Below are 56,516 nucleotides of genomic sequence, written 5' to 3' on the forward strand. Positions count from 1 at the left end.
ACTTCCCGGGTGTGGTTCGGTTTCCGGTCGGGTACCTCATTAGGTTTCGCGTGGACCACTCGTGCCCGACCGACAACCCGGGAGAAGAACGTGCGCAGGTATGCGGCCCTGGCCGCCACCGCGGTGCTGGTGGCGGCTGCCGTCGGGCCGTCGGACGCGCAGGCCGTCGACTCGGTCCTGCTGCCGGACCTGAGACAGGCGCCCATCGGCTGCGCCGGCGGGTTCGCCGGCAACCCGGCGTGGTGCGCCGACTGGGACGTGTGCGTGGTCGCCGACCCCGACGCCCCGAACGGGAGGTGCCTCGGACTCGGCGAACCGGGCCGCGCCGTGCGGCTCAGGTTCACCACATCGGCGGACAACGTGGGTGACGGCCCGTTGCTGATCTACGGCAACCGCGGTAGTGCGGCGCAACCGACGATGACCGCGCGGCAGGCGTTCCAGTCCGCTGTGGACGGTTCGATCCCCGGCTCGTACGCCGAGGCGCAGCACGACGTGCCCGCGACCCTGTACTACGAGCCCGCGCCGGCGCACACGCACTGGCACCTGCTCGGCTTCGAGCACTTCCAGCTCCGCACGCCGGCCGGCGACGCCGTCGTGCTCGACCGCAAGACCGGCTTCTGCCTCGGCGACCGCTACGAGCTCGACGACGAGCTGGCCCGCCGCCCGGTCGACCGGGCGTCGCCGGAGGGCAGGCTCGCCGCCTACCTGAGGCTGAACCGCTGCGGCCACCACGCCCCGGAGGCGCTGGAGGTCGCCGAGGGCATCTCGGTGGGCTTCGGCGACGACTACAAGCACACCGTCGACTTCCAGTGGCTCGACCTGACCGGCGTGCCGTCGGGCACCTACGACGTCGTCAACGTGGTCAACAGCGACCGCACGCTGGTCGAGGAGTCCTACGGCAACAACGCCTCCTCGATGGCGATCTCGCTGCGCTGGCCGGGCGGCGCCGACCGGGCACCCGCCGTGGTCACCGCCCCGCCGCTGGTCAGGGTGCTGCGCAGCTGCCCGGGGCAGGAGCGCTGTGCCGGCGCCCGGTGACCGCCGGGCCCTTCGTGGTCACGGTCGGGTACCGGCGCGCGGTCCGCGGCCCCGTCCCGGTTTGCCCCCCGGGATACCGGGAACCCGGTGCCGATCGCACCACGACGGGAAGGGCTGAGCCGTGTCGCTGACCACCCAGGACCGGGTGCTCGCCGGCCGTTACCGGTTGGTGGGCAAGCTCGGCTCCGGCGGCATGGCCGAGGTGCACCGCGGGTGGGACCTGCTGCTGCGCCGCCACGTGGCGGTGAAGCTGTTCGACGCCCCCGACGACGCCGCCGGCGCGGTCGCGAGCACCCGGTTCGACCACGAGGTGCGGACGATGGCCGCGCTGTCGCACCCCGGCCTGGTGTCGGTCTACGACGTCGGTCGCTGCGGGCGCACCTCGTTCGTGGTGCTCCAGCTGGTCGAGGGCCCGACGCTGCGCGACCGGCTGGCCGGGGGCCCGCTGCCGCTGCCGCAGGTCCGGCGGCTGGGCCTGCGGCTGGCCGACGCGCTGGCGCACGTGCACGAGCAGGGCGTCGTGCACAGGGACGTCAAGCCGTCGAACATCCTGCTCGACGCGTCCGGCGCGCCCCACCTCGCCGACTTCGGCCTGGCCAGGTCGGCCTGGTCGCCGCAGCTCACGAACCACGGCCAGGTCATCGGCACCGCCGCCTACCTGGCCCCCGAGCAGGTGCGCGGCGAGGCGGTGGGACCGGCGGCGGACGTCTACGCGCTCGGGCTGGTGCTGCTGGAGTGCCTGACCGGCCGGCGCGAGTACCAGGGCAGCCGGGTGGAGGCGGCGGTCGCGAGGCTGCGCCGCCCGCCCGCCGTGCCGCCCGCCCTGCCCCCGGAGCTGCACCGCCTGCTCACCGCGATGACGTCGACGTCGCCGGAGCGCCGGCCGACCGCGGCCCAGTGCGCGGCGCGGCTGCGCAGGCGGCCCCGGCCCGCGCCGGTGCCCCCGCCGCGCGACGACGAGGCGCGCACCGAGGTGCTCCCGGTCGTGCCGAAGGGCCGGACCAAGCTGCTGATCGCCACCGCCGCCGTGGCGTGCGCGGTCGGCGGGGCGTGGGTGGCGGCCGACCGGGTCGAGGGGCCGGGCGCCGACCAGCGGGTGGACCGGCAGGTCGAGCAGCCGGTGGGGCCCGGTGGCGCGGTGCCGATCGACGCCATCCGGGCCACCCCCTAGCGGTCCGGCAGCTCGTCCAGGAACCGCCCGACGACCTCGTCGAACAGCGCCGGCCGTTCCAGGTTCGGCAGGTGCCCGGCGCCCGGCACCACGGCGAACGCCGAGCCGGGGAGGGTCTCGTGCAGCCGCCGGGCCGTGGCGACCGGCGTGTACTCGTCCTCCTCGCCGACGACGACCAGGGCGGGCACCCGGGCCGCGGCCAGCGAGGGCGCGTAGTCGGGGCGGGCGGCCCGGCCGCGCAGGGCCGCGGCGGCACCGGACGGCGGCGCGCCGTGCATCATCCGCCGCACGTGGTCGGCCACGTCGGGCCGTTCGGCCACCGTGCGCGGGGAGATCATCCGCCGCATCAGCTCGTCGGCGTAGGGGCCGATGCCCTCGCGCTCGACGCGGTCCGCCGCCTCGTGCCGGGCCCGCGCGGCGGCGGGGTCGTCCGGCTCCGGGGTGGTGTCGGCGAGCACCAGCGCCCGGACGCGCTCCGGGTGCGACCGGTGCAGTTCCATGGTGATCTGACCGCCCATCGACAGCCCGCACACCACGGCCCGGTCGATGCCGAGGTCGTCGAGCAGCGCGACCAGGTCGGCCGCGAACGCGCTCAGCGGCGTGGTGCCGGTCGCCGCCGGCGCGTCGCCGTACCCGCGCAGGTCGGGGACGACCACCCGGTACCGGGAGCGGAAGTGCTCGAACTGCGGTCGCCACATCGACCGGTCGAACGGGTGCCCGTGCACCAGCAGCAGCGGCGGGCCGTCACCCTCGTCGTCGTACGCGTTCCTCATGCGCACCCCCTTTGACGACGAGCCTAGGAAGCGGCACCATCTCGGTGCAATGACGACAATGCTCTCGGTGCAATCGGGGTGCGCGTGGACCACCGGGTGATCGCCGACCGGATCGCCGCCGACATCGCGGCGGGCAGGCTCAAGCCGGGTGACCGGCTGCCGCCGCAGCGCCGCCTCGCCCGGCGGCACGGCATCGCCGCGTCCACCGCGGCCCGCGCCTACGGCGAGCTGGCCCGGCGCGGCCTGACCACGGGCGAGGTCGGGCGCGGCACGTTCGTCCGCACCCGCCCGGCCGAACCGGCGCTCGCCGAACCCGGCGGCGCGCGCGTCGACCTGGAGTTCAACTTCTGCCTGCTGCCCGACCAGGCCGAGCTGCTGGCGCCCGCCCTGCGCGGGCTCGTCGACGACGACCTGGCCGGGGCGATGACCCCGGCCGGCGTCACCGGCACGCCCGCGGTCCGGGCCGCGACCGCCGCCCTGCTCGCCCGCGGCGGGTGGGCGCCGGACCCGCGGCGGGTGCTGTTCACCGGCAACGGCCGCCAGGCCCTCGCCGCCGCCCTCGCCGCGCTGGTGCCGGTGGGCGGGCGGCTCGGCGTGGAGGCCGTCACCTACCCCGTGGTGAAGGCGCTCGCGACCCGCCTGGGCATCACGCTCGTGCCGCTGGCCGTGGACGAGGCGGGTGTCGTGCCGGGCGCGCTGCGGGCCGCCGGCGTGCGGGCGCTCTACCTCCAGCCGGTCCTGCACAACCCGCTCGGCACGACCGCGCCGCCCGAGCGGCGCGCCGAGCTGGCGTCCGTCGTGCGCGAGCTGGACGCGCAGGTGGTGGAGGACGCCGTCTACGCGTTCCTCGGCCCCGACGTGCCGCCGCTCGCGCCGGAGCGCACCACCGTCGTGGACAGCCTGTCCAAGCGCCTCGCCCCGGGCCTGACCCTGGGGTTCGTCGTACCGCCCGCGGAGCTGGTGGACCGGGTGGCGGCCACCGCGCGGTCCGGCGGGTGGGCGGCGGGCCGCTTCGCGCTCGCCGCCGCCGGCCGCTGGCTCGCCGACGGTACCGTGCACACCGTCGTGGAGCGCAAGCGCGCCCTGGCCCGTGAGCGGCAGGCCCTGGCCCGCGCCCACCTGGCCGGGTTCGACGTGCGCGGTGACCCCGGCGCGTTCCACTGCTGGTGGCGCCTGCCGGACCGCTGGCGCGCCGAGACCTTCACGGCCGCCGCGAGCCGGCGCGGCATCGCCGTCACCCCGGCCGCCGCGTTCGCCGTGGTGCCCGGGCACGCCCCGAACGCCGTCCGGCTGGCCCTCGCCTCGACCGACCGGGACACCCTCGTGCAGGCACTCGACGTGCTGGCCTCGCTGGCCCGGACCGCCCCGGAGGACGACGCCCCGGACAGCTGAGCCCCGGTCGCTGGACCCCGGACAGCTAGGTCCCGGACAGCTGGGCCCCGGGCAGCCGGGTCAGGCGCCCACGAAGCGCTCCCAGGCGCGTTGCTGCTCCTCGGGCGCGGCGTCGGCCTGCTCGGGGCAGTCCAGGCGCAGGTGCCGGTCGCCGAACGGCGCGTCCAGGTAGGCGCAGTGGTGGGGGTTCTCGGTGCCCTCGTGGACGCGCGGCCGGAAGTAGCGGCAGGTCACGCAGGTGCGCTGCGGCGGGATGTCGCCGTTGAGCTGCAACGTGCGGATCAGCTTGACCAGCAGGAGCAGCAGGTCGGCCTGCTCGGCGTCGCCGAAGGTGTCGACGGCCCGGCTCAGGAAGTCGGGCCACGCGCTCGCGCGGTCCGCCACCGCCTCGCCCGCCCCGGTGAGGCGCAGCGTCACGGACCGCTTGTCCGGCCCGGGTTCCTTCACCACGAGCCCCTTGGTGACCAGGGTGCCCACGGCGGTGCTCGCGGTCGCGGTCGAGACGCCGAGGAGGGCCGCGAGGCCGCCCAGGCTCGCCGGTCGCCCGCGCAGCAGCTCCAGTGCCCGCGCCTGCGTCGGGGTCACCCCGGCGGGGCCGGCACCCTTCCACGCCCGGCTCTGGAGCACCGCGCCGATCTTGGCGAGCCCGCTGGTGACCCGGTTGGGGACCGGCTCGCTGATCGCGTCGAAGCTCACATCCACTGTTCGCACTCCTAGCGATCTCTTGACGTGGACCTGTGACATTGATAGTACTACTAGCGTTATTGATAGTAGTACTAACGGTTCTTCCGACGCATGACAGGAGCACCACCTGATGTCCCGAGTCGAACTGATCGACGCCCAGGCGGCCACCGGCGAGGCCAAGCCCCTGCTGGACGAGATCACCGCCGCGTTCGGCGCCACGCCGGCCATGTTCAAGGCCGTCGCGAACTCGCCCGCCGCGCTGAAGATGATGTGGGCCGGCTTCGGGGCCCTCGGCGGCGGGCGGCTGGGGGCGAAGCTCGGCGAGCAGGTCGCGGTGCTCGTCGCCGACCGCAACAGTTGCGAGTACTGCCTGGCCGCCCACACCGCCCTGGGGCGCAAGGCGGGTGTGTCCGCCGAGGACATGGGGCAGGCCCAGGCGGGCCACTCGCACGACCCGCGCGCCGCCGCCGCGCTCACCTTCGCGGCCAAGCTGGTGGAGGACCGCGCGCAGGTGACCGACGCCGACGTGGAGGCATTGCGCGAGGCCGGTTTCGACGACGAGGAGGTGGTGGAGCTGGTGGCGCACGTCGCGCTCAACCTCTTCACCAACTACGTCAACGTCGCCCTCTCCGTCCCGCTCGACTTCCCCGAGGTCCCCCTCCACAAGTCCGCCTGACCGCGAGAGTCCAACGCTCGGGCCTCGAGAGTCCAACGCTCAGGACTCCTGAGTTCTACGTTCCGGACGTAGAACTCAGGGGTCCTGGAGGTACGACTCTCGCGACCTGGGGGTTGGACTCTCGGGGCCTGGGGGTTGGACTCTCGCGGGGTCAGGCGTAGAGGAGGGTGTAGGCGAGGACGGTGGCCAGGAGGTAGGTGGGGTAGCCGATCCTCGCGGCACGGGTGAGGCGGCGCTCGTCGTCGTCGCGCTTCAGGGTGGCCAGGCGCTTGCGCAGCATGGCCACCAGCACGCACCCGGCCGCCAGCAGGATGAACGCGTAGTAGCCCCACTCCAGCGCCACCGTGTAGCTGACCGACGGCAGCTGGGACGTGACGTTGTTCAGCAGCACGGCGGTGCTCAGGATCGCGGTGACGCCCATCGACACCGGCGCCGCGCCGTCGGACGCCTTGAAGTACAGCGACAGGTACGTCACGCACACCAGCAGCACGAGCGGCAGCAGGTTCTTCACCAGGAACGGCAGGGTGTCGCGGGCGATCACGACCTCCCCCGCGTACTGGCTGTAGTAGATGCCGTTGGCCCCGGCGCCCGCCGACGCGTCGCCGAGGGCGTCGCTGCTGCCGACCGTGCGCTGGAAGAACCGCGCCGACAGCGCCACCCAGTTCGGCACCTGGTTGATGGTGGCGTCCGCGTCCGCGCCGCTGCGCAGGTGGTGCTCCGCCGGCTGGTCGAGGATCTCCTTGTCGGTCACGTACACCACCTGGTCGGCGGTCTGCGTGCGGTTCTGGAGCACGACCCTGAGCTGCTGCCGGTCGAACGGGAAGCTGCGGAACTCGAAGCCGTTCTTGAACCGGTCGGCCACCCGGTAGAGCCGGTAGGTGGCCCCGTCCGGCCCGGTGGCGTCGCGCAACGGCTTCCCGAGCCCCAGGTCCGGCTTGACGGAGTTGACGAACTGCACGTCCGACGCGGCGTGCTCGCCGGTGTACTTGAGCCACAGGAAGAAGTCGACGAAGTAGGTGCCGTCCCGGGTGTCGAGGTCGCGGACCTCGTTGAGGTTGATGCCGGTGGCCACCACCTGCCGCCGCGCCAGGTACCGGTCGCCGACCGCGATGACCGACCCGGCCGCCAGCCCGGCGCGCAGCGCGTCCGCCGACGGCGGCTCGTAGATCGTGAGCTGCACGGGCGCGGACACCAGGCGCGTGCCGTCGCTCGTCACGAACGACACGGACATCTGCGCCGAACCGCTCCCGGTGAAGTACAGCGGTCCGAGCAGCGCCGGGAACGCGTTGCGCCGGTCCTTCAACGACGCGAGCGCGTCGCGCAACCGCTTGCGGTCCTCGGTGACGTGCTCGGGCCGGAAGTCCGCGCCGCCGGCGGTCATCGCGTGCAGGCCCACGTTGAACGCCTGCCTGCCGGTGGCCGCGTGCCACCCCGGCCGCTGCCCGTACCGCTGCTCGAAGTCCTCCGCCCACGCCAGCGCGGGGCCGGGCAGCGCGTCGTGCGCCAGCGGCGTGCCCAGGTAGAGGTTGCGGGTCGCGCCGCCGAGCGAGTCGTGGAACGCCTTCGTGCCCAGTCCGGCGGTGCCCAGGACCGGGGCCTCGAAACCGCCGGCGCGCAACCGCTTCACGACCTCCGCGCCGTTGGCCGGACCGGTGGCCAGCACGACCGGCCGGTCCCGCGCGGCCACCGCGGCCACGACCGCGTCCACGTCGTCGAGCGGGTGGGAGGTGACCGAGCCGAACCGGCCGAACGAGTCGGCGAACGCGGCGTTCGCGGACCGGCCGCTCTCGTCCTCGTCGTGCACGACCGCGACCTCCCGCGCGCCGAGCACCTCGGCGGCGTACCCGGCGAGGAAGTCGCCCTGCGTGCGGTCGCCGTAGGTGCTGCGGAAGTACCAGTCGCTCTCGTCGGTGACGCGGCTGGAACTGGCGGTCGGCGTGATGGCCGGGACGCCCGCCGCGCGGTACACCGGCGAGGCGGCCAGCGCGGTCTCGCTCACGCCGTGCCCGACGACGTAGTGCACGCGGCCCTCGCGCACGATCCCCTCGGCGATCTCCCGCGCCCGCTCGGGCCGGTCGGCGTCGTCGTGGACGGTCAGCTCGACCGGGTGGCCGGCCACGCCGCCCGCGTCGTTGACCGAGTCCAGGTGCAGGCGCACGCCGCGTTCGACGTCCGCCGCGGCCGCCGGGTCGCCCCCGGTGAGGCCGACGACGAGGGCGACGCGCACCGGGTCGTTCGCCGTGGTTCCGGTGGCCGTCCACACGCCGACCGCGGTCAGCAGCACGGCGACCACCGCGCCCGCCGCCACCCACGCGGTCCGGGAGCGGCGGTGTTCGGGGTCGGCGGGGCGGGGCGGCTCGACGACGTCGTGCACCTCGTGCGGCGCGGTGGCCGCCGCGCCGCGCAGCGCCCGCCGAGCCCGGTCCGTGCCGGGGTCGGGCTTGAGCGCGAACGCCCGGTCGAGGCAGAAGAGGCGTTCGCCGTCGTCGGTGGCGAGCTCGGCGAGCCAGCGCCACGCCGGTTCGTACTCGGCGTCCGTCGCCAGCGCCGCGCCGAGCAGTGCCCGCGCGCCCTCCGGGTCGTCGGTGCGCAGTGCGATGGCCCGGTGCGTGAGCGCGACCGCCGTGTCGGGTTTCTCCGCCATGGCGCGCAGGGTAGGGAGCCGGTGCCCCCCACGATCGAGCATCCCCCGGCCGGGTGTTGATCACCCGGTGGACGGGCACGCCGCGACGCCCGGACGCCGGACGCGACGGCGTCACGACGCGAAGACGCCGGGGTGCGCGAGGCACCCCGGCGTCGGTCGGTCGTCGTGCGTCAGGCGCGGCGCCACTTCTGGTTCGCGCCGCCGACGCAGTCCCAGGTGTGCAGGACCGCGTCGTTGTTCGGGTTCCACTCCGCGATGTCCACGCACTTGTTCGCCTGCGGGTTCACCAGGTCGCCCGCGGCGGACAGGACGAACTGCTGGGCCGGGTTGCCGGAGCAGGTCGCGAGCTGCACGGCCGCGCCGTTGGCCGTCGAACCCCACGCCACGTCCACGCACTTGTTGTTCTGCGAGCGCAACGTGCCGCCGACGAACTCGAACTTCTGGCTCGTGCCACCCGTGCAGTCCCGCACGACCAGGCGCTGGCCGTCGGCGAAGTTGCCGTTCGGCACGTCGACGCACTTGCCGTGCCAGTTGCTGACGATGCTGCTGCCGGCGGGCGGGGGAGTGACGCCGCCGCCGGTGAACGGGGTCAGCGCGATCCCGGCCGAGCGCGGGTCGCCGTCGTGCACCAGGGACTCCTGCGCCTGCACGTCGTCGAACGCGAAGCCGTACGCCTTGCCGTCCACCATGTTCGCGTGCACCAACCGGGAGTAGTGGTTGGTGATCGCGCCCTGGTAGAAGTCGGCCGGGCCGCCGCCGGGCTGGACGTCGATCCGACCGAGGGTGGAGCGGTGCAGCGCGGCGCACAGGGTGCGCGCGATCGGGCCGACCACCTGGTCGTTGGGCGCGCCCAGCGCCCCGTCGCAGCCCCACACGTTCGACGTCGAGGGCTTCGCGAACGACGCCACCTGCTGACCGGCGGGGTTGGTGAAGTTCATCGTGGTGCCGGAGGTGCGGCCGAAGTACTTCACGTCCGGCCGGTCGCCGAACGGCTGCACGGTCAGCGTCTTGGTCGTGTACGCGTTCCACGCCTGGGTGATGTACGAGTCCAGGTAGTTGCGGTCGAACTGGCCGACGTCGGCGGCCTTGCCCGGCGCGAGCACGCGCAGCACCGTGCCGTCCGAACGGGACATGATCGACCCCGCCCAGCCGGCCTGGTTGCGGATGCCGTTGATGATGGCGTCCCGCCCGCCGGGCTTCAGCTCACCGGTCTTCTTGGTGACGCCGCTCGCGCCCGTCACCGACACCGCGTGCGGCACGGCGAACATGTCCACCTGGGAGCTGTTCAGCCACAGGCCGGCGTCGTTGTAGGTGAACTCGCTCCAGTCGAACAGGATGCCGCTGTTGGGGTCGCCGGACGCCCACGGCGCGGGCTGCACCAGGCCGTCGGGCGTCAGGAAGAACTTCAGCTTCTCGCCGAACGACATGTAGACGCGGCCGGAGATGAAGCGCGGCACGCGCAACGTCGTGCTGCCGCCGAGCCCGGGGCCCGCGATGGACACGTCGGGGGCCGGCGTGGGCGGGTTCCCGCCCGGCGACCAGGGGGTGAACCCGCCCGCCTGGTTGACGTACCCGAGCCGCCCGCTGCGGATGTCGGTGCCCAGGACGTACAGGTGCACCGCCTCGGACCGGCCGCTGTTGTTGGTGACGGTCAGCGGCAGCAGGTCGGGGCCGATCGCCTGTGCCGGTGTGATCGCGATAGCCGCCGACGCGGTCGCCGCCAGTGCGGCGAGCGCGCTCAACCACTTCGTTCGAGTGCGCATCGTTGACTCCTCGTGCAGGGTGCTGTCGGCAGACGCCCGACCGGTTTCAGGGCGGTGGGGCGGTCTCCGCCCCCGCGAACCGGCGCGGACCGGTGTGTGAACTGGTCCAGACCGATTCGTGAGAGCGCTTCCATGGTTGTGCGCGAATGTGAGCCCTGTCAATAGCGGGAGGCGCGGGGCAGAGTGGGCGGCATGACCTACGACGTCGACGCCGTGCGCGCCCAGTTCCCCTCGCTCGCCGCCGGGACCGCCCACTTCGACGGCCCCGGCGGCTCCCAGGTGCCCGCCGCCGTGGCCGACGCGGTGCACGCCTTCCTGACCTCGCCGCTGGCCAACCGCGGCGTGGTCACCGACGCCGAGCGGGCGGCCGACGCCGTCGTGCTCGACGCCCGGCGGGCGCTGGCCGACCTGCTGGGCGCGACGCCCCGGGGCGTCGTCTTCGGGCGCTCGACGACCCAGCTGACCTACGACCTCGCCCGCACCCTCGCCAAGGGCTGGGGACCGGGCGACGAGGTGGTGGTGACGCGCCTGGACCACGACGCCAACGTGCGGCCGTGGGTGCAGGCGGCCGAGGCGGTCGGCGCGCACGCCCGGTTCGCCGCGTTCGACCCGCGCACCGGCGAGTTGACCCCCGACGACGTCGCCGCCGTGCTGTCGCCGCGCACCCGGCTGGTCGCGGTGACCGGCGCGTCCAACCTGATCGGCACCCGGCCGGACCTCAAGGCGATCGGCGCGCTGGCGCACGACGGCGGCGCGCTGTTCGCCGTGGACGGTGTGCACCTGGCCGCGCACGCGTTCGTCGACGTCGTCGACATCGGCGCGGACTTCTTCACCTGCTCGCCGTACAAGTTCTTCGGGCCGCACGTCGGCGTGCTGGCGGCGGACCCGGAACTGCTGTCGGGGCTGCGGCCGGACAAGCTGCTGCCGTCGTCGGACTCCGTGCCCGAGCGGTTCGAGCTGGGCACGCTGCCCTACGAGCTGCTGGTCGGCTGCACGGCGGCGGTCGACGTGATCGCCGGGCTGGTGCCGTCCGGTGGGGACCGCCGCACGCGGATCGCGCGGTCGTTCGCGGCCGTCGAGGCGCACGAGGACCGGCTGCGCGCCGTCGCGGAGGAGGGCCTGGCCGCGCTGCCGGGCGTGACCGTGCGCTCGCGCGCCGGGCACCGCACGCCCACCCTGCTCGTCACGTTCGCCGACCGGCCCGCCGCCGACGCGTACCGGTTCCTGGCCGGGCTGGGCGTCAACGCGCCCGCCGGGTCGTTCTACGCGATCGAGACGTCCCGGTGGCTCGGCCTGGGCGACGTCGGCGGGCTGCGCGTCGGCCTGGCGCCGTACTCGACCGACGACGACGTGGCCCGCCTGCTCGACGGGCTGGACCGGTTCGTCCGGACGGCGTAGCGGAACCCCTCTGTCGTGGCGCGTACGGCGCAATGTCGGGCGGGTCGGTGAACACCGCACCCGCTGGCGCCCGTAACCCCGGTCGAGGACGGGTCACCACCGCCGTGCGGGTGCACTCGCGTCACGACGACAGGAAGGTGGCTCATGAGGCACAAGGACGCTCAGCCGGGCAGGAGACGGGCGGTCGTGGTCGGCTCGGTCGGCGTGGCGGCGATGGTCGTCACGGCGGTCGCGGCGCTGGCCGCGTCCGGCTCGGACCCGGAGCGGGTGATCGAGTGCCCGTCACCGGTCGTGGCCCTGGTCGAGGTGCCCGAGGCGGCTCGGGCCGAGGTGGCGAAGGAGCTGGCGAACCTCGACGAGCAGGTCGCGGAGGCCACCGAGCGGCTGGTCGGCACGCGCGGCCAGGGCGGTCCGGACTTCGTGCGGAACGCGATCCTGGGGCCGTTGGCGAGCAAGCGGGCGGCGGCGCTGGACCGGATCGCCATCGCCATCGACCGGGTGGGCGACCGGCCCGAGGGGCTGGAGCGGTTCGCGACCTGCGAACCGGGCTGAGCCCGGCGCGGGTCAGCGGGGGCGGGCCGCTGCGGCGATCAGGGTGATCAGCTGGCGGCGGAAGTGGTCGTAGTCGTCCACCGCGCCCAGCAGCGACTCGGACTCCTGCTCCTCGCGGCGGGCTGCGGTCAGGACCTCGCGGCCGGTGGGGGTGATCTCGACCAGCACGCGGCGGCGGTCGCGGGCGTCGGCGGCGCGGGCCACGTGGCCGGAGCGGTCCAGGCGCTCGATGGTGCGGCTCATGGTCTGGTCGGTGACCCGGCACAGGCCCGCCAGCTCGCGCTGCGCCATCGGGCCGTCGGCGAGGTGGTGCAGGGCGATCAGGCCCGCGTGGGTCAGGTCGAGCCCGGCCAGCACCTCGTCGAACCGGCTCTCCACGACCCGCGCGGCCACCGACAGCAGGCGGCCGGTCGGCCAGGAGTCGACGTCGGCGCGCACCCGGTCAGGCTGGTGCGCCACCTCCCGCTCGTCCCCTCGGCCCATTGCGCCATCTTCGCAGAGCGGGGGTCGGTGGCCGATTGTTCAGCAAGCTGAACGTTTGGCATGATGCTCAGCGTGCTGAACGACGTGCGGGGACGGAACCGCCTGCCGGTGGTCGGGGTGGCCGCGAGCGCGGTGCTGACCGGGGTGGTGTGGCTGCTCGGGCAACGGCTGCACGGGGTCGAGCTGCTGCCCGACCAGGGCGCCTCCTGGTACTACTGGCAGCTGCCCGACCCGACGTGGTGGACCCGCGCGTCGGCGTGGGTCGGGTACGCCGCGCACCAGGTCGTGTCGTGGGGCCTCATCTACTACGCGCAGACCCGCGTGCGCCGGTACACCGCCGGCCTGCACCCGGTGAACGTCGTCGCGCTCGCCGCCAACGCCGGGTTCATCGGCCTGCACGCCGTGCAGACGCAGGTGTTCTACGACGGCACCGCGCAGGACGTGTCGATCTTCAGCTCGCAGGGCTCGGTCGTGCTGCTGCTCGTGGCCGTGCTGCTGATGGAGAACCGCAGGCGCGGCCTGTTCTTCGGGCGGCCGGCGCCGATCGCGGCCGACGTCGTGGCGTTCGTGCGGCGCTACCACGGCTACCTGTTCAGCTGGGCCGCCGTCTACACGTTCTGGTACCACCCGATGGAGAGCACCAGCGGCCACCTGATCGGGTTCTTCTACATGTTCCTGCTGCTGTTCCAGAGCAGCCTGATGTTCACCGCGGCCCACACCAACAGGTGGTGGACGCTCGGGCTGGAGGTCATGGTCGCCCTGCACGGCACGCTGGTGGCCGTGATGAACTCCGGGCCGGACGGCATCTGGCCGATGTTCCTGTTCGGCTTCGTCGGCATCTTCGTGATCACCCAGGCGCACGGCGTCGGGCTGAGCGCGGCGGCCCGGTGGTGGATCGGCGGCGTGGTCCTCGTGGCGGTCCTCGGGGTCTACTCGTGGCGCGGGTTCGACCGGGTCGACGAGGTGGTGCGCATCCCCGCGATCGAGTACCTGCTGGTGGCGGTGCTGGCGCTGCTCGTCTGGGCGCCGCTGCGGCTGGCGCGCGCGGTCCGCCGGTGATCCGGTACCTGCCCGCGATCCGGTACCTGCCCGTGCTCGCCTGCCTGGCGGTGCCGGTGTGGCTGGTGGCGTCGCGCTGGTCGGCGGTGTCGGCCGCGCACCCCGCCTACCTGGTCCTCGCCTGCGCGGTGGCGGTGGCGGGCGCGCCGCTGGTCGCGCGGGCGCGGCGGCGGGCGTGGGTGAGCGTCCCGCTGGCCGTGCTGCTGGTGGCGCCGTTGGCGTACCTGCACCCGTTCCCGGCCGGACGGGTGCCGGCGGACGTGGTGGACGGCACCACGTCGGTCGCCCTCGTGCCGCCGGGGACGCCGCGCGCGGGACTCGTCTTCTGGCCCGGCGCGCGCGTCGACCACCGCGCCTACCTGCCGCTGCTGGCACCGCTGGCGCGCGACGGGACCCTCGTCGTGGTCGTGAAACCGCTGCTGGACGTGCCGCTGCTGTCGGTCGACGCGGCGCGGGACGTGCTCGACGCCCACCCGGACGTGCCCGCGTGGGCCGTGGGCGGTCACTCGCTGGGCGGCGTCGCGGCGGCCCGGTACGCGCTGTCGGACGACCGGGTGCGCGGCCTGCTGCTGTGGGCGTCGTACCCGGTGGACGACCTGTCGGCGCGGACCGGCCTCGCCGCGTGGTCGGTCTCGGGCGAGCGCGACGGCTTCACCACCCCGGCCGACGTCGAGGCGTCGCGGTCGCTGCTGCCGCCCGGCACGCGGTACGAGGTGGTGCCGGGCGCGGTGCACGCCCACTTCGGCGACTACGGCGACCAGCCGGGCGACGGCACGCCGACGACCTCCCGCGCGGCGGCGCAGGTGGCGATCGTGCGGGCGAGCGCGGCAGCGCTGCGGGAGGTGGGCTGAGGGAGGCGGGCCGGGGGAAGCGGGCTGGGGGAAGCGGGCTGGGGTGACCCGGAACCCGCCGATCATGCCCGTCCGCCGGCACACTGGACGTTTCCCGCCCGCCGCACCGGAAGGAACGCCATGACCCGCATCGCGCGGTTGCTGCCCGTCCTCGCCCTCGCGCTCGGCACGCTCGCCCTCGGCCCGTCCGCCACCGACGGCTTCACCTGGAGCAACTCCACCGTGCTCGCCGACGCCGACGCGGGTGTCGGCACGAACGGCTACACCTGGAGCAACTGACGGGGCTACCGCCGCCGCGGCCCGAAGCGCAGCCGCAGCCCGCTCACCACGACGCTCGCCACGGCCCGGTGCGGCGCCAACCAGCCCAGCGGCCCGTCCGGGGCGATGTCCCACGCGGCCCGCGCCGGGGTGACGCGGGCCGCGGCGCGCAGCGGGGTCCGGGCCACCGCGCCGTCCAGGAACTGCCACGCCGTCGCGGCGGCGGGCAGGCGCAGGCCGACACCGGCGGGGGAGCAGGTCACCGAGGCGATCGGGCCGTCGGCGGTCCGCGCCCTCGACCGGGCCGGGAACTCGGCCATCTCCTTCGGGATGCCCCACAGCTCCCGGCCGCCCGCGCGGGACGCCTCGCTGTCGACCCAGATGTGCGTGATCGACACGCCGGGGCGGCGCACCACCACGGCCGCCAGCAGCTCCCGGTACGCCATACCCGGCGGGGTGTACTCGACGAACGCCGTGCCGACCACCGCGCGCCCGCCCACCACCAGCGGCGGCACGGGGAGGTCCGGCAGCGCCGGGGCGGGCACCAGCCACGTCGTCACGCACGCCCGGCCGTGCAGCAGCCACGGCTCCGGGGGGTAGTCCACCACGTCAGGTCCTCACTTCCGGTGGGCCCAGCGCAGCGCGCCGGGCGCGTCGGGCGGCACGACGGGCGACCTCGGCGGCACGGGCGCCAGCCGCTCGTACCCGTCGCCGACCGGGGGCCGCGGGTCGCGGTCGCCGTTGTTGGGCCACAGCGACATCGCCCGCTCGGCGAGCGCGGTGATGGTCAGCGCCGGGTTCACGCCGAGGTTCGCCGGGATCGTCGAGCCGTCCACCACGTGCAGCCCGGGATGACCGTACAGCCGGTGGTAGGGGTCGACCACGCCGGTGGACGGCGCGTCGCCGATCACGCACCCGCCGATCAGGTGACCCGTCAGCGGCACGTCCGCGAGGTCCGCCCACGAGCCGCGCGCCACCCCGCCTGCCCGGTCCGCGACCCGCCGCGCGACCTCGTGCCCGACCGGCACCCACGTCGGGTTGGGCTCGCCCTCGCCCTGCCGGGTCGTCACCCGCCGCCCGAACGGCCCGCGCCGCTCCACCGTGGTCAGCGAGTTGTCCAGGCCCTGCATCACGAGCAGCGCGATCGTGCGCTCGGACCACCGGCGCGGGTCGTGCAGCCACCCCTGGTCGCGCCACCCGCGCGCCAGCTCGGCGAGGCCCCGCCGCAGCCGCCGCGGGCCGCCGTCCACGAGCACGGTCATCAGCAGCCCCATCAGGTTGCTGCCGCGCCCGTAGCGGACCGGTTCGACGTGCGTGTCCGGGTCGGGGTGGAACGACGAGGTGATCGCCACGCCGACCGAGTGGTCCACCTCCGCCGACCGCACCCGAACGCCCAGCACGGCCTCGGAGTTGGTGCGGCACAACGACCCCAGGCGCGGTGAGACGCCGGGCAGGCTGCCGCGCCGCAGCCGGTGCAGCAGCCGCTGGGTGCCCAGCGACGCCGCCGCGAACACCACCTGCCGCGCGGTGAACCGCCGGCGCCGCCACGAGCCGGTGCGCCGCGCCGTCACCTCGTACCCGTCGCCGCACGGCCGCACGTCCACCACCGTGGTCAGCGGGTGCACGACCGCGCCCGCCCGTTCGGCCAGGTGCAGGTAGTTCTTCACCAGGGTGTTCTTCGCGCCCACCCGGCAGCCGACCATGCACTGGCCGCAGTGCGTGCACGGCGACCGCACCGGCCCGAGCCCGCCGAACGACGGGTCGCCCGGCGGTCCGAAGTGGACGCCCACGTGCGAGGTCCGGTACGTGCCGCCGACGCCCATGTCCCGGGCCACGTCCCGCAGCACGCGGTCGGCGGCCGACGTGCGCGGGTTCGGCACCACGCCGAGCATCCGCGACGCCTGGTCGTAGTGCGGCGCCAGCTCGGCCCGCCAGTCGGTGACGTGCGCCCACTGCCGGTCGCGGTAGAACGCCTCCGGCGGCTCCCACAGCGTGTTGGCGTACACCAGGGACCCGCCGCCGACGCCCGCGCCGCTGAGCACCAGCACGTCGCGCAGCAGGTCGACCCGCTGGACGCCGAAGCAGCGCAGCCACGGCGCGAACAGGTACCGGCGCAGCCGCCACGAGGTGCGCGCGAAGTCCTCGTCGGCGAACCGCCGCCCGGCCTCCAGCACGCCCACCCGGTAGCCCTTCTCGGTCAGCCGCAGCGCGGTCGTGGCGCCGCCGAACCCCGAGCCGATCACCAGCACGTCGTGGTCGAACCCCCCGCGGTCCACGCTCACCCCTCCACCGGTCGCAGGTCGTCCAGGTCCGCCCGCGCGGTGCGCGACCGGTACTCGGCGACCTGGCCCGGCCAGTTCGTCGTCACCCGCTCGCCGTCGCGGTACCAGCTGCGGCACAGGCTCCACACGCTGTGCCGCAACCGCCGCTGCACCTCCGCGTCGAACGCCTCCGCCACCTCGCGCCGCACCTCCACCGGCCGCGCGCCGAAGTGCCGCAGCACCCGCACCACGTACCGGATCTGCGCCTCGACCATGGTGAGCACCGAGTTGCCGCCCAGGTTCGTGTTCGGCCCGTAGAGCAGGTACAGGTGCGGGAAGCCGGGCACGGTGATGCCCAGGTGCGCCCGCGCGCCGCCCGCCCACTCGTCGGACAGCAGCCGCCCGTCCCGGCCCCGGACCTCCACCGGGGCCAGGAAGTCCGTCGCGGCGAACCCCGTGCCGTAGACCAGCACGTCCGCCTCGTGCACGACGCCGTCCGCGGTGCGCACGCCGCGTTCGGCGAGCCCGGTGACGCGCTCGGTCACCACGTCCACGTTCGGCGAGGCCAGCGCCGGGTACCAGTCGTTGGAGAACAGCAGCCGCCGGCAGCCCGCCGGCGCGTCCGGCGCGAGCTTCCGCCGCAGCGCGGGGTCGCGCACCCGCCAGAACCGGTGCAGCGCGGTCGCCGCCGCCACCACCGACCGCGTCCACGGGCCGCGGGTCAGCGCGAACGTCAGCGCCTCGCCCGCCAGCCAGGTGCCGAGCCGCCCCGCGCGCCCGCCCAGCGGCCCGGCCCGGCGCTTCACCGCGTCCGGTTTCGGCAGCACGTGCGGCGCGGTCCGCTGGAACACCGCGACGTGCGCCGCGACCCGCCGCAGGTGCGGCACGAACTGCACCGCGCTCGCGCCCGTGCCGATGACCGCGACCCGCCGCCCGGTCAGGTCCACGTCGTGCCGCCAGCGCGCGCTGTGGAACGCGACCCCGCCGAACCGGCCGGGCAGGTCGGGCAGCGCCGGCCGCGAGAGCTGGCCCACCGCGCTGATCAGCGCGTCGGCCTCGACGACCGAGCCGTCCGCCAGCCGCACCCGCCACCCGCCGGGGCCGTGCGCCGCGCCGACCACCTCGCAGCCGGTCCGGACGAGGTGGCGCACCGGTCCTGCCAGCCGCCGCAGGTGCGCCAGGAGGTCCGGCTGCCCGGCGTACCTGCGCGGCCACCACCGCTGCCGCGCGAAGGAGAACGAGTACAGCGACGACGGCACGTCGCACGCGGCCCCCGGGTAGGTGTTGTCCCGCCACACCCCGCCCACGTCGTCGGCGCGCTCCAGCACGACGACGTCGCCGACGCCCGCGCGCCGCAGCGCGAGCGCCACCCCGATCCCGCTGAACCCGGCCCCGACGACGACCACCCTCATGCCGTCCGACGCTAGGGAGGACCCCCCGAACGCACCAGGACATCACGGGCCGCGTAGTTGACAATCGTGGCCATGGCGCAACCGTGGGACTTCCGGCGCGGCGTCGCGAGCGCGGCCCTGCTGGTGCGCTTCGGCGCGGACCGCGGCGTGCCCCCGGACCGGCTGCTCGCGGGCAGCGGCCTGACCGCCGCGCACCTGGCCGAACCGGGCGCCGAGGTCGAGGCGCGCCAGGAGCTGCGGGTGGTGCGCAACCTCGCGGCCGTGCTGCCGGACAGCGGCGCCGAGGTCGGCCGCCGCTACCGGGCCACGACGTTCGGCGTGCTCGGGTTCGCGTTCCTCAGCTGCGCGACCGTGCGCGACGCCGTCGACACCGCGCTGCGCTACCTCGACCTGAGCTTCGCGTTCACCGACCCGACGGCGGCGGTGGAGGGCGACCGGGTGGTGATCACCCTGGACGACGGGTCGCTGCCCGCCGACGTCGCCCGGTTCCTCGCCGAGCGCGACCTCGCCGCGATCCACGCCGTGATCGACGAGCTGCTGCCCGGCGGCGTCCCCGTGCTGGGCGTGGACTTCCGCTTCCCGGAGCCCGCCGACACCTCGGGCCACGACTTCGGCGTGCGGCCGGTGTTCGGCGCGGACCGCACCGGCTCGTCGTTCGACGCCGCCTTCCTCGGCCGGGCCCTGCCGCTGGCGAGCCCGGAGGCAGGCGCGGTGTGCCAGGCGCAGTGCCGCGACCTGGCCGGCCGCCGCCGCGACCGGGACGGCACCGCGCGCACCGTGCGGGCCAGGCTGGAGCGGTCGGCCGCGTCCCTCACCGAGGTCGCCGAGGAGCTGGCGGTCAGCCCGCGCACCCTGCGCCGCAGGCTCGCCGCGTCGGGCACGAGCTTCCACGAGCTGCTCGACGAGGCCCGCGCCGCGCGCGCCGACGTGCTGCTGACCACCACGGCGCTGTCCGTCGAGCGGATCGCGCGGGAGCTGGGCTACGCCGAGTCGGCGAGCTTCATCCACGCGTTCCGGCGCTGGCGCGGCACGACCCCCGGCGACTACGGCCGCCGCCGGCGTGCGGTGTAGCCCGGTGGTGGTCGAGGTCGGAACGGTCCTGGCGCCGCGTGGGCCGCGGCCCGGACGACCCGGGAAGACCACGCCACGCGGTCCCGCGCCGACAGCGGTGGATGATCTGCTCGACCATCGACCGCGCGGGTCAGGTCCGCTTGCGGCGCGCGATCTCGTCGGAGAGCCGCCGCACGTGGGCGGGGTCCGCGTCCCGGGCGAGGGAGACGTAGTGGTCCATGACGGCCGGCCGGTAGCGCACGGGCGACGTCTGCCCCGGGGCGAGTCGGGTGAGCTCGGTGATCGTGAGGTCTTCGTCCGCGACACCGCGGAACGAGATGCCGTCGGCGGTCTCCACGTCGAACACCAGGACCACGCGTGGACTGCCGCCGCTGTTGACCTCCCGCCAGTCGACGAGAACGCCGAGCGCGAGCGCCCCCGTGCGCAGTTCCGCGTTGCGCTTCCGCGCGTCACCGCTCAGGAGCGGGTTCGGGGCGACGCCCGGGAAGGCGGGCCCGACGCCGAGCGATTCCCGGCTCAGGTCGGGCCTGAGCTGCGCGCCTGCCCGTCCACCTGACCCCTGCCTGTTCGTCGGACGTCAGCGGCCGGCCTGCGGTTCCCCGAGGGACCGCAGCAGCGCGGCGGCGTCGGCCACCGGCCCGAGGTGCGCCAGCTTGTCGGGGTTGACGACCGAGCTGACGCCGATGACGTGCTCACCCGCGATGTCGAGCGCGAGCACGCCGATCAGCCGCTGCCCCGCGTCGAGGAGCAGCGCCCCCGGCTCGCCGTTGACCTCCACCGGGCGCAGTGTCGCGCCGGGGATGCGGTCGATCACCCGCAGGCCCCTGATCAGCGTGTTCGCCACGCGGGAGCGCCCGCGCAGCACCCGCGCCAGGGCCGGCGCCTTGCCGCCGCCGTCGCCGGTCAGCTCCACGTCGTGGGCGAGCAGCGCTTCGAGCCCGGCCAGGTCGCCCCGCTCGACGGCCGCGAAGAACCGCCGGGCCAGCTCGTCGCGCTGCTCGCGCGTCGTGCGGAAGCGGGGTCGGCGCTCCCGGACGTGCCGCCGGGCGCGGGTGGCGAGCTGGCGCACGTTGTCCTCGCTCTTGCCGACGATCCCCGCGATCTCCGGGTAGCCGTAGGCGAACACGTCGTGCAGCAGCAGCACGGCCCGCTGCTCCGGCGAGAGGCTCTCCAGCAGCACCAGCACCGCCAGCGACAGCGAGTCGGACGTCTCGGCGCGCCGGGCCGGGTCGTCGCGGCCGTCGGTGATGATCGGCTCCGGCAGCCACTCGCCGACGTAGCGCTCGCGGCGGGCGCGGGCGGAGCGCAGCTCGTTGATCGCCAACCTGGTGGTCACCGTGGTGGTGAACGCGCGCGGCGACTCGATGCGCTCGCCCGCCTCCAGCGCCTGGTGCACCCGCAGCAGCGCCTCCTGCACCACGTCCTCGGCCTCGGAGGAGCTGCCGAGCATCCGGTAGGCGATCGCGAACGCCCTCGGCCGCAGCTCGTCGAGCAGTCGTTCCCGATCGGTCATGCCCACGTCCCCCGCCTCGTCCCGGTCCACACCGACAGTGACGAGGCAGCGGCCCCGGTTGTGACACCCCTCACCGGGAGGACCGCCGATCGGCGTGCGGGAGCCCGCCCGGCACCGTGATCCGCGACTCCCGCCGGGAGAGGCGTCTCCCGGCGGTGTCGTTCGCATCCGGTACTGTCCCGCCGGTCGAGCGACCACGATGGGGGGATTGCCGTGAGTGCTGTCGTCGAACAACGCGCCACCGCCGCCCCCGCCGGGGACGGGCGCAAGTTCCGCGCCGACATCCAGGCGCTGCGCGCGATCGCCGTGTCCGCCGTGGTCGTCAACCACCTCTGGCCGCACAGCCTCACCGGCGGGTACGTCGGCGTCGACGTCTTCTTCGTGATCTCCGGCTTCCTGATCAGCTCGCACCTCGCGCGCGAGATCGACACCACCGGCCGCGTCCGGCTCGGCCGCTTCTACGCCCGCCGCGTGCGCCGCCTGCTGCCCGCCGCGTTCCTCGTGCTCGGTGTGAGCCTGGTCGCCGCGTACCTCCTGCTGCCCTACCCGCGCTGGAAGGCGACCGCCACCGAGGCGTTCGCGTCCGCCACCTACTGGGAGAACTGGCTGCTCGCGGCCAAGTCGGTGGACTACTCGGCGTCCAGCGCCGCGGCGAGCCTCGTGCAGCACTACTGGTCGCTGTCGGTCGAGGAGCAGTTCTACCTCGTGTGGCCGCTGCTGATGGTGCTGCTGTTCGCGATCCGGCGGCGGACGGCGCAGGTCGTCGGCGTCGCGGCCGTCAGCGCCGCCTCGCTCGCCTTCAGCGTCTACTACACGCAGGTCGAGCCGAACCAGGCGTACTTCGTCACCCCGGTCCGCGTCTGGGAGTTCGGGCTGGGCGCCCTCGTGGCGCTCACCGCCGTCCGGCTGCCCGCGCGGGTGGTGGAGGCGGCGTCGTTCGCCGGTCTGGCCCTCATCGCGTGGTCGGCGTTCGCCTTCGACCACGACACGCAGTTCCCCGGCTACCTCGCGCTGGTCCCGACCGTCGGCACGGTGCTGGTCATCGCCTCCGAGGGCAGCCGCTGGCACCGGCCCGTCACGGCGTCCGCGCCCGTGCAGTTCCTCGGCGGCATCAGCTACTCGCTGTACCTGTGGCACTGGCCGCTGATCATGATCGCGCCCTTCGCGCTGAGCGGCGTCCTCGCCGGCGACAAGCCCGGGACGCTCCACCTGCTGGGCGTGCTCGCGGTGGCGGTGCTGCTGTCCTGGCTGACCAAGCTGCTGGTGGAGGACCGGGGTATCCGGATCACCCGGAGCACGGGCCTGTCGTTCACCGGGATGGTCGCGGGGATGCTCGTGGTGTCCGCGGCGGCCTACGGGCTGAACTGGACCTACGACCGGCACGTCGCCCAGGCCGAGCGGGACGTCGCCGCCACCCCGGTGGTCGGGCCGTGCGTCGGCGGCTCGGCCCTGCTGCCCGAGAACGGGTGCCGCGACCCGCTGGGCCCGGCGCGCAACGTCCTCATGGGCCCGGCCAACGAGTACTGGAAGAAGCCGTCCGACTGCGTCGCCGCCGAGCGCCACCGGGTGCCGCAGGACGACGTGGTGGTCTGCGACTTCAGCGACGGCGCCGAGTCGCCGCAGGTGGTGTGGCTGGTCGGCGACTCGCACGCCCAGCACTGGCAGCCGCCCGTCGCCGACCTGGCCCGTGAGCGGGGCTGGGTGCTCAAGTACGTCTACGTCGGCGGCTGCCCGTTCGCGCAGGTGCGGTTCAAGGACTACCAGGGCCCCGTCACCCCGGACCGCGCGGCGTCGTGCGCCGACTGGAACGAGCGCACCACCCGGACGATCGTCGGGGACGCCCCGGACGTCGTGCTCACCTCGTTCTTCTCGCGGCGCGAGAAGGTGGACGACGGCACCGGCCGGTCGGAGGTCGAGCAGTACCGCGACGGCCTGGAGCCCCGGTGGGAGCGCTTCACCGAGGTGGGCGCGCGGGTGGTCGTCCTCGGCGACCCGCCGCTCAACGGCGAGGTGCGCGACCCGAACTGCGTGGTGCTCAACCAGGGCGACCCGACCGCGTGCGCCGTCGACCGGACCACGGCCCAGCCGCCGGACCCGCTGGCCGAGGTGGCGCGCACCAGCCCCAACCCGGACGTGTCGCTGGTCGACCTCACCGAGCACTTCTGCGACGCCGACCGGTGCTACGCCGCGGTGGGCGGGCTGGCCGTGTACTACGACGCCGACCACATGAACTCGGAGTTCAGCCGCAGCCTCGCGCCGGTGCTGGGTCGGGCGATCGACGCCGGCTGACCGCGCCCCGGTCTCACGCCGGGGCGCGGTAGTCCCGCGCGATGATGACGATCAGACCCGCCGGGGCGGACCGGATGCCCTCGAACCCCGGCTCGGCCCGCATCCCGAGCGCCGCGGCCAGGGCACGGGCCTCGGCCTCCTCGTCCAGGTCGGGGTGGAAGTACACCGTGCTCGTGGGGATCAAGCCCTGTGAGTAGTTCCCGCTCTCGGTCACCGTCCACCCGAGTTCGCGCACGTCGTCCACCACCGCGGCGTTCAGGTCGGCGATCGTGGTGTTGTTGTAGACCCGGACGGTGTGGCGGCGCTGCGACGTGGTCGTGGCCCCGGTGGTCGGTGTCGACGTCGTGGTGGGCGGGGCCGTGGTGGTTGACGTCGCGGTGCTCGCCGCGGTGGTCGAGGTCGTGGACGTGGTCGACCCCCCTGACGGGGCCGCGCCGGTGTCGTCGGGGGTCAGCCAGTCCGCCGCGCTGATGCCGACCGGCACCAGGACCGCCGCCGCGACGAGGGCCGGCACGAGGCGGCGCAGCCGCGCGCCGGGCTTCCCGGCCGGCGGAGGCGCCAGGATCGGGGCCGCCGGGGTCGGGGTCGGCGGGATGGGGGCCGGCGGGATGGGGACCGCCGGCGTCGGCGGCGGGGCGTTCGTCAGCGCCCGCAGGGCGGCGGTGAACCGCTCGCCCGGCAACCGGCCGCCGCGCACGTCCTCGTAGTGGACGTCGGCCAGCCGGAAGAACACCTCGCCGTCGTGCAGCACCGGGAACACCGGCTTGCCCCGGCTCTCCGCCCGCGCGAGTTCGCGGGTCACCCACGCGGACGCCTCCGCGTCGGGGCTCATCACCACGACGACCGCCGCGCACGTGTCGATCCTCGTGCGGATCACGTGCTCCCAGCGTTCGCCCGTGAGGATCTCGTCGTCCATCCACACGGGCACGCCCTGCTCGTCGAGGTGGCGGGCCAGCTCGCGGGCGTACGACCGCTGCCTGCGGCTGTAGCTGAGGAAAACGTGTAACAACGACGGCCAATCGCAGCAGTGGTGGGTGGGTCAGAGCTTGCCGAGGCCCCGGGTGCGGCGGGCGCGCGGGGGTTCCGGGGTGTCCTCCGGCGGGGTGATCGCGCTGTACGCGGCCAACCAGCCGGTCGCCCGGTGGTCGCCCCGGCGGGTGAAGACGGCCACGCCCGTGTCCGGGGTGTCGTCGTCGGAGTCCGGGTAGGCGAGGGTCGAGGCGGACGTCGTGGGCGGGGTGCAGGAGCGACCGCGCCAGGCGATGGCCGTGCCGCCCGTGCCCCCGGTCACCGTCGCCCCGGTGGCGTGCGCGGCCAGGGCGTAGGTCGTGGTGCGCTCGCGCAGCAGCGCGGTGTAGCCCGCGTGGTCCAGGACGCAGCCCGCGGGGGAGCGGCCGGGCGGCCAGTCCGGCGAGCGCACGCCGCGCGCCACCGCCGTGCGGAACAGGTCGGGGACGACCTCGCGCAGGTGCGGCCTGGTCGCCATCTCCTCGCACATCCACAGCAGGCGGCCCGCGCCGCGCGCCGGGGCCAGCGACCGCCAGCGGACGCGGTGGTCCAGGTCCGCCGCGACGATCGCGATCCACGGGTGCACGGTGCCCAGCACGCCCTGCGCGGCGAGCCACGCCAGGAACCTCGGTGCCTGCTCGAACACCGCGTGCAGCGACACCAGCGGGATGCCGCCCGCGACCCGGCGCGCGGGGCGGGAGGCGTCGAACAGGTGCGGTGAGCGGGACACCAGCAGCAGGCCCGCCCACGCCAGGTCGCCGGGCGCGGTGGTGGTCTGCGAGCCCAGGCCCTTGACCGACGTGGTGTTGGTGATCTGCGACGTCCGGCCGCCCGCCTTGATCACCGTCGCCACGGCCGGGCGCACCGGCTCCGGCACCGGGATGCCCGCCAGGTCCCGCACCGCCACCGACAGCACCAGGCTCAGCGCCAGCTCGGCCGAGTCCGCGTCGCGCGGCACGGGCAGCAGGCCCAGCGTGCGGCGCAGCCGGTGCCCGGTGTGCGTGGACACCATCATCCGCGCGGTCAGCCGGCCCAGCTCGGTGATCGCCAACCGGCCGTCGTCCGAGGTCAGGTGCCCCTCGTCGACCAGGAAGCGGACGGCCTCCCGCACCGGTTCGTCGTCGTCGTCGCCCTGCGCGTGCGCCAGCGTCTCCACCCACCACGCCCGCGCGTCGTCCGCGGTCTGGATGCGGCCCTGGAGCACCTCGGCCAGCACGTGGTCGGGCAGCGACTCGCGGATGCGCGAGTACACCGAGTACCCGGCCACCAGCCTGGTCTGCCAGTCGGCGCGCTGCGTCTCGTCCACCACCAGGTACGACCAGCCCTCGGTCTCCCCGGCGCCGATCCGCCCGGCCCGGCCGAACATCTGGAGCACCGTCGAGGTGTCCATCGGCTCGCCGCCGATCGACACGTCCCGCACCACGACCGCCCGCGCGGGCAGGTTCACGCCCGCCGCCACCGTCGAGGTCGCCACCAGCACGTCCGCCTCGCGCGCCCGGAACGCCCGCTCGGCCGCGTGCTTGTGCTCGTGGTCCGAGTAGTGCATCCGCACGCCGACCTGCGCGCACACCGCCGTGAGGCCGTCGACGTCGTCGGCGGCCACGGTGTGCACGGGCGCGCCCCGGTCGGCGGCGATGGCCATGGCGGTCGAGCGGACGTTGCGCTTGGAGCCGCAGAACACCAGCACGCTGCCGCCCTCGGCGGTGTGCCGGTGCGTCAGGTCGAGCACGACCTGCTCGCGCAGCCGGTTGTTCGCGGCGAACCCGGACGCGGCGGGGATGGTCGGCAGCTGCCACGTCACCCGGGACGGCCGCCAGGTGGTGGCCACCAGCTCCGCTTCGAGCCACTCGGCGACCTCGGCCGCGTTGGACACGGTCGCCGACAGGCCCACGATGCGGACCGGCGAGTCCGCGCCGCGCACCCGGGCCAGCAGCGCCTCCAGCAGCGCCCCGCGCCCCGGGCTGCCCAGCAGGTGGATCTCGTCCACGACCAGGCAGCCGACCTCGCCGAGCGCCGCCTGGAGCGACCCGGCCCGGCAGATCGCCTCGAACTTCTCCGTCGTCGCCACCCACAGGTCGGCGGCCTTGACCGCCTCCACGTCCACCGCGTACTCGCCGGACAGGCGCTCGACCCGCAGGCCCTGCGCCCGCCACGTCTCCAGCTCGCGGTCCAGCTCGTCGGTCAGCGAGCGCTGCGGCACGAGCCAGGCGGCCTTGCGGCCCTCCTCCAGGATGGCCTTGAGCGCGGCGAGCATGCCCATCGCCGTCTTGCCCGCCCCGGTCGGCGCGGCGATCAGCAGGTGGGAGTCGCTGTCCACCAAGTGGGGCGCGGCCTGCGTCTGGGCGGGGTTGAGCACCGGGAACGGCAGGAACTTCGTCCACTCGGCGGGCACCAGGCTGTCCGCCGGCACCGGGTCGGGCACCTCGCCCGCCGGTTCGTGCAGGTCCCACAGCACCTCGAAGGCCAGCCGCGCGGCCCGCGCCGCCTCGCCGGTCACCGGTTCGCACCGCTCCGGCACCACGCCGCCGACCTCGGACAGCCACGCGGACGCCGACCCGGTCGTCACGTCCTCCTGCTCCAGCCAGTGCCCGACCGCGCGGAACGGCACGCCGGCGTCGGCCAGGCGGGCGCGCAGGCCGGCGAACTCGGGCCGGTCGGGCAGCACGACGCGGGTGTCCACGCCGGGCGGCACGCGGGGCACCTCCATCGCCGGGTCGACCGTCTTGACCCACCACACCGGCCGCCGGACCTCGGCCGCCGTCGTCGGCAGCACGGGGACCTCGCCGGAGCGGGCGGTGGGCGCCACGTCCGAGCCGCTGAGGATGGACCGGATGCGGGCCGCCATGGCGACGGTCGACACGCGCCGGGCGGGGCGGACCGGGTCCGCGCCGGGCTCCGCCCCGCCCGTCCCGGGAGCGACCGCCGGTCCCGCCCCGGCGGCCTCGCGGTCCGCCTCGCCCTCGGGTTCCGCCTCGCCCGGAGGTTCCGGGTCGACCGCGCCCGCGGCCTCCGCCCTGGCCAGGGCGGCGAAGTCCACGTTCGGCAGCTCGGCGTCGTCCGGGGGCCCGTCCTCGGCCGCCGGGACCGCGGCCGGGACCGCCGCCGGCCGTCGGGGTGCCGGCGGTCCCGGTTCGGCGGCCGGCCGGGGCTCGGGCCGCCGGGTGGTGCGGGCCAGGGCTTCGAGCTGCGCGTCCTCCGCCAGGCGGCGCGTCACGGCCTCCGGCCGCAGCTCGCCCAGCACCGACTTCTGCGCCAGCTTCAGCTCGCGCAGCGTGAACGTCGCGGGGCACGCGGGGCACGCCACCGCCGCCTGCAACTGCTGCCGCCCCCGGTCGGGGTGGGCGCGGTACAGGCCGTGCAGCTCGCCGCCGCAGCGGGGGCACCGGCGGTCGACCGGCAGGGGCGAGAGCTGCCAGCCGGGCTCGGCGTACCGGGCGATGGCGGGCTCCGGCCGGACGCCCCACCGGGCCTGCACGACCCCGGGGACCGACGTGTCCACCGCGCTCTCCACCCACCGCCTCCGTCCCGGCCCCGCGGCCGACAAGCGATGCTATGCGAGAACGCTCAGCCGCCGCCGGACGCCACCAGCAGCGGGACGTGCTGCTCGGCCGCCGTCAGCGAGCCGTGCTGCCCGGTGAACCCGCTCACCACCGGTTCCGCCCGGGTCCGCACCAGGCCGAGCGACCCCCGCGCGGCCACCACCAGGTCGCCGACGCGCGGCAGCACCCGGTCGTCCACCCGGGGCCCGAACCAGCCCGCGGCCACCGCCTCGTCCCTCGTCACGACCCACGCCCGGTCGCCGAGCACGGACTCCCAGCGCGACCGCACCGCCCCCGCCGACGCCGTGTAGACGTGCCGCACCCTGGCCTCGCCGCCGAACGCCCGCACCCCCTCGCGCAGGGCGGCCACCTCGTCCAGGTCCACCGGGTCCGTGACGGGCACCATGCCGTGGTCGGCGGTCACCACCAGCGCGCCGCCGGGCGGCAGGCCGTCCGCGATGCCCGCGGCCACCTGGTCCACGAACCGCAGCTGCCACCGCCAGGGCGCGCTGCCCGGCCCGTACACGTGGCCCAGCGCGTCCAGGTTCCCGTGGTAGGCGTAGCAGAGCACCCGGTCGGCCGACCACAGCGCCGCCGACACCCGCGCCACGAGGTCGCCGAACCCGAGCACGCCGTCGAACGACCCGCCGCGCAGCACCGCGCGCGACAGCCCGCTGCCCCGCTGGTCGCGCGGCAGCACCTGGTGCACCGCCACCCCGGCCGCCGCGGCCCGCTCGAACACCGTCGTCCGGGGCTGCACCTCCTCCGGCACCAGCGAGGACCGCAGGTCGACGTGGTCGGGCACCCCGCAGCGGCTCCAGCGCAGCGCGTTGAGCACCTCGCCGCCCGCCTCGAACGAGTACCCCACGAACCCGTGCTCGCCGGCCGGCAGCCCCGTGCCCAGCGAGGCGAGGCCGGTGGCCGTGGTCGCGGGGAAACCGGCCGTGATCGGCGGTCCGGGCAGGGACGCGAGGAACGGCGCGTCGGCCTCGTGCTCGCGCAGCAGCTCCCAGCCGAGCCCGTCGACCAGCAGCACGCACACCCGCGGCGGGCCGGCCAGGCCCAGCACGTCCACCGCGCCGGGCACGCCCAGGCCGGCCAGCAGGGAGGGCACCACGTCCGCCAACGAGCCGGCCCCGTACCGGGGCACCACCGGGTCCACAGCCGGTCACCATAGGCCGAACGACCCACCGCCGGGTCTACGCACGACTGATCCGCGCGCCGCCGGGAGAGTCGCGTTCTGAACGACCGGGGCGAGCGGTCTACTGTCTCGAAGGGAGCAGGTTCACGAGGAGGCACGAGTGGTTGGGGAAGCTGGGCACGAACACCGCCTGACCGGGTTGCTGCGCGACAACGCGGAGCTCCTGGTGGAGCGGTGGGTCGCGGCCGTGGCGTCGACCGTGCGCGGTCGGGCGACCGCCGCCGAGCTGGAGCGCGACTTCCGCGACCTCCTGGGCGCGCTGCTGCCCGTGGCGGACGGCGACGGGCGCGACCTGGCCTCCGGGCGGTACGCGGAGCTGCGGTCCGTGCTGGAGGAGACGTCCCGCGGCCGGGCCCGCACCGGCTACACGCCGTCGGAGACCGCGGCGAGCATCTTCGCGCTCAAGCGCGTGGTGTTCGAGTTCACCGAGGCCGACGAGGACCCGGAGCTGTTCAAGCAGATCCTGAGGTTCTCCGAGCTGGTGGACGCGCTGGGCCTGGTCACGTTCGAGACCTACGCCCGCGCCCGCGAGGAGATCATCAAGGAGCAGTCGGAGCAGCTGCTGGAGCTGACCACGCCGGTGGTCAAGCTCTGGGAGGGCGTGCTGGCCGTGCCGCTGGTGGGCACGCTGGACTCGGCGCGCACCCAGGTCGTGATGGAGAAGCTGCTGGAGACCCTGGTCGAGACCGGTTCCGAGCAGGCCATCATCGACATCACCGGTGTGCTCGCGGTGGACACCCAGGTCGCCCAGCACCTGCTCAAGACCGTCGTCGCGGCCCGCCTGATGGGCGCCGAGTGCACCATTTCGGGCATCCGGCCGCAGATCGCCCAGACGATCGTGGAGCTGGGCATCGAGTTCGGCGACATCACCACCAAGGCTTCGCTGGCCGACGCGCTGCGGCACGCCCTGCGCAAGGAGGGTGCCGACATCGTGCGGGTGGGGCGTTGATGGAGCGGGTGCCGATCCTCCAGATCGAGGGCATCCTGCTGGTGTCCATCCAGATCGACCTCCAGGACCAGAGCGTGCTCGCGCTCCAGGAGGACCTGGCGGAGCGGATCTCCAGCAGCGGCGCGCACGGCGTGGTGATCGACATCTCCGCGGTGGAGATCGTCGACTCGTTCATCGGCCGGATGTTCGCCACGATCGCCTCGCTGTCGAAGCTGTTCGACGCCGACACCGTCGTGGTCGGCATGCGGCCCGCGGTCGCGATCACGCTGGTCGAGCTGGGCCTGACCCTGGGCGGTGTGCGCACCGCCCTCAACCTGGAGCGCGGCATGAAGATCCTCCGCGAGCTGGGCGAACGGCGACGAGGGGCCCTGTGACCGCCGCCGGCGGTGAGCACGAGGTCCTCCCCATCGCCGGCGACGACGACGTGGTGCGGGTCCGGCAGCTGGTGCGCGTGTACGCCCAGCGCGTCAAGCTCTCGCTCGTGGACCAGACCAAGCTGGTGACCGCGACCAGCGAGCTGGCCCGCAACACGTTGATCTACGGCGGCGGCGGCACGGCTCACGTCGAGGTGGTCGGGGACGGCCGGAGGCAGGGCGTGCGGGCCTCGTTCCAGGACGAGGGTCCGGGCATCCCGGACATCGCGCTGGCCCTGGCCGACGGCTGGAGCAGCGGCAAGGGCATGGGCCTCGGCCTGAGCGGCTCGCGGCGCCTGGTGGACGACTTCGACCTGGACACCGAGGTCGGTCGGGGCACCACGGTGACGGTGGTGAAGTGGAAGAGGTGAGCACCTGCCTGCCCGTGACCGAGGACGTCGCCTGGCTGCGGGTCGACGAGGCGGCCGAGGTCGGCCGGGTGCGCCGCGCCGCGACCGGCCTCGCCGAGCGGCTCGCGTTCCCCGGTTCGCGGGTCGCCGAGATCGGGCTGGCGGTCACCGAGATCGGCACCAACCTGGTCAAGCACGCCGTCGAGGGCCAGGTGGTGCTGCGCTCGGTGCGCGGCGAGCAGCGGGCCGCGGTCGAGGTGCTGGCGATCGACCGGGGGCCCGGCATCCCCGACGTCCGGTGGGCCATGTCCGACGGCAAGTCGACCACCGGCACCCTCGGGCTCGGCCTGGGCGCGGTGGCCAGGGCGGCGGACGGGTTCGAGCTGTCCTCGACCCCCGGCCGGGGCACCGTGCTGGCCGCCCGGTTCCAGGCGCACCGCGGTGACTCCGACCTCGACGACGGCATGACCGCCGGGCTGACCAGGCCGATCGCCGGCGAGGACGTGTGCGGCGACGCCCACGCCGTGCGCCGGTCGCCGGGCCGGCTCACCCTGCTGGTGTGCGACGGCTCCGGGCACGGCCCGCTGGCGGCCTCGGCGTCGCGGGAGGCGGTGCGGGTGTTCTGCGACCTGCCGGGCCTCCCGCCGGAGGAGGTCGTGGCCCGCCTGCACCAGGCCCTGCGCGGCACCCGCGGCGGCGCGGTGGCGGTCGCCGACCTCGACCTGGTCACCCGCCGGGTCCGCTTCGCCGGGGTCGGCAACATCGGCGCCTCGGTGGTCGCGGACGGCCGCAAGCGCGGCATGGTGTCCGTGCCGGGGGTCGCCGGGTTCCAGGCGCGGACCATCCGCGCGTTCGACTACGACCTGCCGCCGGGCGCGCTGGTCGTGCTGCACTCCGACGGCCTGACCGAGCGCTGGTCGCCCGACGAGGACCTCGCCGAGCAGGCGCCCCCGGTGATCGCGGCCAGGCTGGTGCGCGACGCGGGCGTGCGCCGCGACGACGCGGGGGTGCTCGTGGCGGTGGCGCGGTGACCGCGCCGCTGGTGCTGCTGCACGTGACGGTGCAGCGGGAGGCCGACGTCTTCCCGCTGCGCCAGCACGGCCGGGACGCGGCGACCGTCGTCGGCCTGGACGGGCAGAACCAGATCCGGGTCGCCACCACGCTGAGCGACCTCGGCCGCGAGCTGGTCCGCCTTCCGGGGCCGACCACGGTGGCGTTCCTGCTGCGCCGCGACCCGTCGCCCGCCCTGCTGATCCGCGTCTACACCACCGACACCTCCGGACCCGGCTGGGCGACCGCGCGCAGGCTGATGGACGAGGTCGCGGTCGACGGCGGCGCGGTCGTCGTGACCAAGGCGCTCCCCGCCAGCCAGGTGCCGCCGACGGCCGACGAGGTGGCCCGGCTGCGCCGCCGCGCGTCCACCGCCGCGAACCCGTCCGACTCGGTGGACGAGCTGCGGGCGCAGAACCAGGACCTCGTGCAGACGCTGGAGGACCTGGAGGCCAAGCAGCGCGAGCTGCTGCGCCTCAACGACGAGCTGGAGGAGACCAACCAGGGCATCATCGCCCTGCACAAGGAGCTGTCCGACGAGCTGGAGCAGACCAACCAGGGCGTCGTCGCGCTCTACGCCGAGCTGGAGGAGAAGACCACCCAGCTGCGCGAGGCCGGCGAGGCGCGCACCCGGTTCTGGTCCAACATCAGCCACGAGCTGCGGTCCCCGGTGAACTCCGTGGTGGGCCTGGCCCGCCTGCTCGCCGACCCGAACGGCGACCCGCTGACCGCCGAGCAGCGCCACCAGGTGGAGCTGATCAACGACGCGGGCTCGATCCTGCTGGCGCTGATCAACGAGCTGCTGGACACCGCCAAGGCCGAGTCGGGCAGCCTTCGGCCCCGGTTCGCGCCGGTCGACCTGCCGCTGCTGCTGGCCCGGCTGCACGGCACGGTCGACGCGCTGGCGCGCAGCGCGGACGTGGAGCTGGTCGTGGCGCACCGGCCGGACCTGCCGACCCCGGTCACCGACGAGGTGATGCTGCTGCGGGTCCTGCGCAACCTGCTGTCCAACGCGCTGAAGTTCACCGAGCGCGGCAGCGTGCGGCTCGACGTGCGGGTCGAGGGCCCGCTGCTGCGGTTCGTCGTCACCGACACCGGCATCGGCATCCCGCCCGACGAGCAGGCCCGCGTGTTCGAGGACTTCTACCAGGTGCCGGGCCGGCTCCAGATCGGCGCGGGCGGCACCGGCCTCGGCCTGCCCTACGCGCGGCGGCTCGCCGTCCTCCTCGGCGGCGACCTCGTGCTGCGCAGCACGCCCGGCGAGGGCACCGAGGTGACCGTGACCCTGCCGCTCCAGGAGACCGACGACTCGACGGCCGCGCTCGCGCTGGTCGTCGTGCCCGACGACGCCGTGCGCGCCCGCCTGGTGGCCGCCCTGGACGGGCTGGCCCGGACCGTGGTGCAGGTCGTCGACGGCCGCGAGGCGCTGGAGGCCGCCCGCCGCGACCGCCCGGACCTGGTCGTGCTGGCCGCGGACGTGCCGCAGGTCAGCGGCACGGAGATCCTGTCCGTGCTGCGCGCGGCGGACGAGTCGCGGTCGGTGCCGGTGCTGGTGGTGAGCCACGACGTGGACAGCGGCCTGGAGCGCACCGCCGCGACCCTCGGCGCCGCCGTCATGCCGATCGCCGCGATCGCCCCCGGCACGGTGCGCGACTCGGTCCGCAGCGCCCGCACCGCGGCCCGCACCAGGGAGAACGGATGACCACCCCCACCACCGCGGAGGCGCGCATCCTCGTCGTGGACGACACCGTGGCCAGCCGCTACGTGCGGGTGAGCTGGCTGCGCCGCGGCGGGCACGACGTGTCCGAGGCCGTCACCGGCGGCGAGGCGCTGACCATGCTCGCCGAGCACGAGTTCGACCTCGTGCTGCTCGACGTGGACCTGCCCGACATGAGCGGCTACGACGTCGCGGAGCGGATCAAGAGCGACCCGCGCACCGCCGCCGTGCCCGTGGTGCACGTCTCGGCGGCGTTCCGGGAGACCGAGGACCGCATCACCGGCCTCAACCGGGGCGCGGACGCCTACCTGACCGAGCCGATCGAGCCGCGCGAGCTGCTGGCCACCGTCGAGGCGGCGCTGCGCTACTACCGGGCCCGCGCGCTGGCCGAGCGGCTGGCCGACCGGCTCGCCAAGCTCACCTCCGCCACGCTGCGCATCAACTCGGCCACCACGTTCCACGCCCTGGCCGAGGCCGCCGCGGAGGGCGCGGCGTCGGTGTGCGGCTCGCCCGCGACCGTGCTCCTCGCACCGCCGGGCGGCCCGCTGCTGGTCGGCCGCACGGGCACCCCGGTGCGCAGCGAGCCGACGTCGCTGCTCGACGGCCTGCCCGGGAACACCGCCAGCGTGCTCGACCCGCCGTGGGCGCCGGGCGTGCCGGCGGCGGTCGTGGTGGCGCGCGGCAACCCGCGCAGCGCCCCGATCCGGGTGGCCGTGCCGCCCGAGGCGGTCGCCACCGACGAGGACCGCAACCTGCTGCTCCAGCTGGCGCAGACGACCGCCCTCGCCGCGGAGGGCCTGCGCGCCTACGCCGAGGAGCACACGCTGGCCCTCACGCTCCAGAACAGCCTGCTGCCGCGCCGGCTGCCGACGCTGCCCTGCCTGCCGATGACCGCCCGCTACGAGCCCGCGTCCGCGCACGCCGAGATCGGCGGCGACTTCTACGAAGTCACCGAGCTGGGCGACCAGCTGCTGATCGCGATCGGCGACGTCACCGGGCACTCGCTGGCGGCGGCGATCGTCATGGGCGAGGTGCGGCACGCCCTGCGCGCCTACGCGGTGGACGAGACCGACCCGGTGGTGATCCTGCGGCGCATCGACGCCATGATCGAGAAGTTCCACGGCGTGCGGGGGCTCACCACGATGTGCCTGATGCTGGTCGACCCGGCCGAGGAGACGGTGCTGGTGGCCAACGGCGGGCACATCCCGCCGCTGATCGCCGACGCCGACGGCGCCCGCTACCTGGACGTGCGCGGCCCGCTGCTGGGCATCGGCCTGAACCGGCCCCCGGCGACCCGGTTCGCCCTGCCGGTGGGCTCGATGGTGCTGCTCACCACGGACGGCCTGGTCGAGCACTCCGGCGCGGACCTCGACGAGGGCATGGAGAGCCTGCGGGCCGCCGTGTCGCACGACGACGACATGGACGAGCTGTGCGACCGCCTGCTCGACGAGTTCGGGCGGGACAAGAAGGACGACATCGCGCTGTTCGCGTTCCGCCGCGACCACCTGGAGCCGGGCCGGGGGCTCACGTCGAGCGGATCGTGAGCCCGGGCGTGGTCGCGAGGCCGGACAGCGCCACGATCCGGGCGGGCGCGGACCCGGCGCGCAGCGTCCACGTCATCGGCAGGCCCGCGCGGCGGGCCGCGAGCGCGGCCGTGAGCAGCAGCGCGACACCCGAGCTGCTGAGGTAGTCCACGTCGGTCAGGTCGAGGTCCACCGGCCGCGTGCCCACCCGCGCCATCAGGTCGGCCCGGACCGCGTCGGCCCCGGTGGCGTCGAGGTCACCGGTCAGCCGCACCACGTGCGCCCCGTCGTCGTGGGGCGGGGCGGCCTCGTCGGCGGGTCCGCGGGCCGGCGGCTCGCCGACCGGTGCCGGGACGAGCGGCACGCGGAAGTCGACGACCGTCCCGCCCTCGCCGCGGTCGAAGACCACGTCGGCGCCCAGCTCGCGGATGATGTCGATGCCCCGGCCGCGGTTGCCCTTGTCGGCCGGCGCCGGCCGCCAGCGGCCCCGGTCGCGCACCACCACGCGCACGTCGCCCGCCGCCGTGCGCTCCAGCTCGTAGTCGAAGTCACCCGGCCCCTCGGGGTAGGCGTGGTCGACCGCGTTCGCGGCGGCCTCGCCCAGCGTGAGCTGGAGGTCGCACAGCGCGTCCAGCGGGAGGCCGGCCAGCGCCGCCCACTCGCGGACTTCGCGGCGCATCCCGCCCAGCGCCTCGGGCACGGCGGGCACGCCGCGCCTGCGCAGCGGTTCCGGCGTGCGGCGCAGCACGACCAGCGCCACGTCGTCGTCCTGCCCGTCGGCCAGCAGCGCGCCCACCACCTCGTCCGCCAGCTCGCCGGGCGGCGCGGCGTGCGCCTTCCAGGCCACCTCGGCCAACCGCTCCAGCCCCGCGTCGAGCACGTCGGACCGCCGTTCCACCAGGCCGTCGGTGTAGAGCACGGCGGACGCGCCCACCGGCAGCTGCACGGCGTGGTCGCGGTACGGCATCCCGTCGTCGGCGCCCAGCACGGCCCCCGCGACGCCGCTGACGAACGCCGCGCCGTCCGGCAGGACCACCAGCACGGGCGGGTGCCCGGCCGAGGCCCAGCACAGCTGCCCGGTGCTCCAGTCGACCGTCACGCACGCGCACGTGCTGCCGACCGCGCCGGGCGTGCGGCGGGCGAACGCGTCCAGCCGGTCCAGGGCCGCGGCGGGGGAGTGGCGGTCGAGCAGGTAGCCGGCGAGGGCGCTGCGCAGCTGCCCCATCACGGCCGCCGCCGTCGGCCCCTTGCCGACGACGTCGCCCACGGACACCGCGACGACCGTGTCGCCGACCGGCAGCACCTCGTACCAGTCGCCGCCGATCTGGCCGTGCGCCGCCGCGGGCAGGTAGCGGGCCGACACCGCGACCCGGGCCAGCTCCGGCAGCTCGGGCGGCAGCAGGCTGCGCTGGAGGGTCTCGGCGATCTCGCGCTCGCGCTGGAGCAGCAGCTCCCGCTCGGCCTCGGCGCGCCGCCGCTCGGTGACGTCGCGGCCGATGGCCTGCACGCCGTGCGGCGTGCCCTGGACGCTCAGCTCGACCGGCACGGTGGTGCCGTCCGCGCGCCGCAGCTCCCACACGTCGGTGACGGCGGGCGCGGTCGAGCCGACGAGCGCGGCGAGCCGGCGCGCGGCCCCCTCCTCCACCAGGTCGGTCAGCGGCGTGCCCACCAGGGCCGCGCGGTCGTGGCCGAGCAGCGCGCAGGCGGCCGGGTTGACGTCGACGAACCGCAGGTCGCGGTCGACGGTCCAGATGGCGTCGGTGGCGCGTTCCACGAGCTGCCGGTAGCGCTCCTCGCCCGCCCGGACGGCCCGGTCGGCGTGCGTGCGCTGCACCGACTCCCAGCAGCGGTTCACCACCACCGACACCAGCTCCACCTCGGCGCCGGTCCACCGGCGCGGCGTCGCCTGGTGCACGGCCATCGCCGCGACGAACCGGCCGCCGCGCAGCAGCGGCAGGCAGATCACCGCCCGGATGCCGGTGACCAGGTAGGCGTCCAGGTCCTCCAGGCGCGGGTCGGCGGCGCTGTCGTGCACCACCCACGGCTCGCCCGCCCGCATCGCGCGCAGCGCGCCCGCGCCGAACGCCGACATCGCGAACCGGCCCGGCAGCGGCGGCAGGCCGTTCGCGTAGTCGCCGCTCATCACGAAGTGGTCCTCGTCGGCCTCGGCCTCGGCATAGGCGCACCGGTTCACGCCCAGGTGCTCGCCCAGCAGCCGGGTCGCGGCGGTCATCACGACCTCGGCGTCGTCCAGCCGCTGCAGCTCGCGGTCCAGCTCGCCGAGGAAGCGCTCGCGCTCCTCCCGCAGCCGGACCTCGGTGACGTCGAGCAGCGCGCCGCGCAGCAGCCGTTCGCCGACGTGCACCCGGTCCTGCACCCACCGCACCCGGCCGTCGGCCGCGACCACCCGGTAGACCAGCTCGAAGTCCTCCTCGCGCGACCAGCGCTCGCGGTGCACCCACGCCCGGTCGTCGGCGTGCACCACCGCGTCCCAGTCGTCCGGCACGCCGCCCAGCAGCACGTCGGCGTAGCGGGAGGCGAACGTGAGCCGCCTGGTCGCGCGGTCGCCCTCCCACACCACGACGGGCAGGTCGCCGACCAGGCCGGGCAGGTCGCCGGGCTCCGGTCCGCTCGCTCGCGCCATGCGTCGCTCCTCGGGGTGGGGGCACCCAGGCTAGCCGGGCGCGCGACCGGGCACCGATCGCCGTCCGGCCGAGGTCGGGAGGGGGTTCGCGCGCGAGGCGCGGGGTGTGATCTTCTGGTGTCCGGCGGTGCCGTTGAGCCCACAGCGCACTCGCGGTCGACCCCTGCCCCGAAGTGACGAACGGACACCGATGCCTCCCGAAGCGTTCGAGACCACGACCCGGCGCGACGCCGACGGCGGCACCGTCGTGCTGTCCGCGCGAGGACAGCTCGACATCGCCACCGTGCACCTGTTGCGTGACCCCGTGACGGCCGCCGTGGGCGACGGCGACGGCACCGTGGTGCTGGACCTCAGCGACGTCGACTTCTTCGCGTCGGTCGGCATCGACGTGCTGCTCCGGGCGCACGAGGCGACCCGCCGGGGCGGCGGCGCGCTGCGCGTGGTCGTGCCCCGCCTGATCCGCCGCACCCTGACCTCGGTCGGCCTGGCGCACGTGCTGGACCTGCACGACACGCTCGACGAAGCGCTGTCCGCCGCCTCCTGAGCCGGGAGCCCGGCTCCCGGGAGTCGCGACTCCCGGCCCGGGGGTCGGGCTCCCGCGTCGGGGTGAGGACGGGGCGACCACCGAGCCGATCGACCCGCCCCTGCTCAGGCTGGTCCGGCACTCCCGGCGCACCGAGCCGGCGGCCGGCCGCCCCCGGCCGCGAGCAGGCTCCCGCCGTTCGAGTTTCGGGCCGGGGTGATCGCGGCTAGCGTCGGGCGCATGCCGTCCGAGGATGACGACCTCACCCTGCTGGACGCCTACTGGCGTGCGGCCAACTACCTGTCCGTCGGGCAGATCTACCTGCTCGACAACCCGCTGCTGCGCGAACCGCTGCGCCCCGAGCACGTCAAGCCGAGGCTGCTCGGCCACTGGGGCACCACGCCCGGCCTGAACCTCGTCTACGCGCACGTGAACCGGGTGATCAGGCAGCGCGACCTCAACGCGCTCCACGTCACCGGTCCGGGGCACGGCGGGCCCGGCCTCGTCGCCAACGCCTACCTGGAGGGCACCTACAGCGAGGTGTACTCGCACGTCGGCGAGGACGTGGACGGCCTGCGCGCGCTGTTCCGCCAGTTCTCGTTCCCGGGCGGCATCCCGAGCCACGTGGCGCCCGAGACGCCCGGGTCGATCCACGAGGGCGGCGAGCTGGGCTACGCGCTGCTGCACGCCTACGGCGCGGTGTTCGACAACCCGGACCTGCTCGCGGTGTGCGTGGTCGGCGACGGCGAGGCGGAGACCGGCCCGCTGGCCGCGAGCTGGCACTCGAACAAGTTCCTCGACCCCCGGCGCGACGGCGTCGTGCTGCCCGTGCTGCACCTCAACGGCTACAAGATCGCCAACCCGACCGTGCTGGCGCGCATCCCGGACGACGAGCTGACCTCGCTGCTGCGCGGGTACGGGCACGAGCCGCACTTCGTCGTGGGCGACGAGCCGAAGGCCGTGCACGAGCAGCTCGCCGCCACCCTGGACACCGTGCTCGACCGGATCGCCGAGTGCAAGGAGAGCCGCACGCGCCCCGCGTGGCCGATGATCGTGCTGCGCACCCCCAAGGGTTGGACGGGGCCGCGCGAGGTGGACGGCGTGCGCGTCGAGGGCACGTTCCACGCGCACCAGGTGCCGCTGTCGGGCACCCGCGAGAACGCCGACCACCGGGCGCGGCTGGAGGAGTGGATGCGCTCCTACCGGCCCGAGGAGCTGTTCGACGAGAACGGCCGGCTGGTGCCCGAGCTGCGCGCGCTCGCGCCCGTCGGCGACCGGCGGATGAGCGCCAACCCGCACACCAACGGCGGCCGGCTGCTGCGCGACCTGCGGATGCCCGACTTCCGCGACCACGCCGTCGCCGTCGACCGGCCCGGCGTCGGCAGCAGCGAGGCGACGAAGGTGCTGGGGGAGTTCCTCCGCGAGGTCACCCGCCGCAACCCGACGAACTTCCTCGTCATGGGCCCGGACGAGGTGGCGTCCAACCGGTTGCAGGCGCTGTTCGACGTCACCGACCGGTCGTGGAACGCGGCCACCGAACCCGGCGACGAGCACCTCGCCCCGGACGGCCGGGTGTTCGAGGTGCTGTCCGAGCACCTGTGCCAGGGCTGGCTGGAGGGCTACCTGCTGACCGGCCGGCACGGCCTGTTCACCAGCTACGAGGCGTTCATCCACATCGTCGACTCGATGCTCAACCAGCACGCCAAGTGGCTCAAGACCACCCGCGGCATCCCGTGGCGCGCGCCGATCGCCTCGCTCAACTACCTGCTGTCCTCGCACGTGTGGCGGCAGGACCACAACGGCTTCTCGCACCAGGACCCGGGTTTCCTCGACCACGTGGTGAACAAGAAGGCCGAGATCGTCCGCGTCTACCTGCCGCCGGACACCAACACGCTGCTGTCGGTGGCCGACCACTGCCTGCGCAGCAGGCACTACGTGAACGTGGTCGTCGCCGGGAAGCAGCCCGCGCTGACCTACCTGAGCATGGACGAGGCCGTCGCGCACTGCGCCCGCGGCCTGGGCATCTGGGACTGGGCGGGCACCACCGACGGCGAACCGGACGTCGTGCTGGCCTGCGCGGGCGACATCCCGACCCTGGAGGCGCTGGCCGCGGCCAAGCTGCTGCGCGAGCACCTGCCGGAGCTGAAGGTGCGCGTGGTCAACGTGGTCGACCTCATGCGGCTGCAACCCGACACCGAGCACCCGCACGGCCTGTCCGACCGCGCGTTCGACGCCCTGTTCACCGTCGACAAGCCGGTGGTCTTCGCGTTCCACGGCTACCCGGCGCTCATCCACCGGCTCACCTACCGCCGCACCAACCACCGCAACCTGCACGTGCGGGGGTTCAAGGAGGAGGGCACCACCACCACGCCGTTCGACATGGTGATGCTCAACGACCTCGACCGCTTCCACCTGGTGATGGACGTGATCGACCGCGTGCCGGCGCTGGGCGGCGGGGCGGCGGTGCTGCGGCAGCGCATGGCCGACGCCCGGCTGGCCGCCCGCGAGCACACCCGCGAGCACGGTGAGGACGACCCGGCCATCGCCGGCTGGACGTGGGGCTGACGTGCGGGTCCTGGTCGTCAACGCGGGCTCGTCGAGCCTGAAGCTGCGGCTGCTCGGCCCCGGTGACGAGGTCGAGCGGACCGCGGACGTGCCGCCGGACGCGTCCCGGCTGGCTGCCGCGCTGGCGGGCTGGCCGGCGCCGGACGCCGTCGGTCACCGCGTCGTGCACGGCGGCACGCGGTTCACCGGGCCGGTCGTGGTGGACGGCGGCGTGCGCGCGGAGCTGGGGGAGCTGACCGCCCTCGCGCCCCTGCACCAGCCGAAGTCGCTGGCGGCCCTGGACGCGGTGGGGGAGCTGCACCCCGACGTGCCCGCCGTGGCGTGCTTCGACACGGCGTTCCACGCCGGCCTCCCCGCCGCCGCGTCGACCTACGCCGTGCCCCGCGAGTGGCGCGAGCGGTACGCGATCCGCCGCTACGGCTTCCACGGCCTGTCGCACGCCCACAGCGCCCGCCGGGTCGCCGAGCGGTTCGGGCCGGGGCTGCGCGTGGTGACGTGCCACCTGGGCGCGGGCGCGTCCCTGGCCGCCGTCGCCGACGGGCGCGGCGTCGACACCACGATGGGCTTCACCCCGCTGGAGGGCCTGGTCATGGCCACCCGGTCGGGCACCGTGGACCCCGGGCTGGTGCTGTGGCTGGAGGAGCACGAGGGGCTGTCGCCGCACGAGGTCGCCAGCGCGCTGGAGGAGCGCTCCGGCCTCACCGCCCTCGCCGGTACCGGCGACCTGCGCGAGATCGACGCCGCCGCGGCCTCGGGCGACCCGGACGCGGCGCTCGCCCTGGACGTCTACGTGCACCGGCTGGTGGCGGGGGTGGCGGCGATGACCGCGTCCCTGGGCGGCCTGGACGCCCTGGTCTTCACCGGCGGGGTGGGCGAGAACTCGGCGACGGTGCGGTGGCGCGCGGCCTCGCGGCTGGCGTTCCTCGGCGTGGTGGTCGACGCGGACCGCAACGCGTCGGTGGGCGGTGGTCCGGTGGGCGGTGGTCCGGTGGGCGGTGACGAGGAGCTGACGGCACCCTCGGCGTCCGCCCGGACCCTCGTGGTCACGGCCCGGGAGGACCTGGAGATCGCGCGCGGGGTGCGCGCGGCCCTGCGGTCCTGAACGCCGGGCGTCGCCGCTCGGCGACTGTGGTGGGCCGGTCGCCGATGCGGCCTTCGCCGGTGGGCGGGTGTCGGAGAGGCTGGTGCCGTCCCCTCCGGTCCCACCACGTGGAGCACGCACCGATGTCTTCAGCGATCGTCGGATCCGTCCGGAAGCACAAGAACACCAAGGTCGTGATCGTTCGCGAGAACGCCGACGGCCTCCTCATCGCTCCGCTCAGCGGGAGCAGGCCGCGGCGCGGCACCCGGCACGTCGAGGCGAGGACCTTCTGGGGCGACTACTGGATCCTGCTCGACCAGGTCGTGCCCGTCTCCGCCGCCGACCTGGACGGCACCTGGTACGGCCCGGAGAGGATCAAGTCGCAGCTGATGGCCGCTGTTCGCCGGGAACTGGACAAGCCGGCCGGCTGAGGGCGCACCGGGCGGCGTGTCGTTCCGCTTTCGGCATAAGGCTTTCCGCCGACGCCCCCCGCTCCGCTACGGTCGGGCCAAGACCTTGGACGGGGGGCGCCCATGGCCGACGACACGTTCATTCCACCGGGCGGTGCGGACCTGTTCCCGCCGCCGATCATCGGGTGGGTCACCAAACCGATGGTCGTGCTCGTGCTGTCGGTGGTGGTGATCGCGGCGTTCTTCCTCGTCGCGACCCGGAACCTCAAGCTCGTGCCGAGCAGGCTCCAGTTCGCCGCCGAGTCGGTGTACGACCTGGGCCGCGACACGATCGCCCGCGAGCAGATCGGCGCGGCCGACTTCCGACCGTTCGTGCCGTTCATCCTGTCGTTGTTCACCTTCGTGCTGGTGAACAACATCTTCGGCATCGTGCCGTTCGTGCAGTTCCCGACCATGGCGCACATCGGGTTCCCGGCGGCCCTGGCGCTGCTGGTGTTCCCGCTCTACCACGTCGTCGGCATCCGGCGGCACGGCCTGCGCGGGTACCTGCGCAACCAGTTCATCATCCCGGACGTGCCGAAACCCGTCCTGTGGGGCCTGCTCATCCCCACCGAGGTGATCCTGAAGTTCTTCTTCGACCCCGTGAACCTGGCGATCCGGGTGTTCGCCGCGATGTTCGCGGGCCACCTGCTGCTGATGGTGTTCACCCTGGGCGGCGAGTACCTGCTCCTCGAAGCCCCACCGCTGCTGAAGCCGCTGTCACTGCTCGGGTTCGCGCCGGCGATCGCGCTCACCGGCCTGGAGGCCCTGATCCAGGTGCTCCAGGCGTACATCTTCGCGACCCTGAGCGCCCACTTCATCGGCCGCGCCCTGGCGACCCACCACTGAGGTGCCGGCACCGGTGTCCCCGCGGGTCGGCCAGTAGGGTCGTCGCCATGTCGGTGGTTCGCTCGTTGGCGCTGTTCGCACTGGCCGCGCTGGCGGAGATCGGTGGGGCCTGGCTGGTGTGGCAGGGGGTCCGCGAGCACCGGGGGTTGTTGTGGATCGGCGCGGGGGTGGTGTCGCTCGGCCTGTACGGGTTCGTGGCGACCCTCCAGCCCGACGCGCACTTCGGGCGCATCCTGGCCGCGTACGGCGGGGTGTTCGTGGCCGGTTCGCTCGCCTGGGCGGTGGCGGTGGACCGGTTCCGGCCGGATCGCTGGGACTACCTGGGCGCGGCGATCTGCCTGGTCGGCGTGGCCGTGATCATGTACGCCCCGCGCGGCTGACGCGGGTGGAGGCGCCCGAGCGGTTGCGGGCGTCGTACCGGCGGGAACCGGGGTTGTCCTGGCTCGCCGCCCTGCCCGGGCCGGTCGCCGCGCAGGTCGAGCGGTGGTCGTCGACGGAGGACGGGCCGCCCGGCAGCGGCACGGCGGGGCTCGTGCCGCCCGTGCGCCCTGGACCTCGACCGGGCGCGGGCGGGCGCTAGCGGGGGTTGGCGCGGGGGCGGAGGCGGCCCGTCGGCATCGGCGGCGCGGGCAGGCGGTCGCCCGGGTAGCCGACGACCTCGCCGAACCGCTCGGTGCCCCGCTGCCACTCCTCGCGGTACGCGACCACCTCGTCGTGGGTGCGGCCCACGAAGTTCCACCACATCACCAGCTCCTCGCCGAACGGCTCGCCGCCCAGCAGGACGACGCGGGCCGGGGCGTCGCCCGGGTTGGCCACGACCAGCGAGCGCGGACCGGGGCCGACGTAGCCCAGGTCGCCGCGCGCGACCGCCGCGCCCGCCACCTCCACCGCGCCCAGGTCGACCAGCACGCCGTGCTCGTGCCCCGGGTCGACGTCGAGCTCCAGCCGCGCGCCCGGCTCCAGGACGAGTTCCGCGCCCAGCAGCGGGGTGAACGTGCGCACGGGGGACGTGCGGCCGAGCAGCGTGCCGAGGAACACCCGCGCCACGGCGCCGGCCACCGCGACCGGCTCGGGCACGTGGTGCTGGAAGTCGCGCGGCGCGTCGCGGTCCGCGTCGGGCAGCGCCACCCACAGCTGGACGCCGTGCAGGACGGTCGTCGTCGGCGTCGACACCTCGGAGTGGCAGATGCCGCGGCCCGCCGTCATCAGGTTCAGCTCGCCCGGCCGCACCAGCGCGTGCACGCCGAGGCTGTCGCGGTGCTCGATCTCGCCGCTGAACAGCCAGCTCGCCGTCTGGAGGCCGGTGTGCGGGTGCGGCGCGACGTCCATGCCGCCGCTGACCGACACGTCGTCGGGCCCGTAGTGGTCGGCGAAGCACCACGCGCCGATCATGGTCCGGGACCGCTGGGGCAGCGTGCGGCGCACGGTCATCGCGCGCGGGCCGCCCAGGGGGACCTCCCGGGCCGGGAGCACCTCGACCCCGCCGGACGTGGTGGTGCACACCAGCGCGGCGGGGTCGGCCTCGACGTTGCTCATGCGGTGGCCACCATGGGACCCATGGTAGGCGTCGTGCGAGGGGGCCTCACAGGGCGCGCCGGTACTCCTCCCACGTCACCTTGGGGACGGCCGGGCCGTCGTCCGCGCCGCGGTTGGCCAGGCCGTTGAGGCCCAGGTAGTAGTCGCCGGCCTGGTGCTGCGCGCCGCTCGACAGGTCCGGGTCGCTGATCGCGATGGCGTGGACGTGATAACCCCAGTCGCCCTGCTCCGGGGTGCGGACCCACGCCGCGAAACCGACCTGCCGCAACGCCCTCGCCACCGCCGTGCGGGTGGTCGCGGTCATGCCGGACACCGAGATGTCGAGCGCGCCGCCGCCGTCGTGCGTGCCGGCCGACCCGCCCACGCCGCCCGGGTTGTACGAGCCCTGCGTGATGCCGAGCGCGCGGCCGAGCAGCCGTTCCGCCTCGACCAGCATGGCCTTCGTGCGCGTGTTCATCGTGGCGCCCCGGTAGGTCACCCGGGACCCGGCGGACACCGACCGCGTCACGGTGTAGGTCGGCCCGACCTCGCCGAGCAGGCGCAACGAGGTGGGGCCGGGGAACCCGGAGGCGTCGATCCCGGTGTAGCCGAGCGACCGCTGGTAGGCCGCGTAGGCGTCGACCGTCCTGGTGCCGAAGTGCCCGTCGGCGTACGTCGGGGCCAGCAGCCCCTTCGCGACCAGCGCCCGTTCGACCAGCAGCACGCCGGCCCCGGCGCCCGGCGTGATCGCCGAGTCCGCCCGCCTCGGGTCGATCTGCGCGGCCTTCAGCACGGCCTCCATGTCGACCGACGCCGCCGCGACCCGTGCGCCCCGTTCGTCCTGTCCTGCCTGTCCGACCTGCTGGGCGGCGTTCGCGGGGGACGCCAGCCCCACCGCGAGCGCCATCGTCAGCACGACCTTCAACGGCCCCGTCGTGAACGACCCCATGCCCACCCCAGTTCGACGTCCGGACGACAACGCGGCCAGTCAAGCGCGAACCCGCCGCCCTTGGCAATGCTTGACAGCATGGCGTGGTAGTTGGTTGGACGTTGACGTAGATCGGGATTGTCGGTGGTCGCCGATACGTTGCCGCCATGAGGTCACAGGACGCCCACCCGAACCACCCGACCACCGGCGAAGCGGTCCCGCACGCGCCGGTCCCGCACGCGCCGGTCCCGCACGCGTCGGTCCCCGAGCCGCGGATCGCCCCCGGGCGGTGCGTGCGGTGGTTCCGCCGGCCCGAGCCCGCGGGGCCGGCGGGCCGCGCGCCGTCGCGCCCGGACCGCGGTCGACGGGGTCCGCGCCGGTGACCGGGAACGGACGGGGGCGTCGTCCGTCCGCTTCGGACCGGAGCTGTCAGTGGGCCCGGATTCCTTGTGCGCCATGAGGTTCACCGGCACACCCCCGCCGACGGTCGCGGGGCGCGCCGTCCCCGGCATCGGGGAGGTGGCCCGCGTCACCACCCCGCTCCACCGCGGCCCGGTGCGCCCGGGGTGCGCGACAGCCACGTCGGCGGCCCGTTCCTGTGGCCCGCCGGCGAACCGCGGTCGACGTGCTCGCCGTCCCGGCCCGGCGGACTCGGCGTTCGCCCCGCGGCCGTGCGTGCTCGTGCCGTGCGAGGTGGTCCAGCACCCGAGCCCGCGCGAGGTGCCGGAGGCCGTCGTCGATCCCGGTGACGTCACGGACGAGGTCGCCAACGGGTGGCAGACCGACGTCCAGGCGACGAAGGTCGGCGGCTGGGCGTTCTGGTGGCAGACGTCACCCGACATCGTCCACCTGGGCTGAACGCCTTCACGTGCTCGGCGGACCCCACCCACGCGCTGACGACGCACGTGGACCGGGCGGGCGCTCGTCCGGCGTTTTGTCGGTCCCGTCCGGACACTGGAGGGGTGAACGCCGAGACCCTCCCGCTCCTGCGGCCCACCCGCATCTACGTCGAGCCCGCCGCCGCCGAACTGCCGCGCGGCCGGGCCGTGCTGGAGCGCTTCCCGGACGCGGAACGGGTCGAGGTGGCGAGCCACTGGCAGATCCCCGAGCTGCACGGTGACGAGGCCAACGTGCGCCGGTGGGTGCGGATCAAGCGGGAGGCGCTGGTCCTGGGCGTGAAGAAGTCCCTGTCGGCGCGGCCCAACGGCCGGTCGGCGCACTTCATCGCCCCCTCCACCGCCAACGGCTGCGCGATGGCCTGCGCCTACTGCTACGTGCCCCGCCGCAAGGGCTACTCCAACCCGATCACGGTGTTCGCCAACATCGAGCAGATCACCGGCTACCTGGCCCGGCACGTGCGGCGGCAGGGGCCGATGACCACGCCGGACCAGGTCGACGACGCGGCGTGGGTCTACGACATCGGCGAGAACTCGGACTGCTCCGTCGACGCGCTGGTCAGCGACAACGTGCGCGACCTGGTCGAGCTGTTCCGCGACCTGCCGACCGCCAAGGCGTCCTTCGCCACCAAGCACGTCAACCGCGACCTGCTCACCTGGGACCCGCGCGGGCGGACCCGGGTGCGGTTCTCGCTCATGCCCGAGCGCACCGCGAAGCTGCTCGACATCCGCACCAGCCCGGTGGCCGAGCGGCTGGCCGCCCTGGACGACTTCGCCGCCGCCGGGTACGAGGTGCACGTCAACCTCAGCCCGGTCGTCGTCCACGACGGCTGGCTGGAGGACTGGCGCGAGCTGCTGGTGTCCCTGGGCGACGCGACCAGCCCGGCCACCCGCGACCGCCTGGCGGCCGAGGTCATCATGCTCACGCACAACCGGGCGCTGCACGAGGTCAACCTGGGCTGGCACCCGAAGGCCGAGGAGCTGCTGTGGCGGCCCGACCTCCAGGAGGCCAAGCGCAGCGAGGGCGGCGGCGTCAACGTCCGCTACCGCGCGGGCCTCAAGCGCCGCCTGCTGGACGACTTCCTCGCCGTGGTGGCCGAGCACGCCCCCTACCTGCGCGTCCGGTACGCCTTCTAGCGGCCCGGCGCCGGGCCGGTCGAGTCGCGGACCACCAGGGTGGTCGACAGCTCCAGGTGCAGCGCCTCGGGACGCTGGCCGTCCAGGACCCGCATGAGCTGGGTCACCGCGATGCGCCCCATCTCGCGCAGCGGCTGGCGGACCGTGGTCAGGGCGGGGCGGGTGGCGCGGCTGAGGTCGATGTCGTCGAAACCGGCGACCGACAGGTCCTCCGGCACCCGCAGCCCGCGGTCCAGGGCTGCGTGCAGGGCGCCCACGGCCAGCTTGTCGTTGAAGCAGACGATCGCGGTCGGCCGGGTGGGGCCGTCGAGCAGCTCGCCCGCCGCGCGCAGGCCCTCCGCGGCGGTCGGCTCCACGTGGTGGACGCGGTGCGGGGCGGGCAGCACGCCGACCCTGGCGAGCGCGGCGTGGTGGCCCGCCGTGCGCGCGTCGCCCGCCAGCCACTCCTCCGGGCCGGCGATGACGCCGATGTCCCGGTGCCCGAGGTCGACCAGGTGGGCGGCCAGGGCGCGGGCGCCGGAGAAGTGCGCGGCCGACACGGCGGCGACGTCCGGCGGCGGGGGCGTGCGGGGGTCGACCACGACGAACGGGAAACCCGTCCGCGCCAGCGCCACCAGCTCGTCGCCGTCCTCGGGCGGCAGGACCAGGACGGCCGCGCCCACGCCCGGTTCATCCGGCAGGCCGGGCAGCACGGCGTCGTGCTGGGACGCCTCGCCCGCGTCGAGCAGCACGCGGCAGCCGTGCAGGCGCAGCGCCTCGGCGACGGCCGACACGATCAGGCCGAAGTAGTCGGTCAGCTCGTACGGGCACCGCACGGCGACCGTGCGCGGGCCGACCTCGCGGGACTTGCGGCGCTCGACGGCCCGGAGCACCAGCTCACGGGTCCGCGGCGACACGTTGGCGTGGTCGTTGAGCACGCGGGACACCGTGGCGATCGAGACGCCGGTCTCCGCGGCGATGTCGCGGACCCTGGTGCGCCGCCGGTCGGTCTCCACGCCCTCACCCTACGCGTGACCTGCCTCTTGACGTCGAACCGGGCAACCGTGTTCCATCCCGGAACAACGTGTTTCACCCTGATTGATCACGTGTTACACACCGAGGTGGGTGGCTATGGGAACAACCGTGCGCGGGGTCGCGGCGGTCGCGCTGACGATTGCGCTGGCGATCACGCCGACCGCGACCGGAGCGGCGTCCGGGGCCGCGACCGGGACCGCGACCGCGACCGGGGCGCAGTCCGGCCAGGCGGGCGTGGCCGGCGTGGCGGATCGGGCGGCCGGGGCGGACCGGGCAGGGCAGGCGGACCGGGAGGGCGGTGAGCGCGGGGTGGCGGCGCGGGTGTGGGTGACCACGCCGGACCGCGCCGAGCTGCTCGCCGAACGCCCGCGCGTCCCGTTCGGCACGACGCCGTCCACCCACCCGACGATCGTGGTCGACCCGGACCGGACGTACCAGGCCGTGGACGGCTTCGGCGCGTCCATCACCGACTCGTCCGCCGCCGTGCTGCACGGCCTCGCGCCCGACGTGCGGGCCGGGACGATGCGCAAGCTGTTCGACCCGGTGCACGGCATCGGCGTGAGCTTCCTGCGCCAGCCGGTCGGCTCCTCGGACTTCACCGCCGAGGCCGAGCACTACACCTACGACGACGTGCCGCCCGGCGAGACGGACTTCGGGCTGCGCCGCTTCAGCGTCGACCGCGACCGGGCGGTGGTCCTGCCGCTGCTGCGCGAGGCCAAGCGCCTCAACCCGGCGCTCAAGGTCATGGCGACCCCGTGGAGCCCGCCCGCGTGGATGAAGACCACCGACTCGCTCGTCGGCGGCCGGCTCAAGGACGACCCGCGCGTCTACGACGCCTACGCCCGGTACCTGGTGAAGTTCGTCCAGGCGTACACCGCGGCCGGCGTGCCGATCGACTTCCTGTCCGTGCAGAACGAGCCGCAGAACCGCACGCCCGACGCCTACCCCGGCACGGACATGCCCGTCGCGCAGCAGCTCGAGGTGATCGAGGCGCTGGGGCCCAAGCTCAGGCTCGCCAGCCCGCGCACGAAGATCCTGGCCTACGACCACAACTGGGCCACCCATCCGAACGACGCCGCGACCACCCCACCCGGCTCCGACCCGGAGACCGACTACCCGTACCAGGTGCTGGGCAGCCGGGCCGCGCGCTGGGTCGCCGGCACCGCGTACCACTGCTACTACGGTGACCCGAGCGCCCAGACCGCGCTGCACGACGCGTTCCCGGACAAGGGCATCTGGTTCACCGAGTGCTCCGGCTCGAAGGGCGAGACCGACCCGCCCGCCAAGGTCTTCCGCGACACGCTCACCTGGCACGCCCGCAACGTCGTGCTCGGCACCACCCGCAACTGGGCGCGCAGCGCGGTCAACTGGAACATCGCCCTGGACAGCACGGGCGGCCCGCACAACGGCGGCTGCGCCACCTGCACCGGCCTGGTCACGGTCCAGCCGGACGGCAGCGTCACCACCGACGCCGAGTACTACACGATCGGCCACCTGTCGAAGTTCGTGAAGCCCGGCGCGAAGCGCGTCGCGAGCACGTCGTTCGGCACCACCGGCTGGAACGGGCAGGTCATGGACGTGGCCTTCCGCAACCCCGACGGCTCCACCGCCCTGGTCGTGCACAACCAGAACGACGACCCGCGCACGTTCGCGGTCAACGTCGGCGACCGCACGTTCGAGCACACCCTGCCCGGCGGCGCGCTGGCGACCTTCACCTGGCCGCGCAGCCCCGCGCTCACGGGCCGGTACGACCCCGTGCCGCTGGACGGCGCCACCGCCACCGCGTCGACCGGCGCGGACGCCCGCCTCGCGGTGGACGACGACGCCTCGACCCGCTGGAGCACCGGCGCCGCGCAGGTCCCGGGCCAGTACCTCCAGGTGGACCTGGGGGAGCGGGAGAGGTTCCGCCGGGTGGCGATCGACAGCGGCGGCAACCTCGGCGACTACGCGCGCGGCTACGAGCTGTCGGTCAGCGACGACGGCACGAGGTGGCGCACCCTGGCCACCGGGACCGGCGTCGGGCAGCTGACGACCGCGGACGTGCCGACCACCCGGGCCCGGTACCTGCGCGTCACCGCGACCGCCGCGTCCGGCAGCTGGTGGAGCGTCGCGGACGTCCGGCTGTACCGCTGACCCGACACCGCCGATCCGACACCGCCGATCCGGTACCACCGACCCGGTACCACCGACCCGGTACCGGGCGCTGTCGGGCGATCACCGCGCGCGGTGTGCCAGGCTGGTCCGGTGGCTGACGTGCGGATCGTGCACCTGAGCGGGCCGGTGTTCCGCGCCCTCGTGGACGGCGACCTGGAGGCGGCCAACGCGCTGAGCCCCGTGCCGCTGACGCCGCCCTTCGCGGGCGAGGAGTGGCGGGGCGTGTGGCGGATGCGCCTGGCCCAGGCCGAGGACGACCCGACCTCCGCCGACTGGACCACCGGCGTGATCTGGGACGAGGAGCTGCGCATCCCCGTCGGGCGGGCCGGGTACCACGGCCCGCCCGACTCGGCGGGGATGGTGGAGATCGGCTACGCCGTCGCGCCGGAGCACCGCCGCCGCGGCTACGCGCGCGCCGCCCTCGAAGCCCTGCTGCGGCGGGCCGCCGACGAACCGCTGGTGCGCACCGTCCGGGTGACCATCAGCCCGGACAACGAGCCGTCCTACCGGCTCGCGTCCCAGTACGGGTTCGTCGAGGTCGGCGAGCAGTGGGACGAGGAGGACGGCCTGGAGGTCGTCTACGAACGACCCGCGGCCGGTGCGGGGGCCGTCCGGGGGGACTAGGTTCCGACCCATGACCCAGACCCCGGAGACCCGGACCCCGGAGCAGACGCCGGACATCAAGCCCCGCAGCCGCGACGTCACCGACGGCCTGGAGCGCACCGCCGCCCGGGGGATGCTCCGGGCCGTCGGCATGGGCGACGAGGACTGGGGCAAGCCCCAGATCGGCGTCGCCTCGTCGTGGAACGAGATCACCCCGTGCAACCTGCCGCTCGACCGGCTGGCGAAGGCGAGCAAGGACGGCGTGCACGCGGCGGGCGGCTACCCGCTGGAGTTCGGCACGATCTCGGTGTCCGACGGCATCTCCATGGGCCACGAGGGGATGCACTTCTCCCTGGTGTCGCGGGAGGTCATCGCGGACAGCGTGGAGACGGTCGTGCAGGCCGAGCGGCTGGACGGCACGGTGCTGCTGGCCGGCTGCGACAAGTCGCTGCCCGGGATGCTGATGGCCGCCGCCCGGCTCGACCTGGCGAGCGTGTTCCTCTACGCGGGCTCGATCCTGCCCGGCCGGGTGACGCTGTCGGACGGCACCGACCGCGAGGTGACGATCATCGACGCGTTCGAGGCGGTCGGCGCGTGCTCGCGGGGACTGATGAGCCGCGAGGACGTCGACCGGATCGAACGCGCCATCTGCCCCGGCGAGGGCGCGTGCGGCGGCATGTACACGGCGAACACGATGGCGAGCGCGGCCGAGGCGCTGGGCATGTCCCTGCCCGGCAGCGCCGCCCCGCCCGCGACCGACCGGCGGCGCGACGGGTTCGCCCGGCGCTCCGGCCAGGCCGTCGTCGGGATGCTGCGCCGGGGGATCACCGCCCGCGACGTCATGACGCGCGAGGCGTTCGAGAACGCCATCGCCGTGGTGATGGCGTTCGGCGGCTCCACCAACGCGGTCCTGCACCTGCTGGCCATCGCGCACGAGGCCGAGGTGGAGCTGTCGCTGGCGGACTTCACCCGGATCGGCGCGAAGGTGCCGCACCTGGCCGACGTCAAGCCGTTCGGGCGGCACGTGATGACCGACGTGGACCGCATCGGCGGCGTGCCCGTGGTGATGAAGGCGCTGCTGGACGCGGGCCTGCTGCACGGCGACTGCCTGACCGTCACCGGGCGCACGGTCGCCGAGAACCTCGCCGAGCTGGACCCGCCGGGCCTCGACGGCACCGTGCTGCGCGCCCTGTCGTCCCCGATCCACCGCACCGGCGGCATCACGGTCCTGCACGGGTCGCTCGCGCCGGAGGGCGCGGTGGTGAAGTCCGCCGGGTTCGACTCGGACGTGTTCACCGGCACCGCGCGGGTCTTCGACCGGGAGCGCCCCGCGATGGACGCCCTGGAGGACGGCACGATCGCCGCGGGCGACGTCGTGGTCATCCGCTACGAGGGCCCCAAGGGCGGTCCGGGGATGCGCGAGATGCTCGCCATCACCGCGGCGATCAAGGGCGCGGGGCTGGGCAAGGACGTCCTGCTGCTCACCGACGGCCGGTTCTCCGGCGGCACGACCGGCCTGTGCGTCGGCCACGTCGCCCCGGAGGCCACCGACGGCGGCCCGATCGCGCTGGTCCGCGACGGCGACCGGATCACCCTGAACGTCGCCGAGGGCACCCTGGACCTGCACGTGGACGAGGCCGAGCTGGCCGTCCGCCGGCAGGACTGGACCCCGCCCCCGCCCCGCTACCCGCGCGGTGTGCTGGCGAAGTACGCGAAGCTGGTCGGCTCGGCGTCGCGCGGGGCCGTCTGCGACTGACCCGCGACCGGCGGTGGCGGCCCACCCGGACCGCCACCACCCGGGCCGCCACCGCCGGGGACGTCACCAGAGGTCGGAGGTGATGATCTCCGTCATCCGGTCGAGCGTCAGCGGGGGAGCGGCGGCGAGCAGCGCGCCGCGGCCCTTGGGGTCCTCCACGTTGCTGACGTGGAAGACGACCTGGAGGCCGTCGGCGCGCGAGAGGGCGGCCACGTGGGTCACCCCCCCGGGGTGCACGTCCAGCGCGACCCGCTGGGTGATCAGCGAGGAGCCGTCGGGCAGGTCGCGGCGGACGCAGTCGGACCCCGGGATGCCGTCGCACGAGGCCACGCCGCGGTTGGTGGGGTACACGACCAGGTCGTACCCGCCGCTGACACCGGCCGCGGTCAGCGTGCCGCGGATCGACGCGCCCACCTGCTTCCCCGGTGACGCGGGCGTGGACGACGTCCCGGAGCTGGGGGTCCCGGAACTGGGCACCCCGGAGCTGGGGGTCCCGGAGCTGGGGGTCCCGGAGGCGGGCACCCCGGAACTCGGCACCCCGGAGGCGGGCGTCCCGGAGGCGGGGGTGCCGGCGTCGGACGACCCGGGGGCGGGGATGGCGGGGAGGTCGATCACCACCAGGCCGGGCCCGCCGTCGGTCACGGTGAACGTCGCCGAGTCGCCCAGGACGGCCCGGAACCGCTCGGCCAGCGCGGCCGGCGTGTCCGGCGGCGTCGGCGGCGCGGACGTGGCGGGCGCGGACGAGGTCGGCGACGTGGTCGGCGGTCCCGCGACCTGCGTGCCGGCGGGCTGCTCCGGCACGAGCAGGGAGATCCCGGCCGCCGCGCCGGCGACCGCGACGACCGCGACGGCGGCCAGCACCAACCGGGGCGCGGTGCCCGACCTCGCGGGTCGGGGGCGTTCGAAGGGGCGTTCGGCGGTCACGGCGTCCGCCCGCCGCTCCAGCTCGCCGAACGCGTCGCGCAGGACGCGCAGGTCGCTCATCTCGTCTCCTGGTAGGTGGCGTGGGCGGGGTGGTCGGCGGTCAGGTCGATGCGCAGGGTGGCGAGCGCCCGGGAGATCTGGCTGCGCACCGTCGACACCCGGCAGCCCAGCTCCGCGGCGATGTCCGCGTCGGGCAGGTCGGCGTAGTAGCGCAGCACGACGGCCGCGCGCTGCTTGCGGGGCAGGCCCGCGAGGCGCCGGATCATCGCGTCCCGCTCGGCGCGCTCGTCGGCGCCGTCGCCCACCGGCCGCGCCTCGGGCTCGACGTCGGCCCGGGGGGCGGCGCGGCCCAACCTCCGTCGCCAGGACAGGTACTCGTTGACGACCATCCGCCGCACGTAGGCGTGCGGCTGGTCCGTCCGCGAGATCCGGTCCCAGCGCTCGAACGCCCTGGCGAGCACGTCGCTCACCAGGTCCTCGGCCAGCCAGGGCTCACAGGTCAGCACCGTGGCGAACCGCATCAGCGCCGGACGTCGTCCGGCCACGTACTCACCGAACTCCACGGGCACGCTCCCGTCCAGCGACTCGTCTCGTGATCACACCCCTCAACGGTCGGGCCGGCCGATCCGCTGCACGCCGCGCGGCGGAAAGTCGCGGGGATCACCCCCGCAGGGCCGCCCGGCACGAGTTGAGCGAGTCGCGCAGGGTCCGCCGGGCGGGTTCGTCCAGGCCCGCCACCATGCGCTCCTCCAGCGCGGCGACGGCGGGCGCGACCTCGGCCAGCGCGGCCCGGCCCGGCGCGGTCAGGTCGATCAGCCGCCTGCGCCCGTGGTCCGGGTCGGGGCGGCGGCTGATCAGGCCCCGGCTCTCCAGCGCGGTGATGATGTCGGCCATGGCCTGCGGCGTGACGAAGCTGTTGCGGGCCAGGTCGGCGGTGGTCATGCCCTCGCGGCGCTCCAGCACGGTCAGCGCGGTGTAGGTGGACGTGGTGAGGCCGTGCGGGCGCAGCACCTCGTCGAGGTTGGCCCGCACCGCGAGCTCCACCTGCTTCACGGCGTAGAGCAGCGAGGGTTCCACCGGCACATCCTCCATGATGACAGGTTTCCTGTTACCGTCGGCCGCATGACGCTCCCACCCACGTTGCAGGTGGAGGACCGCGGCGAGGTCGCCGTGCTGCGCCTGGCGCGCGCGGCCAAGCGCAACGCGCTCGACGACGCCACCGTGCGCGGGCTCGGCGAGTTCTTCGCCGACCCGCCCGCGGGCGTCCGCGCGGTCGTGCTCGACGCCGAGGGCGACCACTTCTCCGCCGGGCTCGACCTGGGCGGCCTCACCGGCGTCGACGCGTTCGCCGGCGTGGCGCACTCCCGCGCGTGGCACCGGGCGTTCGAGCGGGTCGAGCGGGGCACCGTGCCGGTGGTGGCGGTGCTGCGCGGGGCCGTCATCGGCGGCGGCCTCGAACTGGCCTGCGCCGCGCACGTCCGGGTCGCCGAGCCCTCCGCGTTCTACGCCCTGCCCGAGGGGCAGCGGGGCCTGTTCACCGGCGGCGGCGCGGCGGTGCGCCTGCCCCGGCTGATCGGCGTGGCGCGGATGGCGGACCTGATGCTCACCGGCCGCGTCCTGGACGCCGCCGAGGGGCACGCCCTGGGCCTGTCCCAGTACCTCGTGGGCGAGGGGGAGGGCCTGGCGCACGCGCTCGGGCTGGCCGCGACGATCGCCAAGACCTCGCCGATCACCACGTTCGCCGTGCTCCAGGCCCTGCCCCGGATCGCCGAGGCCGCGCCGGACCAGGGCTACCTGCTGGAGGCGCTGATGGCCGCGGTCGCCTCCAGCAGCGACGAGGCCCAGCGGCGGATGACCGAGTTCCTGACCGGACGCGGACCGAAGGTGGACCCGTCATGACCCCCGAGCTGCTGTGGACGCCGCCCCCGGACGTCCGCGAGACCACCCGCATCGGCCGCTTCGCCGCCTGGGTGGAGCGGGAGCGCGGACTGCGCTTCGCCGACTACACCGAGCTGCACCGCTGGTCCGTCACGGACCTCGACGGCTTCTGGTCCGCCGTCGTGGAGCACTTCGGCATCACGTTCACCACGCCGCCGCGCGCCGTGCTGGGCCGCCGGGAGATGCCCGGCGCGGAGTGGTTCCCCGGCGCGGAGCTGAACTACGCGTGGCACGCCCTGCGCCACCCCCTCGGCGACGAGGTGGCCGTCGTCGCGCACTCCCAGACCCGGCCGCCGGTCGAGCTGACCTGGGCGGAGCTGCGCGACCAGGTGGCCCGCGCCCGCGCCGGCCTCGTGCGGCTGGGCGTCGGCCGGGGTGACCGCGTGGTCGCCTTCGCGCCCAACGCGCCCGAGACGCTCGTCGCCTTCCTGGCCACCGCGAGCCTCGGCGCGGTGTGGGCGTCCTGCGCGCCGGAGTTCGGGGCGCGCAGCCTCGTGGACCG

The 56,516-nt window shown here is 74.9% G+C and carries 51 protein-coding genes (1 of these 51 cut by a window edge); 31 read left to right on the forward strand and 20 right to left on the reverse strand.

Annotated elements, in window-relative coordinates; translation table 11 throughout:
• The first annotated feature begins 90 nt into the window (after positions 1–90).
• On the forward strand, positions 91–1,038 hold the full coding sequence (locus tag ACRAKJ_RS11635; protein ID WP_438922189.1) for a lysyl oxidase family protein: 948 nt from the start codon (positions 91–93) through the stop codon (positions 1,036–1,038).
• 121 nt (positions 1,039–1,159) lie between these two features.
• Positions 1,160–2,209: a protein kinase domain-containing protein gene (locus ACRAKJ_RS11640; RefSeq protein ID WP_438922188.1), complete on the forward strand. Its 1,050-nt coding sequence runs from the start codon at positions 1,160–1,162 to the stop codon at positions 2,207–2,209.
• On the opposite strand, the gene ACRAKJ_RS11645 is transcribed toward ACRAKJ_RS11640, so the two are convergent.
• A complete protein-coding gene (locus tag ACRAKJ_RS11645) occupies positions 2,206–2,982 on the reverse strand; it encodes an alpha/beta fold hydrolase (RefSeq protein ID WP_438922187.1) in 777 nt (258 codons plus the stop codon). The two genes, ACRAKJ_RS11640 and ACRAKJ_RS11645, sit on opposite strands and share 4 nt — an antisense overlap.
• 84 nt (positions 2,983–3,066) lie before the next feature.
• On the opposite strand from ACRAKJ_RS11645, the gene ACRAKJ_RS11650 reads away from it, so the two are divergent.
• Complete coding sequence (locus tag ACRAKJ_RS11650) at positions 3,067–4,374, forward strand: aminotransferase class I/II-fold pyridoxal phosphate-dependent enzyme (RefSeq protein ID WP_438922186.1); 1,308 nt, start codon at positions 3,067–3,069, stop codon at positions 4,372–4,374.
• A gap of 60 nt (positions 4,375–4,434) precedes the next feature.
• Here ACRAKJ_RS11650 and ACRAKJ_RS11655 read toward each other — a convergent pair whose 3' ends face one another.
• A complete protein-coding gene (locus ACRAKJ_RS11655) occupies positions 4,435–5,076 on the reverse strand; it encodes a MarR family transcriptional regulator (RefSeq protein ID WP_438922185.1) in 642 nt (213 codons plus the stop codon).
• 112 nt (positions 5,077–5,188) lie between these two features.
• Between ACRAKJ_RS11655 and ACRAKJ_RS11660 the strand changes: the two genes are divergently transcribed.
• On the forward strand, positions 5,189–5,734 hold the full coding sequence (locus ACRAKJ_RS11660) for a peroxidase-related enzyme (RefSeq protein ID WP_438922184.1): 546 nt from the start codon (positions 5,189–5,191) through the stop codon (positions 5,732–5,734).
• Between the two features lie 151 nt (positions 5,735–5,885).
• On the opposite strand, the gene ACRAKJ_RS11665 is transcribed toward ACRAKJ_RS11660, so the two are convergent.
• Positions 5,886–8,378: an ABC transporter substrate-binding protein gene (locus ACRAKJ_RS11665; RefSeq protein ID WP_438922183.1), complete on the reverse strand. Its 2,493-nt coding sequence runs from the start codon at positions 8,376–8,378 to the stop codon at positions 5,886–5,888.
• 170 nt (positions 8,379–8,548) lie between these two features.
• Complete coding sequence (locus ACRAKJ_RS11670; protein ID WP_438922182.1) at positions 8,549–10,141, reverse strand: beta-1,3-glucanase family protein; 1,593 nt, start codon at positions 10,139–10,141, stop codon at positions 8,549–8,551.
• 192 nt (positions 10,142–10,333) lie between these two features.
• Here ACRAKJ_RS11670 and ACRAKJ_RS11675 point away from each other — a divergent pair, with 192 nt between their 5' ends.
• Both ACRAKJ_RS11675 and ACRAKJ_RS11680 read left to right on the forward strand, forming a co-directional pair.
• Positions 10,334–11,539, forward strand: a complete 1,206-nt coding sequence (locus ACRAKJ_RS11675; RefSeq protein ID WP_438922181.1) for a cysteine desulfurase-like protein — start codon at positions 10,334–10,336, stop codon at positions 11,537–11,539.
• Between the two features lie 144 nt (positions 11,540–11,683).
• Entirely contained in the window at positions 11,684–12,091 is a 408-nt protein-coding gene (locus ACRAKJ_RS11680) for a hypothetical protein (protein WP_438922180.1), read from the forward strand.
• A gap of 12 nt (positions 12,092–12,103) precedes the next feature.
• Here ACRAKJ_RS11680 and ACRAKJ_RS11685 read toward each other — a convergent pair whose 3' ends face one another.
• Positions 12,104–12,574, reverse strand: coding sequence for a MarR family transcriptional regulator (locus ACRAKJ_RS11685; protein ID WP_438922179.1), 471 nt, complete (start codon positions 12,572–12,574; stop codon positions 12,104–12,106).
• Positions 12,575–12,646: 72 nt separating this feature from the next.
• Between ACRAKJ_RS11685 and ACRAKJ_RS11690 the strand changes: the two genes are divergently transcribed.
• The 3 genes from ACRAKJ_RS11690 (at position 12,647) to ACRAKJ_RS11700 (ending at position 14,763) form a co-directional block, all read left to right on the forward strand.
• Positions 12,647–13,633 carry a hypothetical protein gene (locus tag ACRAKJ_RS11690; protein ID WP_438922178.1) on the forward strand — a complete coding sequence of 329 codons (987 nt, stop codon included), beginning with the start codon at positions 12,647–12,649 and terminating at the stop codon, positions 13,631–13,633.
• Positions 13,630–14,484 carry an alpha/beta hydrolase gene (locus ACRAKJ_RS11695; RefSeq protein ID WP_438922177.1) on the forward strand — a complete coding sequence of 285 codons (855 nt, stop codon included), beginning with the start codon at positions 13,630–13,632 and terminating at the stop codon, positions 14,482–14,484. The genes ACRAKJ_RS11690 and ACRAKJ_RS11695 overlap by 4 nt, the downstream gene beginning before the upstream one ends.
• Positions 14,485–14,604: 120 nt before the next feature.
• The gene (locus ACRAKJ_RS11700; RefSeq protein ID WP_438922176.1) at positions 14,605–14,763 is read left to right on the forward strand and encodes a hypothetical protein; all 159 of its coding nucleotides are present in this window, start codon (positions 14,605–14,607) and stop codon (positions 14,761–14,763) included.
• Positions 14,764–14,768: 5 nt separating this feature from the next.
• Here ACRAKJ_RS11700 and ACRAKJ_RS11705 read toward each other — a convergent pair whose 3' ends face one another.
• From ACRAKJ_RS11705 to ACRAKJ_RS11715, 3 genes are read right to left on the reverse strand one after another with little or no spacing between them, the layout of a single operon-like run.
• On the reverse strand, positions 14,769–15,350 hold the full coding sequence (locus ACRAKJ_RS11705; protein WP_438922175.1) for an acetoacetate decarboxylase family protein: 582 nt from the start codon (positions 15,348–15,350) through the stop codon (positions 14,769–14,771).
• 9 nt (positions 15,351–15,359) lie between these two features.
• Positions 15,360–17,018: an FAD-dependent oxidoreductase gene (locus tag ACRAKJ_RS11710; protein WP_438922174.1), complete on the reverse strand. Its 1,659-nt coding sequence runs from the start codon at positions 17,016–17,018 to the stop codon at positions 15,360–15,362.
• Between the two features lie 2 nt (positions 17,019–17,020).
• Positions 17,021–18,415, reverse strand: coding sequence for an NAD(P)-binding domain-containing protein (locus ACRAKJ_RS11715; protein ID WP_438922173.1), 1,395 nt, complete (start codon positions 18,413–18,415; stop codon positions 17,021–17,023).
• 72 nt (positions 18,416–18,487) lie between these two features.
• Here ACRAKJ_RS11715 and ACRAKJ_RS11720 point away from each other — a divergent pair, with 72 nt between their 5' ends.
• On the forward strand, positions 18,488–19,486 hold the full coding sequence (locus tag ACRAKJ_RS11720; protein WP_438922172.1) for an AraC family transcriptional regulator ligand-binding domain-containing protein: 999 nt from the start codon (positions 18,488–18,490) through the stop codon (positions 19,484–19,486).
• 130 nt (positions 19,487–19,616) lie between these two features.
• On the opposite strand, the gene ACRAKJ_RS11725 is transcribed toward ACRAKJ_RS11720, so the two are convergent.
• Together ACRAKJ_RS11725 and sigJ are read right to left on the reverse strand one after the other, a co-directional pair.
• A complete protein-coding gene (locus tag ACRAKJ_RS11725) occupies positions 19,617–19,841 on the reverse strand; it encodes a hypothetical protein (RefSeq protein ID WP_438922171.1) in 225 nt (74 codons plus the stop codon).
• A 222-nt stretch (positions 19,842–20,063) separates the two neighbouring features.
• Positions 20,064–20,999 (reverse strand): RNA polymerase sigma factor SigJ, encoded by a 936-nt coding sequence (sigJ, locus tag ACRAKJ_RS11730; RefSeq protein WP_438922170.1) that lies wholly within the window; start codon positions 20,997–20,999, stop codon positions 20,064–20,066.
• A gap of 213 nt (positions 21,000–21,212) precedes the next feature.
• Between sigJ and ACRAKJ_RS11735 the strand changes: the two genes are divergently transcribed.
• On the forward strand, positions 21,213–23,288 hold the full coding sequence (locus ACRAKJ_RS11735; RefSeq protein ID WP_438922169.1) for an SGNH hydrolase domain-containing protein: 2,076 nt from the start codon (positions 21,213–21,215) through the stop codon (positions 23,286–23,288).
• Between the two features lie 13 nt (positions 23,289–23,301).
• Here ACRAKJ_RS11735 and ACRAKJ_RS11740 read toward each other — a convergent pair whose 3' ends face one another.
• The 3 genes from ACRAKJ_RS11740 to ACRAKJ_RS11750 all read right to left on the reverse strand — a co-directional run bounded on the left by ACRAKJ_RS11740 (position 23,302) and on the right by ACRAKJ_RS11750 (position 28,997).
• Positions 23,302–24,297, reverse strand: coding sequence for a TIR domain-containing protein (locus ACRAKJ_RS11740; RefSeq protein ID WP_438922168.1), 996 nt, complete (start codon positions 24,295–24,297; stop codon positions 23,302–23,304).
• 30 nt (positions 24,298–24,327) lie between these two features.
• The gene (locus ACRAKJ_RS11745; protein WP_438922167.1) at positions 24,328–27,795 is read right to left on the reverse strand and encodes a DEAD/DEAH box helicase; all 3,468 of its coding nucleotides are present in this window, start codon (positions 27,793–27,795) and stop codon (positions 24,328–24,330) included.
• Between the two features lie 65 nt (positions 27,796–27,860).
• Positions 27,861–28,997: an alkaline phosphatase family protein gene (locus ACRAKJ_RS11750; RefSeq protein ID WP_438922166.1), complete on the reverse strand. Its 1,137-nt coding sequence runs from the start codon at positions 28,995–28,997 to the stop codon at positions 27,861–27,863.
• A gap of 139 nt (positions 28,998–29,136) precedes the next feature.
• On the opposite strand from ACRAKJ_RS11750, the gene ACRAKJ_RS11755 reads away from it, so the two are divergent.
• From ACRAKJ_RS11755 to ACRAKJ_RS11780, 6 genes are read left to right on the forward strand one after another with little or no spacing between them, the layout of a single operon-like run.
• Positions 29,137–29,985, forward strand: coding sequence for an STAS domain-containing protein (locus ACRAKJ_RS11755; RefSeq protein WP_438922165.1), 849 nt, complete (start codon positions 29,137–29,139; stop codon positions 29,983–29,985).
• Positions 29,985–30,359 carry an STAS domain-containing protein gene (locus ACRAKJ_RS11760; protein WP_438922164.1) on the forward strand — a complete coding sequence of 125 codons (375 nt, stop codon included), beginning with the start codon at positions 29,985–29,987 and terminating at the stop codon, positions 30,357–30,359. The genes ACRAKJ_RS11755 and ACRAKJ_RS11760 overlap by 1 nt, the downstream gene beginning before the upstream one ends.
• Positions 30,356–30,769: an anti-sigma regulatory factor gene (locus tag ACRAKJ_RS11765; protein WP_438922163.1), complete on the forward strand. Its 414-nt coding sequence runs from the start codon at positions 30,356–30,358 to the stop codon at positions 30,767–30,769. The genes ACRAKJ_RS11760 and ACRAKJ_RS11765 overlap by 4 nt, the downstream gene beginning before the upstream one ends.
• Positions 30,757–31,779 carry a SpoIIE family protein phosphatase gene (locus ACRAKJ_RS11770; RefSeq protein WP_438922162.1) on the forward strand — a complete coding sequence of 341 codons (1,023 nt, stop codon included), beginning with the start codon at positions 30,757–30,759 and terminating at the stop codon, positions 31,777–31,779. Before ACRAKJ_RS11765 ends, ACRAKJ_RS11770 begins: the two co-directional genes overlap by 13 nt.
• Positions 31,776–33,500, forward strand: a complete 1,725-nt coding sequence (locus ACRAKJ_RS11775; RefSeq protein ID WP_438922161.1) for an ATP-binding protein — start codon at positions 31,776–31,778, stop codon at positions 33,498–33,500. Before ACRAKJ_RS11770 ends, ACRAKJ_RS11775 begins: the two co-directional genes overlap by 4 nt.
• A complete protein-coding gene (locus tag ACRAKJ_RS11780; RefSeq protein ID WP_438922160.1) occupies positions 33,497–35,059 on the forward strand; it encodes a SpoIIE family protein phosphatase in 1,563 nt (520 codons plus the stop codon). The genes ACRAKJ_RS11775 and ACRAKJ_RS11780 overlap by 4 nt, the downstream gene beginning before the upstream one ends.
• Here ACRAKJ_RS11780 and ACRAKJ_RS11785 read toward each other — a convergent pair.
• Positions 35,040–37,682 carry a SpoIIE family protein phosphatase gene (locus ACRAKJ_RS11785; RefSeq protein WP_438922159.1) on the reverse strand — a complete coding sequence of 881 codons (2,643 nt, stop codon included), beginning with the start codon at positions 37,680–37,682 and terminating at the stop codon, positions 35,040–35,042. The two genes, ACRAKJ_RS11780 and ACRAKJ_RS11785, sit on opposite strands and share 20 nt — an antisense overlap.
• Positions 37,683–37,872: 190 nt before the next feature.
• On the opposite strand from ACRAKJ_RS11785, the gene ACRAKJ_RS11790 reads away from it, so the two are divergent.
• The 7 genes from ACRAKJ_RS11790 (at position 37,873) to ACRAKJ_RS11820 (ending at position 43,729) form a co-directional block, all read left to right on the forward strand.
• Positions 37,873–38,226 carry an anti-sigma factor antagonist gene (locus ACRAKJ_RS11790; RefSeq protein ID WP_438922158.1) on the forward strand — a complete coding sequence of 118 codons (354 nt, stop codon included), beginning with the start codon at positions 37,873–37,875 and terminating at the stop codon, positions 38,224–38,226.
• Positions 38,227–38,421: 195 nt separating this feature from the next.
• Complete coding sequence (locus ACRAKJ_RS11795; protein ID WP_438922157.1) at positions 38,422–40,770, forward strand: phosphoketolase; 2,349 nt, start codon at positions 38,422–38,424, stop codon at positions 40,768–40,770.
• Position 40,771: 1 nt separating this feature from the next.
• A complete protein-coding gene (locus ACRAKJ_RS11800) occupies positions 40,772–41,872 on the forward strand; it encodes an acetate/propionate family kinase (RefSeq protein ID WP_438922156.1) in 1,101 nt (366 codons plus the stop codon).
• Between the two features lie 173 nt (positions 41,873–42,045).
• Positions 42,046–42,282, forward strand: coding sequence for a hypothetical protein (locus ACRAKJ_RS11805; RefSeq protein WP_438922155.1), 237 nt, complete (start codon positions 42,046–42,048; stop codon positions 42,280–42,282).
• 102 nt (positions 42,283–42,384) lie between these two features.
• On the forward strand, positions 42,385–43,149 hold the full coding sequence (atpB, locus tag ACRAKJ_RS11810; RefSeq protein WP_438922154.1) for a F0F1 ATP synthase subunit A: 765 nt from the start codon (positions 42,385–42,387) through the stop codon (positions 43,147–43,149).
• Positions 43,150–43,196: 47 nt separating this feature from the next.
• The gene (locus ACRAKJ_RS11815; RefSeq protein WP_438922153.1) at positions 43,197–43,529 is read left to right on the forward strand and encodes a YnfA family protein; all 333 of its coding nucleotides are present in this window, start codon (positions 43,197–43,199) and stop codon (positions 43,527–43,529) included.
• Positions 43,530–43,534: 5 nt separating this feature from the next.
• Positions 43,535–43,729, forward strand: coding sequence for a hypothetical protein (locus ACRAKJ_RS11820; protein ID WP_438922152.1), 195 nt, complete (start codon positions 43,535–43,537; stop codon positions 43,727–43,729).
• On the opposite strand, the gene ACRAKJ_RS11825 is transcribed toward ACRAKJ_RS11820, so the two are convergent.
• Positions 43,726–44,685 carry a pirin family protein gene (locus ACRAKJ_RS11825; RefSeq protein ID WP_438922151.1) on the reverse strand — a complete coding sequence of 320 codons (960 nt, stop codon included), beginning with the start codon at positions 44,683–44,685 and terminating at the stop codon, positions 43,726–43,728. The two genes, ACRAKJ_RS11820 and ACRAKJ_RS11825, sit on opposite strands and share 4 nt — an antisense overlap.
• Before the next feature lie 46 nt (positions 44,686–44,731).
• On the reverse strand, positions 44,732–45,613 hold the full coding sequence (locus ACRAKJ_RS11830) for a peptidoglycan-binding domain-containing protein (protein WP_438922150.1): 882 nt from the start codon (positions 45,611–45,613) through the stop codon (positions 44,732–44,734).
• 435 nt (positions 45,614–46,048) lie between these two features.
• On the opposite strand from ACRAKJ_RS11830, the gene ACRAKJ_RS11835 reads away from it, so the two are divergent.
• Together ACRAKJ_RS11835 and ACRAKJ_RS11840 are read left to right on the forward strand one after the other, a co-directional pair.
• Positions 46,049–46,450 (forward strand): hypothetical protein, encoded by a 402-nt coding sequence (locus tag ACRAKJ_RS11835; RefSeq protein ID WP_438922149.1) that lies wholly within the window; start codon positions 46,049–46,051, stop codon positions 46,448–46,450.
• A gap of 104 nt (positions 46,451–46,554) precedes the next feature.
• Positions 46,555–47,625, forward strand: a complete 1,071-nt coding sequence (locus ACRAKJ_RS11840) for a spore photoproduct lyase family protein (RefSeq protein WP_438922148.1) — start codon at positions 46,555–46,557, stop codon at positions 47,623–47,625.
• Here ACRAKJ_RS11840 and ACRAKJ_RS11845 read toward each other — a convergent pair.
• A complete protein-coding gene (locus tag ACRAKJ_RS11845; RefSeq protein ID WP_438922147.1) occupies positions 47,622–48,620 on the reverse strand; it encodes a substrate-binding domain-containing protein in 999 nt (332 codons plus the stop codon). The genes ACRAKJ_RS11840 and ACRAKJ_RS11845 overlap by 4 nt on opposite strands.
• 115 nt (positions 48,621–48,735) lie before the next feature.
• Here ACRAKJ_RS11845 and ACRAKJ_RS11850 point away from each other — a divergent pair, with 115 nt between their 5' ends.
• The 3 genes from ACRAKJ_RS11850 to ilvD all read left to right on the forward strand — a co-directional run bounded on the left by ACRAKJ_RS11850 (position 48,736) and on the right by ilvD (position 53,152).
• Entirely contained in the window at positions 48,736–50,772 is a 2,037-nt protein-coding gene (locus tag ACRAKJ_RS11850) for a discoidin domain-containing protein (RefSeq protein WP_438922146.1), read from the forward strand.
• A gap of 111 nt (positions 50,773–50,883) precedes the next feature.
• Positions 50,884–51,417 (forward strand): GNAT family N-acetyltransferase, encoded by a 534-nt coding sequence (locus tag ACRAKJ_RS11855; RefSeq protein WP_447008932.1) that lies wholly within the window; start codon positions 50,884–50,886, stop codon positions 51,415–51,417.
• A 10-nt stretch (positions 51,418–51,427) separates the two neighbouring features.
• The gene (gene ilvD / locus ACRAKJ_RS11860) at positions 51,428–53,152 is read left to right on the forward strand and encodes a dihydroxy-acid dehydratase (RefSeq protein WP_438923584.1); all 1,725 of its coding nucleotides are present in this window, start codon (positions 51,428–51,430) and stop codon (positions 53,150–53,152) included.
• 63 nt (positions 53,153–53,215) lie between these two features.
• On the opposite strand, the gene ACRAKJ_RS11865 is transcribed toward ilvD, so the two are convergent.
• From ACRAKJ_RS11865 to ACRAKJ_RS11875, 3 genes are all read right to left on the reverse strand, one after another.
• Positions 53,216–54,136, reverse strand: coding sequence for a hypothetical protein (locus tag ACRAKJ_RS11865; RefSeq protein ID WP_438923585.1), 921 nt, complete (start codon positions 54,134–54,136; stop codon positions 53,216–53,218).
• Positions 54,133–54,645, reverse strand: coding sequence for a SigE family RNA polymerase sigma factor (locus ACRAKJ_RS11870; RefSeq protein WP_438923586.1), 513 nt, complete (start codon positions 54,643–54,645; stop codon positions 54,133–54,135). Before ACRAKJ_RS11870 ends, ACRAKJ_RS11865 begins: the two co-directional genes overlap by 4 nt.
• Before the next feature lie 91 nt (positions 54,646–54,736).
• Positions 54,737–55,168, reverse strand: a complete 432-nt coding sequence (locus tag ACRAKJ_RS11875; protein ID WP_438923587.1) for a MarR family transcriptional regulator — start codon at positions 55,166–55,168, stop codon at positions 54,737–54,739.
• Between the two features lie 30 nt (positions 55,169–55,198).
• Between ACRAKJ_RS11875 and ACRAKJ_RS11880 the strand changes: the two genes are divergently transcribed.
• Both ACRAKJ_RS11880 and ACRAKJ_RS11885 read left to right on the forward strand, forming a co-directional pair.
• On the forward strand, positions 55,199–55,975 hold the full coding sequence (locus tag ACRAKJ_RS11880; protein WP_438923588.1) for a crotonase/enoyl-CoA hydratase family protein: 777 nt from the start codon (positions 55,199–55,201) through the stop codon (positions 55,973–55,975).
• Positions 55,972–56,516: the 5' end (the start) of an acetoacetate--CoA ligase gene (locus tag ACRAKJ_RS11885; protein ID WP_438923589.1), read on the forward strand. Its footprint extends 1,405 nt past the window's final position; only the first 545 of its 1,950 coding nucleotides appear in the window; it begins with the start codon at positions 55,972–55,974; its stop codon lies beyond the right edge, outside the window. The genes ACRAKJ_RS11880 and ACRAKJ_RS11885 overlap by 4 nt, the downstream gene beginning before the upstream one ends.

Source organism: Saccharothrix sp. DSM 118769, assembly GCF_052936295.1.

What these genes read in the sequence shown, in the direction of transcription:
- ACRAKJ_RS11645 (WP_438922187.1), bottom strand. Translation starts at nt 2,982, where the DNA reads ATGAGGAACGCGTACGACGACGAGGGTGACGGCCCGCCGCTGCTGCTG.
- ACRAKJ_RS11660 (WP_438922184.1), top strand. Translation starts at nt 5,189, where the DNA reads ATGTCCCGAGTCGAACTGATCGACGCCCAGGCGGCCACCGGCGAGGCC.
- ACRAKJ_RS11665 (WP_438922183.1), bottom strand. Translation starts at nt 8,378, where the DNA reads ATGGCGGAGAAACCCGACACGGCGGTCGCGCTCACGCACCGGGCCATC.
- ACRAKJ_RS11670 (WP_438922182.1), bottom strand. Translation starts at nt 10,141, where the DNA reads ATGCGCACTCGAACGAAGTGGTTGAGCGCGCTCGCCGCACTGGCGGCG.
- ACRAKJ_RS11675 (WP_438922181.1), top strand. Translation starts at nt 10,334, where the DNA reads ATGACCTACGACGTCGACGCCGTGCGCGCCCAGTTCCCCTCGCTCGCC.
- ACRAKJ_RS11680 (WP_438922180.1), top strand. Translation starts at nt 11,684, where the DNA reads ATGAGGCACAAGGACGCTCAGCCGGGCAGGAGACGGGCGGTCGTGGTC.
- ACRAKJ_RS11685 (WP_438922179.1), bottom strand. Translation starts at nt 12,574, where the DNA reads ATGGGCCGAGGGGACGAGCGGGAGGTGGCGCACCAGCCTGACCGGGTG.
- ACRAKJ_RS11700 (WP_438922176.1), top strand. Translation starts at nt 14,605, where the DNA reads ATGACCCGCATCGCGCGGTTGCTGCCCGTCCTCGCCCTCGCGCTCGGC.
- ACRAKJ_RS11715 (WP_438922173.1), bottom strand. Translation starts at nt 18,415, where the DNA reads ATGAGGGTGGTCGTCGTCGGGGCCGGGTTCAGCGGGATCGGGGTGGCG.
- ACRAKJ_RS11720 (WP_438922172.1), top strand. Translation starts at nt 18,488, where the DNA reads ATGGCGCAACCGTGGGACTTCCGGCGCGGCGTCGCGAGCGCGGCCCTG.
- sigJ (WP_438922170.1), bottom strand. Translation starts at nt 20,999, where the DNA reads ATGACCGATCGGGAACGACTGCTCGACGAGCTGCGGCCGAGGGCGTTC.
- ACRAKJ_RS11760 (WP_438922164.1), top strand. Translation starts at nt 29,985, where the DNA reads ATGGAGCGGGTGCCGATCCTCCAGATCGAGGGCATCCTGCTGGTGTCC.
- ACRAKJ_RS11780 (WP_438922160.1), top strand. Translation starts at nt 33,497, where the DNA reads ATGACCACCCCCACCACCGCGGAGGCGCGCATCCTCGTCGTGGACGAC.
- ACRAKJ_RS11785 (WP_438922159.1), bottom strand. Translation starts at nt 37,682, where the DNA reads ATGGCGCGAGCGAGCGGACCGGAGCCCGGCGACCTGCCCGGCCTGGTC.
- ACRAKJ_RS11790 (WP_438922158.1), top strand. Translation starts at nt 37,873, where the DNA reads ATGCCTCCCGAAGCGTTCGAGACCACGACCCGGCGCGACGCCGACGGC.
- atpB (WP_438922154.1), top strand. Translation starts at nt 42,385, where the DNA reads ATGGCCGACGACACGTTCATTCCACCGGGCGGTGCGGACCTGTTCCCG.
- ACRAKJ_RS11815 (WP_438922153.1), top strand. Translation starts at nt 43,197, where the DNA reads ATGTCGGTGGTTCGCTCGTTGGCGCTGTTCGCACTGGCCGCGCTGGCG.
- ACRAKJ_RS11825 (WP_438922151.1), bottom strand. Translation starts at nt 44,685, where the DNA reads ATGAGCAACGTCGAGGCCGACCCCGCCGCGCTGGTGTGCACCACCACG.
- ACRAKJ_RS11830 (WP_438922150.1), bottom strand. Translation starts at nt 45,613, where the DNA reads ATGGGGTCGTTCACGACGGGGCCGTTGAAGGTCGTGCTGACGATGGCG.
- ACRAKJ_RS11835 (WP_438922149.1), top strand. Translation starts at nt 46,049, where the DNA reads ATGAGGTTCACCGGCACACCCCCGCCGACGGTCGCGGGGCGCGCCGTC.
- ACRAKJ_RS11850 (WP_438922146.1), top strand. Translation starts at nt 48,736, where the DNA reads ATGGGAACAACCGTGCGCGGGGTCGCGGCGGTCGCGCTGACGATTGCG.
- ilvD (WP_438923584.1), top strand. Translation starts at nt 51,428, where the DNA reads ATGACCCAGACCCCGGAGACCCGGACCCCGGAGCAGACGCCGGACATC.
- ACRAKJ_RS11865 (WP_438923585.1), bottom strand. Translation starts at nt 54,136, where the DNA reads ATGAGCGACCTGCGCGTCCTGCGCGACGCGTTCGGCGAGCTGGAGCGG.
- ACRAKJ_RS11875 (WP_438923587.1), bottom strand. Translation starts at nt 55,168, where the DNA reads ATGGAGGATGTGCCGGTGGAACCCTCGCTGCTCTACGCCGTGAAGCAG.
- ACRAKJ_RS11880 (WP_438923588.1), top strand. Translation starts at nt 55,199, where the DNA reads ATGACGCTCCCACCCACGTTGCAGGTGGAGGACCGCGGCGAGGTCGCC.